Source organism: Paraburkholderia translucens, assembly GCF_020881035.1.
In the GTDB taxonomy this organism is placed as follows: domain Bacteria; phylum Pseudomonadota; class Gammaproteobacteria; order Burkholderiales; family Burkholderiaceae; genus Paraburkholderia; species Paraburkholderia translucens.
Genome location: NZ_JAJITC010000010.1, coordinates 169,777 through 221,619 on the forward strand (window position 1 = coordinate 169,777; position 51,843 = coordinate 221,619).

41 protein-coding genes and 3 pseudogenes (1 of these 44 only partly in view) are annotated in these 51,843 nt (G+C 64.4%); 20 read left to right on the plus strand and 24 right to left on the minus strand.

Going from position 1 to position 51,843, the window contains the following annotated elements; all coding sequences use genetic code 11:
* Window positions 1-381, minus strand: partial view of a YceI family protein gene (locus LJ655_RS19785; RefSeq protein ID WP_230562912.1) — the 5' portion only. It extends 195 nt beyond the left edge of the window; the window shows 381 of its 576 coding nt (coding positions 1-381); its start codon is at window positions 379-381; its stop codon lies beyond the left edge, outside the window.
* Between the two features lie 123 nt (window positions 382-504).
* Window positions 505-1,068, minus strand: coding sequence for a cytochrome b (locus LJ655_RS19790; protein ID WP_230562913.1), 564 nt, complete (start codon window positions 1,066-1,068; stop codon window positions 505-507).
* 285 nt (window positions 1,069-1,353) lie between these two features.
* Here LJ655_RS19790 and LJ655_RS19795 point away from each other — a divergent pair, with 285 nt between their 5' ends.
* The 4 genes from LJ655_RS19795 (at window position 1,354) to LJ655_RS19810 (ending at window position 5,280) form a co-directional block, all read left to right on the plus strand.
* Window positions 1,354-2,604 (plus strand): arsenic transporter, encoded by a 1,251-nt coding sequence (locus tag LJ655_RS19795; RefSeq protein WP_230562914.1) that lies wholly within the window; start codon window positions 1,354-1,356, stop codon window positions 2,602-2,604.
* Window positions 2,605-2,875: 271 nt separating this feature from the next.
* On the plus strand, window positions 2,876-3,169 hold the full coding sequence (locus LJ655_RS19800; RefSeq protein ID WP_230562915.1) for an EF-hand domain-containing protein: 294 nt from the start codon (window positions 2,876-2,878) through the stop codon (window positions 3,167-3,169).
* A 27-nt stretch (window positions 3,170-3,196) separates the two neighbouring features.
* Window positions 3,197-3,910, plus strand: coding sequence for a response regulator (locus LJ655_RS19805; protein ID WP_230562916.1), 714 nt, complete (start codon window positions 3,197-3,199; stop codon window positions 3,908-3,910).
* Entirely contained in the window at window positions 3,907-5,280 is a 1,374-nt protein-coding gene (locus tag LJ655_RS19810; protein ID WP_230562917.1) for an ATP-binding protein, read from the plus strand. Before LJ655_RS19805 ends, LJ655_RS19810 begins: the two co-directional genes overlap by 4 nt.
* Window positions 5,281-5,316: 36 nt before the next feature.
* On the opposite strand, the gene LJ655_RS19815 is transcribed toward LJ655_RS19810, so the two are convergent.
* The 8 genes from LJ655_RS19815 to bcsD form a co-directional block, all read right to left on the minus strand.
* Complete coding sequence (locus LJ655_RS19815; RefSeq protein ID WP_230562918.1) at window positions 5,317-5,583, minus strand: hypothetical protein; 267 nt, start codon at window positions 5,581-5,583, stop codon at window positions 5,317-5,319.
* A gap of 170 nt (window positions 5,584-5,753) precedes the next feature.
* Window positions 5,754-10,508, minus strand: a complete 4,755-nt coding sequence (locus LJ655_RS19820) for a cellulose synthase subunit BcsC-related outer membrane protein (protein ID WP_230562919.1) — start codon at window positions 10,506-10,508, stop codon at window positions 5,754-5,756.
* On the minus strand, window positions 10,499-11,686 hold the full coding sequence (gene bcsZ / locus LJ655_RS19825) for a cellulose synthase complex periplasmic endoglucanase BcsZ (RefSeq protein ID WP_230562920.1): 1,188 nt from the start codon (window positions 11,684-11,686) through the stop codon (window positions 10,499-10,501). Before bcsZ ends, LJ655_RS19820 begins: the two co-directional genes overlap by 10 nt.
* A gap of 19 nt (window positions 11,687-11,705) precedes the next feature.
* Entirely contained in the window at window positions 11,706-14,261 is a 2,556-nt protein-coding gene (bcsB, locus tag LJ655_RS19830) for a cellulose biosynthesis cyclic di-GMP-binding regulatory protein BcsB (protein ID WP_230562921.1), read from the minus strand.
* A 3-nt stretch (window positions 14,262-14,264) separates the two neighbouring features.
* Complete coding sequence (gene bcsA / locus LJ655_RS19835; RefSeq protein ID WP_230562922.1) at window positions 14,265-16,472, minus strand: UDP-forming cellulose synthase catalytic subunit; 2,208 nt, start codon at window positions 16,470-16,472, stop codon at window positions 14,265-14,267.
* Window positions 16,469-17,257: a cellulose biosynthesis protein BcsQ gene (gene bcsQ, locus LJ655_RS19840; protein WP_230562923.1), complete on the minus strand. Its 789-nt coding sequence runs from the start codon at window positions 17,255-17,257 to the stop codon at window positions 16,469-16,471. Before bcsQ ends, bcsA begins: the two co-directional genes overlap by 4 nt.
* The gene (gene bcsP, locus LJ655_RS19845; RefSeq protein ID WP_230562924.1) at window positions 17,254-17,994 is read right to left on the minus strand and encodes a cellulose biosynthesis protein BcsP; all 741 of its coding nucleotides are present in this window, start codon (window positions 17,992-17,994) and stop codon (window positions 17,254-17,256) included. Before bcsP ends, bcsQ begins: the two co-directional genes overlap by 4 nt.
* Window positions 17,995-18,102: 108 nt before the next feature.
* Window positions 18,103-18,558 carry a cellulose biosynthesis protein BcsD gene (bcsD, locus tag LJ655_RS19850; protein WP_230562925.1) on the minus strand — a complete coding sequence of 152 codons (456 nt, stop codon included), beginning with the start codon at window positions 18,556-18,558 and terminating at the stop codon, window positions 18,103-18,105.
* Between the two features lie 642 nt (window positions 18,559-19,200).
* On the opposite strand from bcsD, the gene LJ655_RS19855 reads away from it, so the two are divergent.
* A complete protein-coding gene (locus LJ655_RS19855) occupies window positions 19,201-20,346 on the plus strand; it encodes a GGDEF domain-containing protein (RefSeq protein WP_230562926.1) in 1,146 nt (381 codons plus the stop codon).
* 180 nt (window positions 20,347-20,526) lie between these two features.
* Window positions 20,527-22,488: a sensor domain-containing phosphodiesterase gene (locus LJ655_RS19860; RefSeq protein ID WP_230562927.1), complete on the plus strand. Its 1,962-nt coding sequence runs from the start codon at window positions 20,527-20,529 to the stop codon at window positions 22,486-22,488.
* Window positions 22,489-22,558: 70 nt separating this feature from the next.
* Here the strand turns inward: LJ655_RS19860 and LJ655_RS19865 are convergent, their stop codons facing one another.
* Together LJ655_RS19865 and LJ655_RS19870 are read right to left on the minus strand one after the other, a co-directional pair.
* The gene (locus LJ655_RS19865; protein ID WP_230562928.1) at window positions 22,559-23,221 is read right to left on the minus strand and encodes a dihydrofolate reductase family protein; all 663 of its coding nucleotides are present in this window, start codon (window positions 23,219-23,221) and stop codon (window positions 22,559-22,561) included.
* Between the two features lie 171 nt (window positions 23,222-23,392).
* Window positions 23,393-24,541 (minus strand): DSD1 family PLP-dependent enzyme, encoded by a 1,149-nt coding sequence (locus tag LJ655_RS19870; RefSeq protein ID WP_230562929.1) that lies wholly within the window; start codon window positions 24,539-24,541, stop codon window positions 23,393-23,395.
* Between the two features lie 307 nt (window positions 24,542-24,848).
* On the opposite strand from LJ655_RS19870, the gene LJ655_RS19875 reads away from it, so the two are divergent.
* The gene (locus LJ655_RS19875; protein ID WP_230562930.1) at window positions 24,849-25,925 is read left to right on the plus strand and encodes a hypothetical protein; all 1,077 of its coding nucleotides are present in this window, start codon (window positions 24,849-24,851) and stop codon (window positions 25,923-25,925) included.
* 119 nt (window positions 25,926-26,044) lie between these two features.
* Here the strand turns inward: LJ655_RS19875 and LJ655_RS19880 are convergent, their stop codons facing one another.
* The 5 genes from LJ655_RS19880 to LJ655_RS19900 form a co-directional block, all read right to left on the minus strand.
* Complete coding sequence (locus tag LJ655_RS19880) at window positions 26,045-27,448, minus strand: MFS transporter (protein WP_230562931.1); 1,404 nt, start codon at window positions 27,446-27,448, stop codon at window positions 26,045-26,047.
* A gap of 308 nt (window positions 27,449-27,756) precedes the next feature.
* A complete protein-coding gene (locus LJ655_RS19885; protein ID WP_230562932.1) occupies window positions 27,757-29,103 on the minus strand; it encodes an MFS transporter in 1,347 nt (448 codons plus the stop codon).
* A gap of 24 nt (window positions 29,104-29,127) precedes the next feature.
* Window positions 29,128-29,691: a cysteine hydrolase family protein gene (locus LJ655_RS19890; protein ID WP_230562933.1), complete on the minus strand. Its 564-nt coding sequence runs from the start codon at window positions 29,689-29,691 to the stop codon at window positions 29,128-29,130.
* A gap of 43 nt (window positions 29,692-29,734) precedes the next feature.
* A complete protein-coding gene (locus tag LJ655_RS19895; protein WP_230562934.1) occupies window positions 29,735-30,187 on the minus strand; it encodes a MarR family winged helix-turn-helix transcriptional regulator in 453 nt (150 codons plus the stop codon).
* A gap of 120 nt (window positions 30,188-30,307) precedes the next feature.
* Window positions 30,308-30,955 carry a VTT domain-containing protein gene (locus tag LJ655_RS19900; RefSeq protein ID WP_230562935.1) on the minus strand — a complete coding sequence of 216 codons (648 nt, stop codon included), beginning with the start codon at window positions 30,953-30,955 and terminating at the stop codon, window positions 30,308-30,310.
* A 149-nt stretch (window positions 30,956-31,104) separates the two neighbouring features.
* Between LJ655_RS19900 and LJ655_RS19905 the strand changes: the two genes are divergently transcribed.
* Window positions 31,105-31,632, plus strand: a complete 528-nt coding sequence (locus LJ655_RS19905; protein WP_230562936.1) for a GNAT family N-acetyltransferase — start codon at window positions 31,105-31,107, stop codon at window positions 31,630-31,632.
* 96 nt (window positions 31,633-31,728) lie between these two features.
* Here the strand turns inward: LJ655_RS19905 and LJ655_RS19910 are convergent, their stop codons facing one another.
* Both LJ655_RS19910 and LJ655_RS19915 read right to left on the minus strand, forming a co-directional pair.
* Entirely contained in the window at window positions 31,729-32,787 is a 1,059-nt protein-coding gene (locus LJ655_RS19910) for an alkene reductase (protein WP_230562937.1), read from the minus strand.
* A gap of 83 nt (window positions 32,788-32,870) precedes the next feature.
* The gene (locus LJ655_RS19915; RefSeq protein WP_230562938.1) at window positions 32,871-33,173 is read right to left on the minus strand and encodes an ArsR/SmtB family transcription factor; all 303 of its coding nucleotides are present in this window, start codon (window positions 33,171-33,173) and stop codon (window positions 32,871-32,873) included.
* A 192-nt stretch (window positions 33,174-33,365) separates the two neighbouring features.
* Between LJ655_RS19915 and LJ655_RS19920 the strand changes: the two are divergent.
* The 8 genes and pseudogenes from LJ655_RS19920 to LJ655_RS19955 form a co-directional block, all read left to right on the plus strand.
* Window positions 33,366-33,506, plus strand: a pseudogene (locus LJ655_RS19920) (IS3 family transposase); the annotation flags it as partial.
* Between the two features lie 483 nt (window positions 33,507-33,989).
* Window positions 33,990-34,907 (plus strand): annotated as a pseudogene (locus LJ655_RS19925) (alpha/beta fold hydrolase).
* A gap of 2 nt (window positions 34,908-34,909) precedes the next feature.
* Window positions 34,910-35,479: a methyltransferase family protein gene (locus tag LJ655_RS19930; protein ID WP_230562955.1), complete on the plus strand. Its 570-nt coding sequence runs from the start codon at window positions 34,910-34,912 to the stop codon at window positions 35,477-35,479.
* Between the two features lie 14 nt (window positions 35,480-35,493).
* The gene (locus tag LJ655_RS19935; RefSeq protein ID WP_230562939.1) at window positions 35,494-36,768 is read left to right on the plus strand and encodes a glycosyltransferase; all 1,275 of its coding nucleotides are present in this window, start codon (window positions 35,494-35,496) and stop codon (window positions 36,766-36,768) included.
* Window positions 36,769-36,793: 25 nt separating this feature from the next.
* On the plus strand, window positions 36,794-38,362 hold the full coding sequence (locus LJ655_RS19940; RefSeq protein WP_230562940.1) for a DHA2 family efflux MFS transporter permease subunit: 1,569 nt from the start codon (window positions 36,794-36,796) through the stop codon (window positions 38,360-38,362).
* A 22-nt stretch (window positions 38,363-38,384) separates the two neighbouring features.
* Complete coding sequence (locus LJ655_RS19945; protein WP_230562956.1) at window positions 38,385-39,365, plus strand: glycosyltransferase family 2 protein; 981 nt, start codon at window positions 38,385-38,387, stop codon at window positions 39,363-39,365.
* A 3-nt stretch (window positions 39,366-39,368) separates the two neighbouring features.
* On the plus strand, window positions 39,369-40,952 hold the full coding sequence (locus LJ655_RS19950) for an efflux transporter outer membrane subunit (protein WP_268991581.1): 1,584 nt from the start codon (window positions 39,369-39,371) through the stop codon (window positions 40,950-40,952).
* Window positions 40,953-40,957: 5 nt separating this feature from the next.
* The gene (locus tag LJ655_RS19955; RefSeq protein ID WP_230562942.1) at window positions 40,958-42,133 is read left to right on the plus strand and encodes an HlyD/EmrA/EmrK family protein; all 1,176 of its coding nucleotides are present in this window, start codon (window positions 40,958-40,960) and stop codon (window positions 42,131-42,133) included.
* Between the two features lie 4 nt (window positions 42,134-42,137).
* Here the strand turns inward: LJ655_RS19955 and LJ655_RS19960 are convergent.
* Window positions 42,138-42,314: pseudogene (locus LJ655_RS19960) on the minus strand (IS3 family transposase); the annotation flags it as partial.
* A gap of 4 nt (window positions 42,315-42,318) precedes the next feature.
* Window positions 42,319-43,431, minus strand: coding sequence for an MFS transporter (locus LJ655_RS19965; protein ID WP_230562943.1), 1,113 nt, complete (start codon window positions 43,429-43,431; stop codon window positions 42,319-42,321).
* 812 nt (window positions 43,432-44,243) lie between these two features.
* Here LJ655_RS19965 and LJ655_RS19970 point away from each other — a divergent pair.
* A complete protein-coding gene (locus tag LJ655_RS19970) occupies window positions 44,244-45,338 on the plus strand; it encodes an extracellular catalytic domain type 2 short-chain-length polyhydroxyalkanoate depolymerase (protein WP_230562944.1) in 1,095 nt (364 codons plus the stop codon).
* 482 nt (window positions 45,339-45,820) lie between these two features.
* On the opposite strand, the gene LJ655_RS19975 is transcribed toward LJ655_RS19970, so the two are convergent.
* Window positions 45,821-46,090: a hypothetical protein gene (locus tag LJ655_RS19975; protein ID WP_230562945.1), complete on the minus strand. Its 270-nt coding sequence runs from the start codon at window positions 46,088-46,090 to the stop codon at window positions 45,821-45,823.
* A gap of 754 nt (window positions 46,091-46,844) precedes the next feature.
* Window positions 46,845-47,591: a hypothetical protein gene (locus LJ655_RS19980; RefSeq protein ID WP_230562946.1), complete on the minus strand. Its 747-nt coding sequence runs from the start codon at window positions 47,589-47,591 to the stop codon at window positions 46,845-46,847.
* 362 nt (window positions 47,592-47,953) lie between these two features.
* Between LJ655_RS19980 and LJ655_RS19985 the strand changes: the two genes are divergently transcribed.
* The 3 genes from LJ655_RS19985 to LJ655_RS30465 all read left to right on the plus strand — a co-directional run bounded on the left by LJ655_RS19985 (window position 47,954) and on the right by LJ655_RS30465 (window position 49,701).
* On the plus strand, window positions 47,954-48,655 hold the full coding sequence (locus LJ655_RS19985) for a potassium channel family protein (protein ID WP_230562947.1): 702 nt from the start codon (window positions 47,954-47,956) through the stop codon (window positions 48,653-48,655).
* A gap of 230 nt (window positions 48,656-48,885) precedes the next feature.
* Window positions 48,886-49,080 (plus strand): DUF3313 family protein, encoded by a 195-nt coding sequence (locus LJ655_RS19990; RefSeq protein ID WP_268991593.1) that lies wholly within the window; start codon window positions 48,886-48,888, stop codon window positions 49,078-49,080.
* A 267-nt stretch (window positions 49,081-49,347) separates the two neighbouring features.
* Window positions 49,348-49,701, plus strand: coding sequence for a bestrophin-like domain (locus LJ655_RS30465; RefSeq protein ID WP_486644372.1), 354 nt, complete (start codon window positions 49,348-49,350; stop codon window positions 49,699-49,701).
* 433 nt (window positions 49,702-50,134) lie between these two features.
* On the opposite strand, the gene LJ655_RS20000 is transcribed toward LJ655_RS30465, so the two are convergent.
* A complete protein-coding gene (locus LJ655_RS20000; protein ID WP_230562948.1) occupies window positions 50,135-51,652 on the minus strand; it encodes a cryptochrome/photolyase family protein in 1,518 nt (505 codons plus the stop codon).
* Window positions 51,653-51,843: the final 191 nt, after the last annotated feature.

Here is a 51,843-nt window from a genome sequence, read left to right on the forward strand (position 1 = left end):
CTTGCCGGTCACCTTGTACTGGTTGCCGCCGGCCGGCGCGATCGAGCTCGATACGAAGGTCGCGCTCGGGAAGGCGCCGCTGTCGAACCATTCCTTGCCTTGCGCCTGCTTGTTGTAGTCGTCGGCGCCGAGGTCATAGCTCGCGGTGTCGATCGAAACGCTCGCGTTACCGGCGGCCGGCTTCGCCGGATCGAAATTCAGTTGCGCGGAGAACTTCCTGAACTTGCCGTCGACGGGCACGTTCATCTGTTTGGTCGTGGCGATGACGCTGCTCTTCGCGAGGTCGACATCGGCGTGCGCGACGTTCGCGCCGAACAGCGCAAGCGCCGTGAAAGAGGCGAGCGTCACGCGACGAGCGGAGTGATAAATGGGTGTCTTCATGATGGTACGCATCCTATCCGAGCCGCGCGGTCTGATTGCACACCGCGAGGAATTTGATTGCCAACAACTTGTAGCCAATCGACGAGGTCATGGCTTTCGTCATGCCGTCATCCCGTCATGCCGTTATGCACGGCTCTTCAAAAACGGCATCATGCGCGCGAGCAATCCGTCGCGATCGACGAACTGATGCTTGAGCGCCGCGAGGACGTGCATGATCACGAGCGCGAGCAGCGTGTAATTGAGCAGCACATGGACCGTGCGCAGCGTGGCCTTCAGCGCCGGATCGGGACCGATGAACGTCGGCAGCGGCACGATGCCCAGATACACGACCTGAATGCCTGCCGCCGAGCTATAGAAGTAGCCGGACAGCGGAATCGCGAGCATCAGCAGATACAGCAGGCCATGCACCAGATGCGCGGCGGCCTTCTGCCACGCGGGCGTCGCGGCATCGAGCGCGGGCGCGCGGTGCGTCGCGCGCCACAGCACGCGCAGCAGCGCGAGCGCGAATACGGTCACGCCGATCCACTTGTGCCACGAGAAGTACCTGAGCTTCGTCGGCGTGAAGCCGGGGATATCAGTCATGATCCAGCCGATATAGAAGCCGCAGATCATCAGTGCCGCAATCAGCCAGTGCAGGGCGATCGCCGCGCCGTGATAGCGCGCGGGAGCGGAAGCATGTATTTGCATTGTGTTCTATCCGTTGCTCGCGAGAAGCCGCGTGTGAATGCGGATGGTAGGGATGACAACTGAAACTGAATAGGCGGGTGGCTCGGAACAGATTGTTGTCGCGTTGACGTTAATTGTGTTGAAAGACTTGCGCGGTGAACGGTACCCGCGTGAAGGCACGCCGAGTGTAACGGGCCGGTCGCTGTGGTAACCGCTGTGGTAACCGCTGTGGTAACTTGTGGCCGCGCACAACCGGCTCGCGCGCTTTGCGCGGCCACCGACATTATCATTATCCGGGCCTAAGCTGTGAATTCCGTTTTTCTTTCCTGGGGCATTGCCGCGCTCGCCACGGCTGGCGTCATCACGCGGCCGTTCAAATGGCCCGAAGCCGTGTGGGCCGTCACCGGCGCGGTGCTGCTCGTCGCGCTCGGCCTGTTGCCGTTGCATCTCGCGATCGAAGCGATCGGCAAGGGCAGCGACGTCTATCTGTTCCTGTTCGGCATGATGCTGCTATCCGAAGTCGGGCGCCGTGAGGGGCTGTTCGACTGGGTCGCGGTGCTCGCGGTCAATCATGCGCGCAGTTCGCCACGCAAGCTGTTCGTGCTCGTGTATCTGGTCGGCGTGGTGATCACCGCGTTTCTTTCCAACGACGCAACCGCCGTGGTGCTGACACCCGCCGTGTTCGCGGCGGCGAAGAAAGCGAAAACGCCGCCGCTGCCGCTGCTGTTCGTCTGCGCGTTCGTCGCCAATGCGGCGAGCTTCGTGCTGCCGATTTCGAATCCGGCCAACATCGTGCTGTACGGCAATCACACGCCGCCGCTCGGACCGTGGATGCTGCGCTTCACGCTGCCGTCGGTGCTGTCGATCGCCGCGACCTTCGTGATGCTGCGCTGGACGCAACGCGAGGCGCTGGCGGGCGTCTGCGAGGCGAATCTCGAGGCGGTCGAGCTGTCGGAGAGCGGGCGCGTCGCGCTCGCGGGCATCACGGTAACGGCCGGCGCGTTGCTGACGGTCTCCGCCCGCCACATCCAGCTCGGCTTGCCGACCGCGATCCTCAGCACGTTGACCGCGGTCGTCGTGCTGCTCAAGGAGCGCAAATCGCCGCTGCCGATGATTCGCGAAATCTCGTGGAACGTGTTTCCACTCGTCGCCGGGCTGTTCGTGCTGGTCGAGATGCTCGATCACACCGGCGTGATCGGCACGTTCGCGGGCGCGTTGCGGCGCGCGACCGAACACAACGAAATGACCGCGGCCGGGTGGGCCGGCGCGAGCGTCGCGTTCCTCAGCAATCTGATCAACAACCTGCCGGCCGGGCTGATCGCGAGGTCGACCGTCATGCAGGCGCAGAGCCCCGAGCGCGTGATCGACGCGCTGCTGATCGGCGTCGACCTCGGGCCGAACCTGTCGATCACCGGCTCGCTCGCGACGATCCTGTGGCTCAACGCAATTCGCCGCGAAGGTGAAGACGTCGGCTTCATGAAGTTCCTGAAGGTCGGCGTGCTGGTCATGGTGCCCGCGCTCGTGCTGGCGCTTGGGGCACGGATTCTGACGGGCTGAGCGGAATGGGCGCGCGCACCCCGAAAACACAGTAAGCTCTGCTCCAAGCCGCCTATATGTAGTCGGTATCAGCCGCAACGGCGCAAAGTGAAAGCGCAAACTCATTTCATTCGATGTCACGCCGCAGCGGCGCGCTCGGCGGCGTGACATCACCCGACATGATTTCTGAATTGCGATCGCGCGGCGTCTGACCAAGAATTCGCCCTGTCATCGAAACGGATCGCGGCACCCAGCCAGGCGACGCTCGATGATTCAAGCGAAGGAGTCAGTCATGAAAAAGTTGCTCGCCACCATGCTGCTGTGCTGTGCGTCCACCGTCGCATTCGCTCAGGCCGCCGCGCCGCAAGGTGTCGGCCAGCAGCGCATGGAGCGCATGGAGCAGCAGTTGCAAACGCGCTTTGCAAACGCGAACATCACGCACGACGGCAAGCTCACCCGCGAGCAGGCCGTGGCCGGCATGCCGATGGTCGCGCGTCATTTCGACGAGATCGACACGCAGAAGGCCGGCTACATCACGCTGTCGCAGATCGAGGCGTTCATGCAGGAACGCGCCGCGGCGCGCTGAGCGGCGCGGATATCGAGGAGCTTTCGCATGGAACGCGCCCCCAGGATCATCGTGCTCGACGACGAAGCCGAGTTGCGCAACATGCTGCTGCGCTTTCTGCGCGGTCATGGCTTCGACATGCGCGCGGCCGAGGACAGCAAGCGTCTCTATCGCTATCTGGAGCGCGAGCCGTTCGATCTGCTGATACTCGATCTGATGATCGGCGAAGAAGATGGCCTCGAAATCTGCGCGAAGCTGCGCGCGCAAGGACATACCTTGCCGATCCTGATGCTGACCGCGAAGGGCGATCCGCTCGATCGCGTGGCCGGCCTCGAAACTGGCGCCGACGACTACCTGGCGAAGCCGTTCCTGCCACGCGAGCTGGTGGCGCGGATCAATGCGCTGCTACGCCGCCAGAAGATGGCCGCGGGCGACGTCACGGTGACCTCGCAGCGCGTACGTTTCGGCGGCTTCACGCTCGACGTCGGCAAGCAGGAGCTGTCGCGCGCGGGCGAGCCGCTCGAGATTCATTCGGCGCAGATGCTGCTGCTGGTCGCGCTCGCGTCGTCGCCGAATCGCGCGGTGAGCCGCGACAACCTGCTCGCGCGTGCGCGGGGCCGCGACCACGATGCGCTCGATCGCAGCATCGACGTGCAGGTGCTGCGGCTGCGGCAGATCGTCGAGGACGATCCGTCGAAGCCGCGGTTCATTCGCACCGTGTGGGGCGTCGGCTATATGCTCGTCGCCGATGTCGAATCATGACGCGCACGCTGTCGCGCCTCCTCCTGCCGCGCACGCTGCTCGCGCGCAACATCGCGCTGTTGATCGCGCTCGTGATGCTGAGCCAGGTCTGTTCGATCGTCGTGCTGCTGCATTACGTGCAGCGGCCACGCGTCGAGCGCGCGGCGGCCGTGTTCGCGACGTACGTGACCACGCTGGACGATCTGCTCGCCGCGACCCCGCCGGCGGTGCGTGCAGAGCTGACTGCGCGCCTCGATGCGCGCGAGCAGTTGCCGCCGCAAGCGTCCGGCGCACCGCCGCAAGATCTGTTGCATGCGTATCGCACCTATCAGCGTGACGTGTTTCTCGACAGCCTGCGCAAGCACCTGCCCGCCGACATGCCCGCGCGCTGGCAGACCGAGGGCGCGCAGCGGCTGTGGATTCGCATGCATGCGCCGGCTGCCGGCTCAGATGGGCCGGCGGTATCGACGCACCTCGCGCCCTACTGGATCGCGCTGCCGGTTCCCGAGGACGCGCAGGGCAGCGGCCTCGAAGCGGCGATCTTTCTGTCGCTGGGTCTCGGCGTGCTCGCGGCGCTCGCCGGCTATGCGATCCAGCTGCATCTGAACGAGCCGTTGCGTGAGCTCACGCAAGCGGCGCGCCGCGTGAGCGCCGGCGACATGCCGGCGCCGCTGCCGACCGACGGCCCTGCCGAAATCGCCGCGGTGGGCAGCGCTTTCAATCAGATGACGCGCGCATTACAGGAAGCCGAGTCGACACGCGCACTGATGCTCGCGGGCATCTCGCACGACATCCGCACGCCGCTGACGAAGCTGCGCCTGTCGATGGCGATGGCCATGCCGCAGGGGGCCGACAGCAGTTTCGTGATCGCCGCCGAATCGTATCTCGATCAGATCGAGACGATCCTTCAGCAGTTCATGGATTACGCGGGCAGCGGCGAGCGCGAGGAGGCGCAGCCGGGCGATCTGAACGCGCTGATCGAACGGCTCGCGGGCGATTTCGCGGGGCTCGGGCACGAGTTCGAACTGTCGCTGGGCAGCTTGCCGGCCATCCGCTATCGGCCGATCAGCATGATGCGGATGTTGATGAACCTGATGCAGAACGCGATCGTCTACGGCGGCACCGGGCTTGCGGTGCGCACGTGGGCGACGCGAGACACGGTGACGGTCGCGGTGTGCGATCGCGGGAAAGGATTGACGGCAGAGGAACTGGAAAAGCTGAAAGCGCCATTCCAGCGCGGCCGCAATGCGCGTGCGCACAGCGGCGGAACGGGCTTGGGGCTGTCGATCGTCGAGCGGATCGCGCGACAGCACGGCGGCGGCCTGCAGTTTCATGCGCGCGACGGCGGCGGTCTCGAAGCGTGGATCGTATTGCCGGTCAAGGCGGCATAAGCGCATAACCGTATCAGGGCACGGTGTTCTTACCGCTCACTTCCGATCGAGCCACGCGTCGAGTCCGACGCGAAATGCAACGCCCGCGATCACCGGCACCGTCAGCATCAGGATGATGCCGAAGTTGGGGATCTCGTCGCCGTACATGTAGGCGTTGTACAGCACGACGCCCGACACAATCGCGAACGTCACGACGCCAACGGCGACCATCAGGAGATTGCGCACGGAGAGGGACAGCGTCTTGCGCTTCGCCTTGTGGGCCGTGTCGTGAGCGCCGGGGGCTTCGTCGTGTTGGGCAGGCATGATGGTTCTCGTGGCAAATGATCCGGCATCGGAAGCGGTCGTGCTGGACGACGCGACCGGCATCATACCCGCACCCGCGCGGCTCATGGAGGTCGAGCCGCGCCGTTGCGGGCACCGATCCTTAACGACAATATAAGCCATTCCAGGCGGCTATTTCAGGCCTCGGTCCATCAGTTGGACAACGACAGATACTGCGAGGTCAGCGGCACCGGCGGGAACGGCTGCAAGCCGGTCTGCTTGTTGAAGCTGTAGCGCACGTACACGGCCGCGAGCCACTCGCGATATTGGTAAGCGTTACCAAGCGATGCGGTCGCCCCGACCGCGAGTTGCGGCGCGAGCTGGTATTCGCCGACCCCGCTGATCGAATACGACACGCCGGTCTTGCTCTGGCTTGGGTAGACAGCGGTCAGGCCGTTGCCGAGGGATTGCGCGGCGGCCGCCGCGTCGCCCTGGCGGGACGAGCCGTCGTTCAGCGGGAAGTAGTTCGAGGCGTCCTCGCGGTAATGCTGCACGCCGATCGAGCCTTTCACGTCATAGGTGAACTGCTCGTAGCGGCCCGACCATTCCACCGGCAGATTGAGGATCACGTACTGCTGCGGACTGAAGTACCCGCCCTGGCCGTACGTGAAAAACGACAGATTGCGGTTGTAGCCCATGATTGTCGTGTTCACGCCGAGCGTCAGCGTCTGGTCGGCATCTTTCAGCAGACGCGTATAGACGCCGCCGCCGCCCTTGATCGCGTTGTTGCTCGGCACGTTGGTGCCCATGTAGTGCTGATATGACGCGTTCACGTACAGGCCGCTCGTGCCGTCGTCCCACGTGAGGCTGGCGCGCGCGCCGTTCGAGGTGACGCCGCCCCATTCGAGGCCGGCGGCCGCATCGCGCGCACCCGCGTACGACAGCAGGCTGTCCGTCACCGCGCGCCGCGCGACCGCTAGCGAGTACGAGACCTTGTCGGTGATGCCGCCGTTGTATTGCGCGCCGCCGACGAGGTTCGTCTCGCGGAAGCCGAGCGGCGTCACGCCGATGTCGCCGCTGATGCTGCGGCTGTCGTAGCCGACCGACAAGCCCACGCCGCTCGCGGTCTGGCTGCCGTAGTCGTTGTTGCCGTTCTGCGCGGCCGATTTCGACGACGGGGTCGAAAGTCCGGCCCCGAAGCGCGCGAGCGTCGACGTGCTGTTCGACGCGGTGCCCGCGTCGAGCGTGACCGGCGTCGCGGTGACCACCACGTGACCGTTGCCCGCCTTGATGCGCCCCTCGATCGGCGCCTCGATGTCGGTGAGCGCCGAGAGGCCGTCCTCGCCCGCGCGATTGCGGAAGATGATGCCACCCGACACGGTGCTCGACTGCTCGCGATTGATCTGCGCAAGCTCTTCGGCGACGCCAAGCGTCTGCGCGTTCGCGGCGTTCGGCTGCGGGTTGTTCGGCGCGTTGGTGCCGGTCGGGTAGTACGGCTGCGCGTAGCCGGCCGGCGGCTGCGGGATGTACGGCTGCTGCGCGTAGTAGCCCTGATTCGGGTATGGCTGGTAAGGCTGCTGCTGCGGCGGGTACGGCTGATACGGCTGATACGGCTGATACGGCTGATACGGCTGATACGGCTGATACGGCTGATACGGCTGATACGGTTGATACGGCGGCGCGTAACCCTGCTGTTGCGGATACGGCGGCGGCTGTTGCGCGTGGACCGGCGCGGCCTGGCCCGTTTTCCCGGTGCTTTTCTTCGCGCTCTTCTTCGTGGTCGTGCGTTGGGAGCCGTACGGCAGCGGCGGCGCCGACGCTGCGTTGGCCTGCGCCTCGCGCGCGGCCGGCGACATCGGCCACGGCGTCGTCGCATAGCCGTCCTGCGCGCCGTACGGCTGCTGTGCATAAGGCTGCTGCGGATACGCTTGCTGCTGCGCATAGGGTTGCGGCTGCGCGTAGCCCGCGTTGTACTGCTGCTGCGGCATCGGCTGCATCGGCTGCATCGGCGCCTGGCCTTGCCCCGGATAGGGCTGCAACGGCGCGCCCGACTGGCTCGATCCGTAGGATTCCTGCCCGTAGCCACCAAAGTTGGCGTCGGAGCGCGGCGCGGCGTTCGGATAGGCCTGCGTGGGCGCCGTATAGGGCGCGGGCTGCGCGGCGGGCGCGCTATGAGGCGCAGTGGCGGGCGCCGTATAAGGCGCGACGTACGGCGCGACATACGGCGCGGGCTGAGGGGGCGGCGGATAATTCGGCACGGTCTGCGTCGGCGAGGAAGACTGCGTGTTCAGGAACGGAAGGGCGGGACGCGCGGCGTTGCCGGCGTCGCTCGACGTGGCGATCGCCGTTTTGCCTTCGAATGGATTGATGCCCGGCAGCGGCGTCGCCCCGATCTGGCTCATCGCCGATTCCCAGCCGCGCGGCACGTTGGGGCCCGCGCTGCGGGGCGCGTTCGCCGCCAGCGGCGTATTGGCCGCGACGAGCGAGCGTTGCAGATAGGTCGCCGCGAGCGACAGCTTGCCTTGGGCGCGGTACATGCGGCCCACGGTCGCGAGCACGCCCGGATCGTTGGGCGCGAGCGCGAGCGCCTGGTTCGCGAGCGTTTCGGCGTAGCTGAACTGCTTCGAGCCAGCGGCGGCCGAGATCGCGGCCTGCAACAGGTTCAAGTCGTCGGGGCGGCGTTGCAGCGCGACGCGGAAGCTCGTGAGCGCGTTGCGGTCGTCGCCGGCGCTCGCATACATGCGGCCGAGCGCGGCCTGCAGGTCGGGGTTGTCGGGCATCGCGGCGAGCCATGGCGCGATCACCTCGTAGGCGCTCGCGAGGTCGCCGCGCTGGCGCACCGCATCGGCCTGGCGCACGACGATGCCGATGTTCAGGTTGTCGAAGTCGGTGCGCTGCTGGGGTGTCAGCTGCATGCCCTGTAACTGCCGCATCACGTTGCCAAGCTCGGCCTGCTGGCCGGCCGCCGAGAGAATGCCCGCGTATTGCAGCAACAGGTCGGTGTTGCCGGGCGCCGCGCTCATCGCGCTGCGCACGAGGCCGAGCGCGCGGGCCGGGTCGCCCGCCTGCTGGTACGCGGCGGCGATCACGCCGATCAGCTCGGGGCTGTTGCCGGCCACCGGCTCGGCGGCGCGCAGGGTCGCGAGGGCCTGCTGCGTCTGGCCGCTTTTCGCCATGCGCGTTGCGAGGTCGGCCTGCTGATGCACCCACAGCCGATGCTGCAACGTCGTCATCGCGGCGGTGCGCTGCGCCGGCGCAATGCGGTCGAGTTGCGCGAGACCGGTCGACCAGTCCTGCGTTTCCGCCGATAGCAGCGCGCTCGCGTACAGCGCATCGGGCATGTCCGGGTGCGTGGCGAGCAGGCCGTCCATCATGCTGCGCGCGTTCGCGACCGCGCCCTGGCGCACGTAGATGCGCGCGAGGTCGAGACGCAGCCACGGGTCGTCGGGCTTGTTGAGCAGCGCGTCCTCGAACAGGCTGCGCGCGCTGCCGAGATCGCCGCGCGCTTCGGCCGCGCGCGCCTGCGCCGCCTGCGCCTCGCCGCGCAAACGGTCGATCCCGCCGACCTTGGCCTGTTGCTCGGCGTTCAACTGATTGGCGAACTGCAGCGCCTCATCGGCGCGACCTTGGGCGGCAAGCGCGCCGACCAGGCCGCGAATCGCGTCGGGGTTGTCGGCCTGGCGGCGCAGCGCCATCCGGTACGCCTGCTCGGCGCCGGCCGGGTCGCCGTTGGCCAGCAGCATTTCACCGAGCAGCACCTGCGCGGTCACGTCCGACGGATTCAGTGCGATCGCCCGCTCGAACAGCGCCTTCGCCTTCGCGAACTCGCCGTTGCTGCGCGCGCCGATCGCCTCGCTCGTGTAGGTCCAGTAGGTCGCGCTGTCGAGGGCGGTTCTCCAGCGCGCCGGATTGGGGCCGCGCGAGGCGCGCTCGAGGTAGTTGCGCGCGTCGGCGAAATGCTCCTGCTTCAGCGCGGCGATGCCCATGCCGCCGAGCGCGTCGGTATCGTCAGGATTGCTCGCGAGCACCGACGAGAATTTCGCGCGCGCGGTCACGAGGTCATCGCGGTCGAGCGCGGCGAAGCCGTCGGCGATCACGCGGCCGCGCGCGTCGGCGGCGGCGTTTTGCTGCGCGCGGGCGCGCGCCGCGCTGTCCTGCTGCACCATCGATTCGAAGCGCGCCTTCACGGCGGCGTCGTCACCGGCGGTTTGCAGATACGACTCGTACAGCGCGGCGTCGGACGGTCGCGCGTCGAGCCACAGCAGCGCCTGGCGCCAGCTCTTCTTCGCCGCCGCGCCGACCGAGGTGTCGCCCGCGAGCTTTTGCAGCCGTGCAATACCGTCGCGCCGCGTCACGTCGCGATAGGTCAGGTGCTGCGCGTAGGCGAGCGCGTAACGCGGGTCGTTCGGGTTGTCGTGCGCGAGCTGTTCGAGGCCGCGGCGCGCCTCGTCCCAGCCCTGCGGCGTCGCCGACAGCGCCTGGTAGTACTCCAGCTGCAACTCGGGCGTGGCCGGCTTGCCGGCCAGCGCGCGCTGATACTCCTGCACCGCGCTCGCGCTCTGCCCGGCTTGCGCGAGGCGGCGCGCGTCGGTAATCGTCTGATCGCGCGGGCTCGTCTCGCCAAGGCGGCGGCCGAGCTCGTCGAGATTCGGATAGTTCGGCGCGGCCGCCTTCAGGCGTGCGAGGTACTGCTGCGCGCCGGCGCCGTCCTTGCGGTCGGCAAGCACCATGCCCATGCCGAAGAGGGCGTCGGGCTGCTTCGGGTCGACGCTGAGCACCTTCAGCCACGCCTGCTCGGCGAGGTCGCCGCGCTGATGCGACTGCCAGTACTTGCCCTGATCGATCAGCGCGGTCAGCGGATCTTTGACCGCCTGCGCGAGCGCATCGGGCGCGGCCGCGGCCATGCAAACCACCGCGCCGAGCGACAGCGCGATGCGCAGCGACACGACGAGAGCGCTCAATCGCATGCGGTCCTCCAGGCGGGCACGAGGCGGCCGGCTTCATCGAAGTGATAGCGGCCCTCGATAAACCCCATGCCGAACAGACCCAGCACACCATCGTAGTACACCGGTTCACGGCCCGGCACGTTCGCGTCGAGCGCCGCAAGCCGCGTGCGCGCGAGGCCGAGGCCGTGCTCGTCGCCAAGCGCCTTGAAGTACGGCGCGAGCGCGCCCCAGTAGCTGAGCGGGCCTTCGCCGCTCGACGCGCCGGTGGTGGACGAGACCTTCTCCGGCGGGAAGCCGTTTTGCGCGACCTTCGCGCGCATGCCGCCAAGTGTGGCGAGCCATGGCTTGGCGAGCGGATCGGCGGGCGACGCGAGGCCGGCCCACAGATAGACGCGGATCGCGTCGTAGCTGCCGACGTCGCCGTTCTTCGGATCGACGACGAACTGGCCGCTCTTCCACGCGGCCCAGTCGGGCGCGAAGCCTTGCGGCGAGACGGTCTTGACGAACTGATAGGCGTTGTCGGCGAGCTTGGCCCACGGGCCGTCCGGCACCTCGTGCGAGAGCGCGCGCAGCACCGGCAGCGGCAGGTAGCTTGGATTCAGGCGCGTCACGTTGCCGGTCCTGAAACCCTGCGGTCCCGGCAACAGCATCGGGCCGAAGCCGGGAAGATTCACGATTTCGTCGCGCGCGATGCGCTCGGCGAGCGCAACGCCCAGCTGCGTGTAGCCGGAGTCGTGCCACAGGCGGCCAGCTTGCAACAGATCGTAGGCGATCCACAAATCGGAATCCGACGCCGAATTGGCATCGAGCACGCCGTACGAGCCGTCCGGCTTCCTGCCCCATTGCCATGCAGGCAGCCGCACGTTCTGCGCGTCGAACTGATTGCCCGCGAGATTCGCGCGGGTCCAGCCGAGCAGTTTGTCGAAGGTGGCGCGGTCGTTGGCGACCAGCGCGAAAAAGAGCGCGTAGGACTGGCCTTCCGAGGTGGTCTGCTGGGTCGGCGTCGAGTAATCGATCACGCGGCCGTCGGCCTGCACGAAGCGCGCGACGAAGCTGCGCCATGCGCTCCAGTCGCCGCATGCGGCGCCGTTCTGCGCGGCCTGGGCGGTGCCGCTCAAACCCGCAAGATTTGCCGACGCTGCCATGCCGATGCCGAACGCCAGCGCAAGAGAGGTTCTTCTGTCGATCCGAAACCGCATACGAGTCATATCCGTTCCATCAGTCCTTCAGTCGGCGCGAGGCGATCGCGCGCAGCGTCCGGTAGCACAGGCCCGCGAGGATCAGCGCGGCGAGCACGCCGCCGAACAGCAGCAGCAGCGGGTGCGACGACAGCGCCCAGCGCAGATACTCCTGCGGCGACAAACGGCCGACGTAGTATGCGGTGCCGTTCGACGTGATGGTGACGTCACGGCCGTGAATCACGGCCATCGCGCCTTGAATCTTCGGCAGCACGTCGGCGTCGAGCAGCGCGGCGGACAGATCGGCGTCCGACTGGCCGGCCGCGCTGATCAGCGCGACCGCGCTGCGGCCTCGCTGCAGCGGTGACTCGAAGCCGGTCAGAAGCGCCGCGCCGTTCGAGCTGACCATCGTCAGATCGGCGCGCGCGGGCGCACGCTCGACACCGCGCTCGCCGTGCCACCAGTCCCGCAGCTTGAACACGAGGTCGGTCAGCTCGAACGTGTGCGCGGCGCCGTCGCTCGCGAACGGCATCGACTTCGACCAGCGCTGCAGTAGCGGCTGCTTGCCCGGCGCGCCGAACACCAGCAGGTCCTTGTCCGCGAAGCGATCGATGTCGGCCGCATGCGTGACGCTCACGCCGGTGACCGGAAAGCCGGTCGATTCGCCCATGCGGCCCATCGTCAGCAGATACAGGCTGTAGTCGCTCGCGTCGGCGTCGTCCGGCAGCACGACGGCTGTTTCGGAGAGGTCGGCCATCCGCGTGAACGGGAAGCCGCTATTGGCGAACGCGGCCAGATCGGGCAGCGCCATGTAGTGTGGAAACGACGACAGGTCGATGCTCGAGTTCGGGTCGATCGCGCCGACCACGTTTTGCAGCATGCGGCCCGCGCATTCGCCGGTGTTCGTGATGTCGTAGTAGAAGTGCAGGCGCAGTTGCGTGCGCGGCGTCATCAGCAGCGGCGGGATGCGGATGTTGCGGCGCGCCTCGGCGGTGCCGTCGGACATCACGAGGTTGAAGTAGCGGCTCAACTCGAAGATCGAGGCGGCGCGCGCCGGAATCGGCAGCGCCTGCACGAAGCCGTTGTTCACGCTGATGTTCAGCGACGAGCGGTCACGCGCCGGCCGCACCGTGTACCGGTAGCGCAGATCGATCGGCGCGCCGCGCGTGTGCCACATGAACAGATCGGGCGGCACGCGCATGTTGATGCGCACCGCGTCGGCGTCGTAACCGAACACGGTCAGGTCCTTCGGATCGGCGAGTTCGCCGAAGCGCACGGGGCGGTCGGTCGGCAGCCAGTTCGGCGCGTCGTATGGCACGCGCGGCGTGATCTCGTTGAGCGAGGTAATCGTCGCGCTCGTGCCGGACAGCGTGCTGTGGCCGATACCGAGCGACTTCGCGGCAGTCTTCAGCTCCGCTTCGTCGCGGCCGAGCACGAGCAGCAGCTTGCCGCGCGCGCTCGCGTCGCGCTCGACCACCGCGATGGTCGGACCGGTGATCTCGGGAATCGTCACGCCGGCCGGATGCTGGTCGCTCGTCGCGAACACGACCGCGTTGCCCGCCAGCGGCGCGTTGTCGAGCTGCGCGGGAAACACCGCGCCGCGATAGCCGGCGAGCGAGCCGAACCACGACGCGACGATGCCGGCCGCTTCCAGCGTGGCGTTGCCAGGCTTCTGCGCGAACACGAACGGCAGTTCGAGACGGCGCACGTCGCGGCGGTCGAAGAATGGCTGCGGCAGCGCGGCCAGTTCCGGCTTCGTCGCGAGCGCGGAGTAGGTCAGGTCGAGCGAGCTCGCGTTGCTGACCGTCGCCCACAGCGACGAGTTCGCGGGGTCTTCGCAGGCTGTCGTGTAATGGCCGATCAGTTGCAGGTTCAGATGGTTGAAGTCGGTGATGAAACGCGGATCGATCGAGATTTCGCGCGCGACCAGCATGCCGGCCTGCTCGTGCGGCAGCGGCAGCGTCGCCGCGACTTCGCCGTTGATCAGCACCTTCAGCTGCGACAGGTTCGCGAGCAGCGCGGGCGAGTAGCTGTAGATCAGATGCAGCGTCGCGCCGGTCACGACCTCGTCGCCGCGCACCGAGAACGCGATGCCGTTCTGGGCGTCGACGCCGCGCAATTGCAGTGGATCGAGCGCGCCGAAGTCGGCGAACGTCAGCGTCTGCCGGCGCCCGCCCGGCACCAGCAGGCCCGGCTCGGCGGTGGTCGGCGTGCGCGCCCCGAGTGCCTTCACCGACGCAGCCGCGAGCGCGGGCGTCGGCGTGGCGAGCGCGCCCTGGGCGATCGCGTTCGGATCGAACGGCACGGCGGGGCCCGGCGCGGGCACGTTGCCGACGCCGGTCGCGACCTGCGCGGGCTGTGGCGCGCCGGCGGTTGCCGCCGCGTCCGGAGCGGGCTTGGCTGCCGGGGTGGCCGCCTCAGCCAGCGGCGAGACCGACGCCAGCGCAGTCTGCAACGCGAGCCAGCAGGCGACGCCCCGCATGACTCGCCGCGAGCGCAGGGAGCCCTGGCGGGCAACATAGCGCGAGGGTGATCCAGTGCCATTGCGCCCGTGAGCCGGGCGTTCGAGATTGTCCTTCGCCATCCTGTTGCCCATAGATCAGTCTTTGGTTTTCAGCTTCTTGAGGTCCGCCGGACGGCTTTTGATCGAACTGCGCAAGTCGTCGTACAGATGCTCGAACAGACCCGCGATGCCGCGCGCGCCGACCTGCAACACGTGCGACAGACCGCGCAGCGGGGTGTCCGTCTCGCGACCCTCGGCCCAGCCGGTCCACGCATCCGCGCGGGCGAAGGTGGTCTTCACGAATTCGTACTCCTGTTCGCGCGACATCGACGCAAAGCGCAGCCCCACGCGTCCAGGCTCGGTAAAGCTGACGGTGGCGGGGAACGCGTATTCCTCGTCGCCGCGGAACAGTGACACGCTTACGCGCTCCTGCATCGGCACTTCGATGCTGCCGGGCAGCGCCACGCCGACGCCGCCTTCCGAGTAGTCGATCGTTTCGCACGCGAGCGTGCGGCCGGTCGAGAACTTCAGCATCACGGGCATCTTCATCGCGACGCGCGGCACCGCGCGGATCTGACGGCGCTCGCTCGCGGCGGCCACGCTCGCGCCGAGAATCAGCATGTTGTAGCCGGTCCACGCGAGATTGAGCAGCGTCGTTTCGACGATGCTGCGCACGTGCCAGTTCATGTAGATATGCACGAGACCCGCGAGAAAGCCGAGCAGGTTCAGCAGCAGCAGGAACAGATACGGCCGCGAGATCGACCAGTCGAAGTAGCTCTTCTCGATCACGCCGCCCTTGGCCGTCACGTTGAACTTGCCGAGTTTCGGGTTGATCAGCGCGAGCAGCGTCGGCGCGGTGATGTACGACGCGAGCACCGACTCGTACACCTCGGCCCAGAACGAATGGCGGAACAGGCGCTGCATGCGCGAGTTGGTGATGCTCGCGTGCATCATGTGCGGCAGCGCGTAGATCGCGATCGTGCTGGCGGCCGCTTCGATCACGTGCGCGCCGAAGAACAGATACGACAGCGGCGCGGTCAGGAATACGAGACGAGGCACCCCGTAGAAGAAGTGCATCATCGCGTTCAGGTAACAAAGCCGCTGGCCTATCTTCAGGCCCTTGCCGGTCAGCGGATTGTCGATGCGGAAGATCTGCGTCATGCCGCGCGCCCAGCGGATGCGCTGACCGATGTGGCCCGACAGGCTTTCGGTCGCGAGGCCGGCGGCCTGCGGAATCGCCAGATACGCGGTGGTGTAGCCGAGGCGGTGCAGTTTCAGCGCGGTGTGCGCGTCCTCGGTGACGGTCTCGACGGCGATGCCGCCGATCTCGTCGACCATGCTCCGGCGCAAGAGCGCGCACGAGCCGCAGAAGAACGTCGCGTTCCACAGATCGTTGCCGTCCTGCACGAGGCCGTAGAACAGCTCACCTTCGTTCGGCACCTTGCGGAAGGTACCGAGGTTGCGCTCGAACGGGTCGGCGGAGAAAAAGTGGTGCGGTGTCTGCAGCATCGACAGTTGCTTGTCGCGCAGGAACCAGCCGAGGCCGATCTGCAGGAACGAGCGGGTCGGGATGTGATCGCAGTCGAAGATCGCGAGGTACTCGCCGCTCGTGACCTTCATGGCCTCGTTGATGTTGCCGGCCTTCGCGTGGCGATTGTTCGTGCGGATCGTCCAGTTCACGCCGACTTCCTCGCAGAACGCCTTGAACTCGGGGCGCCGGCCGTCGTCGAGCACGTGGATCGACATCTTGTCGGCCGGGTAGTCGAGCGCGAGCGCCGCGTAGATGGTCGGCTTCACGACGCTGAGCGGCTCGTTGTAGGTCGGGATGAACACGTCGACGCTCGGCCACGCGTCGCGATTGGCGGGCAGCGGCAGCGGCTTGCGCTTGAGCGGCCATGCGGTCTGGAAGTAGCCGAGCATCAGCACGACCGTCGAGTAGAGCTCGGCGGACACAAGCAGGAGACCCCAGCCGGCGTCGAGCGGATGTTCCCAGTACGTCGTTTCGGTCAGACGCCAGTACATGTAGCGGCCCGACGCGACGATCGACAGCATGATCATCACCATCGTCGCGTAGCGGCCGGGCAGACGGCGAAACAGCAGCGCAAGCACGAAGCAGAAGGTCGCGAAGGTCAGCTGCTGATAGAACTCGAGCGGCACCGTGAACACGAAGTACAGCATGTACAGCGCCGCCAGCGTGACGAGCCCGGTGACGATGCGGCTGTTCCAGAAGCCCGCTTCGATGAAGCGCTCGAAACGCGACGGCTCGCCGCCCTCGGGTTCGCGCGACGAGGCTGGGGAGCTCATGCGACGCTCCTTGGCTGGGCGGTGATCGCGTCGAGCGCCGCGGTGAGCCATTCGCCGCATGCGCGGAAATCGGCGGCGGCCTGGCTCAGCGGATCGTAATGGATCAGCGTGGTGTCGCAGGCGAGCGCTTCGCTGACCCCTTCGTCGAGATGGATCACGCCGGGGAACATCTTGCCGGCGAGCATCTGGCGCAGCACCTTCAGGACGTCTTTCGTCAACTGGCGCGACTGGTCGATCTGGTTGATCACGTAGCCGATGCCGCCGAAGTCTGCACGCGGCGCCGCATAGGTTTCGATGAGCCGCTCCATCAGCGGGATCGCCGCGTACGACGCGGCGTCGGCGAGCACGACGTTCAGCGCGAAGGTGGCCGCACAGAGCGCGGTGCGCACGTAGATCGACGAGCCGGGCGGCGTATCGACGATCACGATGTCGGACGGGTCGAGCCGCAGGTCCTGCAGCGACTGCGCGAGCCACTGCGGATGCTGGTCGAGATGCGCCTCGAAGCGGCGGCGGTCGTCCTCGAGCAGGGCGCCGTACGGCAGCACGGTCACGCCGTCGATGCCGTCGTACATCACCGTTTGCCACGGATCGCCGCAGAGCGTCGCGCGCGAGAGGCCGTCGATGCTGTCGAGCGGCACGCCGAAGTGCAGACGCAGCGCGTTCTGCGGATCGAGATCGAGCGCGATCACGCGCCGGCCGCTGCTGGCGAGCACGGAGGCGAGATTGGCGGCCAGGGTGGTCTTGCCGACCCCGCCTTTGGCGGACACCACGGCGACGACTTTCATGAGCGACGCGGACCGTTGGTGAGCCACGAGGCGACGCCGCCGCGCGCGGCGCCGGCGGGTGCCTCGCCTTTGGCCGGCGTACCGCGCAGACGGTCGAAGACCGACTGGAGCGACGCGGATGCCCGGGCGGGCGCGGCAGTTTGCGGCAACGCGGAGGCGGTCTGCGCCGCAAACATCTTGCCGAGGATCGACGGCGCCTCGGCCGGTTGCGCGGGTGCGGCGCGCAAAGGAAAGGCGGAAGAAGGGCTCACGGGCGGCACGGCAGGCGGGACCGGTGCCGACGCGGCAGCAGCCGGCGCAACCGGATGGCCCGGGCGAGCCGGGGCTGTAGATGTCACGACCGCCGCCGCGTCAGGCTCCTGGCCCGTGGCGAAACGCGCCGCGCCGCTCGGCTTCGCCGGCTGGGCGGCAGTCACCGGCGCTGGCACCGGCGGAATGTCGCGCCGGTATGGGCGCGTGAACAACGGCGCCTTCGCGCGCATTACCGACGCCACGTCCTTTGGTGTCGTGTCCTCATCGAGGGCGGCTCGCGGCGCCACGCTCACCGGCGGCAGCGGCTTCGCCTCGCGAAGCTGGCCGATTGCCGGAATGGCCGGTTGGGTCAGATCGAGCGTCACGAGCAGCGGCCAACGCGTTCGCGCGGTGCCCGCGTCGTTTTCGCGGCCGATCTCCTGGTAGTCGTTGGCGTCGCCGCCAAATTGCTTGAACAGCTTTTCGATGTCGCTCGATGAACTCATGATGCCGTCGTCTGTTTCAACCCGTGCATTGCCCCGAACCGACTCCTCGGGGCGCTATTCGCTTGAACTACCTTCTCCGGTTCCGCGTGGCGGCACCAGCAGCGCCGCTCAGGCGGGATGTCGGCCGAGACGGAATTCGAGCGAGCTGTCCTCGGCGAACGCACTCGTCTGCACGACCGACAAACCCTGCGCGCCCAATGCGCTCAACCACGTCTGATAAACGCCTTCGAGAAACGCCGGTGTCCAGGCGAGCGCCGATTCGCCGAACGCCGGCAGCGGCGCGCAATAGTGAGTGATGCGTAGCGACTCGGTCTCGTCGGCGAGCGTGACGTAACCCCAGTCCATCTGACGCCAGCAAGCATTCAATACCTGCTCGAGCTCGTCCGTCGACGCGCAGGCGGGCAGCGGATGCGCGAGCGCGAAACGGCCGCCGACGCGATGCATGAGCTGACGCAGTTCGGTGCGTCCGATTTGCGCTTCGAACTCGCTCGCCAGTGCGCTCAGCATGCCGCGCCATTGCGGCGAGATGTGGCGTTCCAGCAGATAGTCGAGAATGGGGACCATGTTTTCCGGAAGGGGGCGCTGCTGCCCGTTGCATAACCACGAACGTGGCAGTCATTGAATATCGGAGTGGTTCGGCAATCGCCGCGCCGACTACGGCATTTTTGCCGGACTGTCTAGTGTATCCAGCACGCATACCCACAAGTTTACTTAAGAGAATAAGTTTTAGCCACTTTCCATTCGCCATCCCAAGCGCGTCGTGATGCGGATAGGAGACAAACAATTACGCCATTCCTGTTGCTTCGAAGAAGTTGAAACGTTTGCTTTGCTTTATGCCACAAAAAGCTTGTGCGGCAAGAGGTGAATTGAGGGACAATTCCGGCATGCTTTCAGCCATGGGTTTTTCATTTTGTATGCAACGGGTAGCGAATCGCAGGCAGCCTTGCGCTGCGCATTAGTGGTGCGAATTGAATTGCGACGGAAACCGATGAAGGTTATTCCCGGTTGCCGGCATTTGCCGCGATAAGGCAATCCGGGCCGCCACATGCAATACGCCGGATAAAGCGGCGACGTCAGTCAGCCAACTCAACGCGCAGCGACGAAGAGGGCAATCGCGAGGCGCGGCAGGCAATGATTCAACGCGGCGAAAGATTGACGCCAGGCGCGCCGCTCGCGCGCGGCGCCATTCGATTCAAACAATTTGTAATGCTTAATCCACTCACCATTCTGCTGGTCACGGTTCTGGCGGATGCGATCGCAATGGCCGTGCTCTTCTCGCTGAGGCGCGCGAAGATTCCTGGCGTCGGCTACTGGATCGCCGCCAACGCGCTCGCAATCGTCGCGCTCATTGGCTTTGCATTACAGGGATATGCGTCTCGCTGGCTGACGCACATCGCGGCCAACATGCTTTTCGCGCTCGCGCTGCTGCTCCTGCTCGAAGGCTGCCTGCGTTTCCTCGGCCGCGTGGCGCGGCCGTGGCCCGCCTATGTGGGGCTGGTGCCCGTGCTGGCCGGCATGATCTACTGGACCTTCGTCACGCCGAACTTCAATGCGCGGGTCGCGCTGGTGTCCGCGTATCACGCAAGCCTCTATGCGGCGCTCGGCCTGCTGATGCTGCGCGCATGCCCCGCCAACCGGCCGCGCTACAGCTTCTACTTTCTGGCGAGCGCGGCGCTGCTGCTGTGCGTCGGCCACGCGACGCGCGGCATCATGTACGGCTTTCACCTGCTCGAGCAGACGAGCCTGATGCAGGTATCGGTGTCCAACACCGTGTTTCTCGCGCTCGGCATTCTCGCGCCGCCGTTCCTGTCGATCGGTTTCGTGATGCTCGCGCATGACCGCCTCGCCGAGCGCCTCGAGCGGCTCGCGAACGTCGACGATCTGACCGGCGCGCTGTCGCGTCGCGCGTTCCTCGAAATCGGCGGCGCGCTGCTGAATGCGTCGTCGCGCACGGGCTTGCCGGTCGCGATTGCGATCGTCGACATCGATTCGTTCAAGGCCGTCAACGATACGTACGGCCATGCGGCCGGCGACGAGGTGCTCACGCACTTCGCGGCGTTCGTCGCGGGCGAGCTTCGGACCTGCGACGTGTTCGGACGACTCGGCGGCGAGGAGTTCGGCGTGCTGTGCCCGGCGACCAGGGCCGCCGGGGCGGTCGTGCTGCTCGAGCGGCTGCGCGCGCGCCTCGCGGCCGCCGCGCCGGGCGATCTGCCGCGCGGGCTGCGCTATACGTTCAGCGCTGGCATCGATGAGCACCGGCCCGGCGAATCGCTCGCGCAGATGATGGCCCGCGCCGACCGCGCGTTATACGCGGCGAAAGCGGCGGGGCGCGATCGGGTGATCGCGGCGTAGCGCAGAGCGCCACGCGGTCTATCGGGTCGCCGTGATGACCGCATAGTGGGACAAGAGCCCGCTTTTCCAGCAGGCAGATGCCGCATCGTTGCGTCGCCCTGCGTTAGCCATAAATGTTTATCAAACGTTTGCCGATAACCACTGGCGGAGTGACTGGAATTCCAGCCTGATCGACCCTTTATGTCTGCCATCCAATCGCAGCACCTGTCCGAGCCGAGCATGCGCGAGCGCTTTCACCAGCGCTCGCTCGAACATCAGCGGCCGCTTTCCGTCGTGACGATGGCCTTCACTGTGCTGACGTTCCTGTGCATGGTGGTGGCGCGCCAACTGGTCGGCACTCCGGCCGCATCGCTCGGCTACCGGCTGCCGTGCGCGCTCGTGCTCGCGCTGCTCGCGCTGGCGATCCCGCTCGCGAAGTCGGCGCGGCTGTTCGGCGCGATCGGCGTCGCGTACGAGCTGGTGCTGATCGGCGGGCTCGCGCTGAATGCGATCGGCGTCGCGCATCCGTTGGCGTGGCTGTTGCCCGCGCTCGTCGTGATACCGATCTGCGCGGCGCCACTATGGCTCACGCCCGTGCATTTCCTGATCGGGAACGCGCTGTTCTACGCGGCGGCCGTCGCGCTGCTGCTTGGCCAAGCCCATGCGCGCGAGGTCGACGCGGTCATGTGGACGTGGGTCATCGCGATTGGCGCGCCAACGGCAGCGGTGGTCCATTTCGGCTTCTACCGTTTGCGGCGCAATCACTTTCTGCTGGAGAGCCAGCTTGCGCAGCTCGCCGCGATCGAACGGCCGGACGGACATGCGGGCGCGAGCCTGGGTGTCGCCGAGGAGGAGCGCGGCGAAAGCCTCACGCCGTTGCCCGAGCGCGCGCATCGAGCGCCGCCGTTCGATGCGTTCGCGCCGCGTGCCCAGGGCGGCGACTCGCGTGCGGGCGCGGCGCGTTATCGCTGGGAAGACTTCCATCTGATCTCGCACTTCCAGCCGCTCTACAGCCTGTCGCATCGCAAGCAGGTCGGCTTCGAGGCGCTGTTGCGCGGTGAGCACGACGACGGCACGCTGGTGCCGCCGGTCGAGATGTTCGCGCCAAAGCCGTCGCGCGACGAAGGCGCGCTCGATCGCGCGAGCCATGCGGTGCATCTCGGCAATGCGCGCCGCGCGCTGCCCGGCGATGCCTGGCTGTTCCTGAACATTCTGCCGGCCACCTTCATCGGCGACGGCTATTGCGACCAGTTGACGAAGATCGTGCGCGCCTCCGGGCTCGAACCCGAGCGCGTGGTGCTGGAGATTCTGGAATCGCATGGCGGCAGCGTCGACGATATGTCGCGCGCGGCTGAGCGATATCGCCAGCACGGTTTCCTGATCGCCGTCGACGACTTCGGCGCGGGCCAATCGAATCTGGACCGCCTGCTGCGCATCCGTCCGGATCTCGTCAAGCTCGACGGCGAGCTGATTCGGGCGACTGCCCATGGCACAGAGCAGCCGATCCTGCCGAAGCTCGTGTCGCTGCTGCACCAGGCGGGCATGCTGGTGGTCGTCGAAGGCGTCGAGACGGCCGAGGAGCTGATCCTCGCGGTCCAATCGAACGTCGATTTCGCGCAGGGCTATCTGCTCGGCCGGCCCTCTGCCGAGATCGCGCGTCCCGAGTCGGTGCACCGTCAAATCGACGATGCGTTCGACGTGATCGCGCAGGGCCGCGCGCAGCAGCATGCGCTGTTCGAATCCGAGGTGGAGCCGTACCGGCTCGCAACACTGCGCGCAGCCGAGGCCTTGCGCGCCGGCACCGTGATGGACGACGCGTTCGCGCTGCTTGCCACCTTCGAGCGCTGCATCAGCTGCTTCATTCTCGACGACATAGGCCGGCAGATCGGTCACGAGGTGCGCGGTCCGGCGTGGCGCGAGGACACGGCGTCACTGCAGCCGGTCGCGAATCCGCGCGATGCGCGCTGGGACCATCGGCCGTACTTCCGCAATGCGGTGCTGCAGCCCGGCAAGGCGATCACCAGTAACCCTTATCTTTCGCTCGCGAGCGGGCGCCCCTGCATCGCGGTGACGCTGGCGCTGCAGTTGGCGAGCGGACGCTGTGTGATCGGGGTCGAGCTGGATTGGTCGGCAAGAGGGTTGCCGTGGCCGGCGGGAGAGTAGGGCAAGAGAAGGCCGCGCGTAGGGCGACACGATTCCTGCAACGGACACCTCGGGAATCCAGGTCTTGTGACTAGGCGTCCGCGTGCCCTTGGCGCCGCAGGACGACATGCGTGGCCTTCTCCGACGCTACGAATTCAACGCATTCGTAACCCAGAGCCCGCAAGTCGACCCCTGCGAACAGCGATTCTCCCCGGCCGAGCAGGACCGGCGCGATAGCAATGTGCAGTTCATCAACGAGGCCCTCGCGAAGATACAGCCGGATTGTGGCCGGCCCGCCGCCGATTCGCACGTCCATTCCGGCAGCGGCCTCGCGTGCACGGTCGAGCGCCTCGCGAATGCCTCCTGTTATGAAGTGGAAAGTCGTGCCGCCTTTCATCTCGATGAGAGGACGGGCATGATGGGTCAAGATGAAGACTGGAACGTGATACGGCGGGCTCTCTCCCCACCAGCCCTTCCAGTTCGTGTCCTGCCACTCCCCACGAATGGGGCCGAACATGTTCCGCCCAAGAATCCAGGCCCCTACGTTCTGAAAGCCACGGGCGGCGAAATCATCGTCGACCCCGGTCGTACCGCCGTCCTTGCCGAACAAGGCCCGCTGGAACGTGCGTGTTGGGATCAGCCACTGGTGCAGTTCCCTCCCGCCAACGCCGAGCGGATTGTCGATGTCCTGATTCGGACCAGCTCCGTATCCGTCCAGCGAGATGGTGAAGCCGTCAACGCGAACTCGTGTCATTGGTTGCCTCCGTTTTGACGCCTGACGTTCGACATGAGCGGCGGCCGGAAGCCGGCGATGCCGGCTGTAAAACATCCGAACGATGGAGGGACAGACATCTCCCGCGCTACCCGCTCGGATTTCATGGTATCCGGGATTCCGCCACAGCAGCAGGACGAGTGAGCCGCCGGCTCACCACCCGTAAAACCGCCGCCATTCGACGCTGCTGCCGTCCGGCGCAACCGCGTGATACTCGGGAAACTGAGCACCGGTGGCGCAAGCGTGGTTCGGCAGGATGCGCAGTTTCATACCGATGGGAAAGCGTTGGACAATGTCGTCGGCCTGTGCGTCGGCTGGCGCGTCGGCGCGGACCGCCGCGAGAATCCCATGCTCCTGGTTGGCGCCGCTCACCACATAGCCCGGCAGCAACGTGCCATTGAGCAGACACGGCTGCCCATAGCCGAAATCGTGCGATTGCCGCGACGTGCCGCGATCGCGGCTAAGCGCCATCCAGCCCGCGTCGAGAATCGCCCAGCCTTTGTCTTCCTGATGACCGATCACGGTCGTCAGTACGCTGAGCGCGATCTCGTCGAACGTGCAGACCCCCACGTTGTGCATGACCAGGTCGAACAGCACGTAGACTCCGGCCCGCACTTCGGTGACGCCTTCGAGATGCCGCGCGGCGAGCGCGGTCGGCGTCGAGCCGACGCTGACCGCCGGGCATGCGATGCCCGCTTCACGCAAGCGCTCGGCGGCGCGCACGCAGCCCGCGCGCTCCTGCTCCGCGAGCGCGGCGAGCGCCTCTGGCGTGTTCAACTCATAGCTCGAACCCGCATGAGTCATGACGCCGCCGACCTTCACGCCGTTCTCGTGAAGAATCCGCCCGACGACGAGAAGCGCCTGCTGTTCGGGCTGGATACCCGAGCGATGCCCGTCCGTGTCGACTTCGATCCAGACCTCGAACGTTTCGCCGTGCTGGTCGCCGAACGCGGCAATTGCCGCGGCGGCGGTCGGATTGTCCACCACGAGCTTCAGATCGCAGCCCTGGCGGCGCAGCGCGAGCGCGCGCGGCAGCTTCGACGGCGCCATGCCGACCGCGTACAGAATGTCGTCGATGCCGGCCGCGAAGAACGCTTCCGCTTCCTTCAGCGTCGACACCGTGATGCCGCGCGCGCCGGCGGCGATCTGCGCCCGCACGACGTCGATGCACTTGGTGGTCTTCACATGCGGCCGGAACGCGACGCCGAGCGTATTCATCTGCCCCTGCATCCGTGCGATGTTTTTCTGCATCCGCGCGACGTCGATCAATGCGGCCGGGGTTTCGATCTGTTCGAGTCTCATGCTTGCGTCCGGGCAGCGAGGTGATGTTGGAGAGTCAGTGCCGATGGATCGATTCCTGGATTCAGATGAAATGAATCGCCGTCGCCACGGTGGCAACGGCTTGAAGCGGGCTGCGGATACTGCATGAAAGGGCGCGTGCTGCCGCTGGCGCGCAGCGCGAACAGGAAGCGAATGTCGGCCGAACCGTTCATCGGTGCGAGGGGAGCGATGTGAGAGCGCGGAATCTCACAGCATAATGCGTCTGGAGCGCTCGCAGGGTAAAGTGGCGCTTCCTGTTGATTGATTCGAACCTCAGAAGAGAAGTGCCATGCCGTTGCCTCATGAATCGTCCGCAAACGACGCCCCAGAAAGTCCGCTAAAACAGGCAGTTTTTCTGCATACGGGCTGGCGCAGCGCGGGCACGTGGGTGTGGTCGCGGCTGCGCGAGCTCGAGCGCGCGGACGGTTTCTACGAACCGCTCAGCAACGTGCTCGCCGATCTGAAGCTCGCCGACGTGCCCGCCTCGCGTCCGACCTTGACCTCCGGGCACCCGCCGCTCGCCGCGCCGTACTTCGACGAATACCGGCCCTTTCTGCGCGAAGACGCGCGCGGCGTGGCTGGTTACGACAGGCGCTTCAGCATCGACCGCTTTACGCGCGAGCCCGATGCGACGTTTCCCTCGTTGCAGGCCTATCTGCGCGCGTTGAGCGAGCACACGATCGAACGGGGCCGGGTGCCCGTCTTCAAGTTTTGCCGCACGGGCGGCCGCCTGCCGTGGCTGAAGCGCGCGTTCACCGAAGCGCTGCATGTGGGCGTGCTGCGCAATCCGGCCTCGCAGTTCGCATCGGGCTGGCTGCTGCGGCAGCAATGGAGCAATGCATTTTTTGTCGCTGCGCCGTTTCGTGTGCTCGGCCTGAATCAGATGGACCCGCTGGTGCGCGAAGCGATCGGCGTGTGCGGCGTGCGTCTGCCGCCGCTGACGTCGATGTCCGACGACGCGTACGCGGTCGCGTGCGAGCAATTCGCGCGCACGGTGGACAGCGACAACGCGTATCGCGCGTTCATCGCGCTGTGGGTCCTCTGCGCGCTGCGCATGGGAGAAGGCGTCGATCTGCTGATCGATATCGAACGGCTCGGCGAGTCGCGCGACTATTCGAACGGTCTGAGCGCCGCATTCGAAGCGCAATGCGGCTTGTCGCCCGACTTCTCGGGCGCGCGCGATCTGGTCGTCGAAACGCGGCGCAGCGCGGCCCGCATGACGGGCATCGACGGCGGCGCGCTGCGCGTCGTGCACTCTGCCGCGCTGAAATTCCTGAAGGCGCAGGCGGGTATCGACGCGGCCTTCATCGAGGTTGTCCGCCAGAAGATGGTGCTGGCCAACGAGCTGACCGAAACGTGGCGCTAGGCCGCGCGAGCGCCATCTGGGCGGCCGACACAACCCGCCCCCGCGGCGGCGATCAGGGTGCTGCTCATGAGCGGGCTTCCCGACGGTCCTGATGAAAGTGCGTCAAGTGACAAGCGGGTTCAAACAGCCGCCTTTTTCGCTGCGGCCACGCTTTCTGCGCGCATTGCGTCGTAGCTGAGCTTGTCGATCGGTTCGACGTTCTTTTCGCCGAGATCGCTCAACCGCACGCGGAAGTTTTCACGTGCGCTCCATGCGGCGGTCGCGCACACGATCGTGATGCCGAACGTGATCGCGCCGATCGTCAGCGGCACGTTGTGCGATCCGGGCGGCGCGACGTAGGCGAACAGAGCCGGTAGTAGCGCGGTGATCATCGTGCCGATGTTCTGGCCGATCGCCATTGCGGAAACGCGCGAGCGGGTGGGGAACAATTCCGGATAGAAACTCGGGAAGATCGCGTTGTAGCCTTGATAAATGACGCCCCACATCAGGATCGACATCACCATCGCGAGCGGCACGTTGTGGATGCTGATCGCGTACAGATATGCGAAAGAAAGCAGCCCGGCGCCGAGCGAGCCGACGATGATCGGCAGACGCCGCCCGATCCGGTCCGACAGATTGCCCACGTACGGAATCACGAGCACCGCGACGATGTTGCCGATCACCGGGATCCACAAATACAGGCTCTTCGAAAAACCGATGCCGTACGACGGCTGCACCGCGTACGCCGCGCCGAAAATCGTCGCGACGACCGGGATCACGTTCATCAGCGAGCACAGCACGACGCGCAGCATGTCGCCCCAGTTGTACTTGAACGCTTCGACGACCGGCGAGCGCGGCACGCCGCCGCTCGCGTCTTCCTTCTCGAACGCGGGAGTTTCCTCGACTTCGCGGCGGATGATGTAGCCGGCAATCAGCACGAGTGCGCTGAGCAGGAACGGAACGCGCCAGCCCCACGCGTTGAACGAGGCATCGTTCATGAAATAGGCGAGCGGCAGAAATACCGCGGCGGCGAGAATCTGGCCCGCCTGCACGCCCTGCAGCGTGAAGCTCGCGTAATAGCCGCGTCGTCCGAATGGCGCGTGTTCGAGGATCATCGAGCTGGCGCCTGAAATTTCTCCGGCGACGGCGAAGCCCTGGATCAGCCGCAGCAAGACGAGCAGCACCGGCGCGACAAGGCCGATCTGCTGATAGGTCGGCAGCAGACCGACCGCCATCGTCGATAGACCCATCAGGAACATGCAGACGAGCAGCACGTTCTTGCGCCCGTGCGTGTCGCCCCAGTGCCCGAGCACGACCGCGCCGATCGGTCGCGCGACGTAGCCGACGCCGTAGGTTGCGAGCGAGGCGACGATCGCGATCTTGGGGTTGCCGGAAGGGAAGAACAGTTGCGGAAAGATCAGCGCGGCGGCCTGTGCGTAGATGAAGAAATCGTAGTACTCGAGTGCCGAGCCGATCCAGCCGCTGGCGGTGGCCTTGCGAGCCTGCGAGCCATGGCCGCTGTGTGCCGTTGCGTTCGTTTGCATGTCGTCTCCTGAACGGGAAATGTTTTTTGTCAGCTTCTCCGGCTGACTCATTGGCGCCTTTAAACGTGCGCCGCGCAAGCCAGGATTTTCCTGGTCCCGTTGCCGCGGTGCGGCATAACGGCATGGATCGAGGCATCGCGAGGGCTGCTGCGGCGCACCACGGGTTAGCCGCTGAGCCGAGTGTCGCGGGCATGGTCGCGTCGAATCGGAGCGGCATCTGAAGCGCAAACCTCGTGCGCTGATGACGCGCGGCGCGGGCGGATTCCGAGCGGCGCCCCGCTGGCTCCTGCGCTCGCCCGCGGGCGCTCTCACACGCTGGAAGCCGTATCCTCTTCCGCCTCGTCCAGCTCGCCGCGCTGAACCTTTGCTACGGAGTCTGCAATGACCGTGGTCGTGACTGGCCGCGGGTCCTCGATGCTGTAGCGCAGGCGCCAGCCTTCGCGAGAGAAACGCAGTTGCCGGCATCGCATCAGATAGACGAGACCGACGAGCGCCGCGCCGAAGCCCGATGCCGCGCCGACGCCAAGCGCCCAGCGCGGGCCGAAACGGTCGGCGACCCAGCCGACCACCGGCGCGCCGAGCGGTGTGCCGCCGAGCGCGATCGCGAGCAGAATCGCGATCACGCGGCCGCGCATCGCGGGCTCGGTGGTCAGTTGCACGAGGCTGTTGGTGGAAGTGGTGAAGGTTTGCGTCGACACGCCGATCGCGATCAGCACGATGCCGAACAGCACGTAGTTCGGCATCAGCGCAGCCGCCGTGCAGCCGACGCCGAACATCGCGCCGGCAACGAGCAGCAGCCCCATCGTGGGCCGCGTGCGGCGCGCCGCGAGCAGGGCGCCGGTGACCGAACCGATCGCCATGGTCGAACTGAGCACGCCGTACTCGCCCGCGCCCGCCCGGAACGCGGTGACGGACATCGTGGAGATGAAGATCGGGAAGTTCAGGCCGAAGGTGCCGATCAGGAACAGCATCAGCAGCGCCGCTTTCAGATCGGGGCGCGTCCAGACATATTTGAAGCCTTCGACGAAGCTGCCGCGCGAGCGTACCGCGCGCGGCTTGATATGTAGCTGGTCGAGCCGCAGCGTGCGCAGCGCGCCGAGCACCGCGACGAACGACAGCGCGTTGATCAGGAATACCCAGCCGCTGCCGACCGAGGCGATCAGCAGACCCGCGACCGCCGGCCCGAGCATGCGCGCGGCGTTGAACGACGTGGAGTTCAGCGCGACCGCATTGGCGAGATCGCGTTCGCCGACGAGGTCGGACACGAAGGTCTGGCGCGCGGGAGCGTCGAACGCGGTCACGCAGCCGAGCAGCCCCGCGAACACGTAGACCTGCCAAAGCTGCACGAGCCCCGTGACGGTGAGCAGACCGAGCGCAAGCGCCAGCGTGCCCATTGCCGCCTGCGTCGCGAACAGCAGCTTGCGGCGATCGAAGTGATCGGCGGTGTAACCGGTGAGCGGCAGCAACAGCATCTGCGGCCCGAACTGCAGTGACATCACGATGCCCACTGCCGTCGCGTTGTGATGCGTGAGCCCGGTAAGCACGAGCCAGTCCTGCGCCGTTCGCTGCATCCACGTGCCGATGTTCGAGACGATCGCGCCGCTCGCCCAGACACGGTAGTTGAAAATGCGCAGCGAACGGAACGTGGTGCTCACGGCAGGGGTTTCCTCAATGCGGGCTCAGCCGCGCGAGCTTTCGAGCAGATCGAGCACTTCCTGGGTCGTGCCGGTCTCGCCGAGGCGCGGAAAGATGCGCGTGATGCTGTTGGTGTGCGCGTCGGCGTTCAGATCAGTCATCGCGTCGACCACCAGCGTGACGTTCAGGCCGAGCTCGCTCGCGAAGCGCGCGGTCGATTCGACGCCGATGCTGGTCGCGACACCGGCGAGCACCACTTGCGTGACGCCTTGCTGCTGCAGATACGCAGCGAGATCGGTGTTGGTGAAGGCGCCCCACGTGCGCTTCGTGACCAGATGGTCCGATGCCTGCTGCTTGAGCTCGGGCAGCAGATCGGCGAAGCCGGCCGGGAAGTCGCCGGTGTGGCGCCCCTGGTCGGTGCGGCCCGGCGCGCCGGCGGTGACGTTCACGAGCACGACGGGCAGGCCGTGGCGGCGGAACGCGTCGAGCAGCCTAACCGAACGCTCGACGATTTCGCTGGCCGGATGGACGGTGGGCAACGCGACGATGCCGCGCTGCAGATCGACGACCACCAATGCGGTTCTGGCGTCGAGAGTGGTGAGTGCCATGGTGTGCTCCTGCTAGTAATGAGACGCGCGCGCGAATTGCCAGTTACAGATCGACGAGACGTTTCAGCAGTTCGACGCCCCGCGCGAGTTGTTGCTGTTCGGTCGCCGTGAAGCGCGTTTGAATGGTGCGAAACAGCCAGTCTTCACGTGCCGCGCGGCTCGCCTTGATCTTCTTGCGAAACGACGGCGTGAGCGACAGAACCGTCTGCCGCCCGTCGTCGGGATCGGGTGTGCCACGCACGAGCCCCGCGGCTTTCAATACCGCGAGCGTTTCTCCCATCGATTGCGGACGCATGCCGTGCGCGCGCGCGAGCGCAGTGACCGTGGCCGGGCCTTCGCGTTCCAGCAGGTTCAGCACTTGCACCTGCGACGGCGTGAAGTCGCCGACATGCGACTCTTCGCGCAGACGCCGGCGCAGTCTGCCCGCCAGCACGCGCAGATCTTCGGCCAGCGAATGAAGTTCTTCCGGCGTAACCGGGGGAGGGGATGTGCTCATGGGGTGAGCCTGGGCAGCGGCATGATGTGAAGGTTTCCTGCTAAGGTTACCTTCGTATCTTGGACGGGTCAAGTTTGGAAATGCCGCACGACCGTGCGCGGGGACGTCGCCACGACGGCCTCAACGCGGCCGCATCCGCCGGTCGAAGAAGCGCCATACCGCGCCGCCGACCAGCATTGCGCCACCGAGCGCGAGGCCCAGCAACACCAGCGCACTCAGGTGCTCGCGCACCACCGGCACGTTGCCGAACAGATAGCCGGCCGCGATCAGCGACACGATCCACAGCGCCGCGCCCGCGGTGACGAACGCGGCGAACCGCGAGAACGTCATGCGCGACACGCCCCCGGCGAACGGCGCGAAGGTGCGCACCACGGCGATGAACGGTGAGAGCAGGAAGGTCAGGCGGCCGCGCGCCTCGCTGAACGCGTGTGCGCGGCGCAGCGCGTCGCGGTTGAGCCAGTAGTAGTTGCGGGTATAGACCTTGTCGCCGACCGCCCGGCCGAGCGCATATCCGACGATGCTGCCGCCAACCGTCGCGACAAACAGTACGGGCGATACGATCCACACGTTCAATGCGCCCGTGGCCGCGAGCGCGCCGCAGATGAAGATCAGCGGATCGCCGGGCAGGAAGAACAGCGGCAGAAAGCCGTATTCGACGAACACGACGACAAATAGCAGCGCGTAGATTGCGGTGCCGAATTGCACGATCAGCGCGCTCAGATGCTGGTCCAGATGCAGCGCGATCTGCAGCACATTCATCAGGTTCATCGTGGCCCGAGGCTCGGCTTGTGTCCGGAAGTGATGAGTGTAGTCCCGCGAGCGTGCGCAGGGCGCATCCGCGAGTTTTAGCCGGTTGTCGCTTGTCGAGGCTGCCGTGCCAATGTCAAACTCGGACGGTCCTCGTCAGATGCAAGGCCATGTCGCACGATTCCGCCGTCACCTTCCGTTTTGCCGCGCCGCACGAGGCCGAAACGATTCGCGCCATCGAATTCGAAGCGGGTCTGCGCTTCGTCAGCGTCGGCATGACCGGCATTGCCGACGCGCCGCCGATGGCGCGCGAGATCGTCGAGAACAAGATCGAGGCGCGCGAGATTATCGTCGCGTTGGACCAACACGCAACCTGCGTGGGGTTCGTGATGTTCGAGCCGCAGCCGACGCGTATCTACGTTCAGGAGCTCGACGTGCTGACCACGCACGCGGGCAGGCGCATTGGCGCGGCGTTGATCGAAGAAGTCGCGCGAATCGCGCGCATACGGCAAGTGCCGCAGCTCGTGCTGTCGACGTATCGCGATGTGCCGTGGAATGCGCCGTACTACCGGCGGTTGGGATTTCGCGACATCGACTCGCCGGAGCTCGACGCAGCCTTGCTCGCGCGCCGCGACGCGCATATCGCGCGCGGGCTCGATGAATCGAAGCGGGTGTTCATGCGGCGCGATCTCGTCTAGCGCACGTAAAACGGCGGGTGTGACTGGATTTCAGTCACACCCGCCGTTCTGCTTCGTCAGTCCATACAGCGGGCACGAGCCCGCCGCAACGACCGATTACACCGTTTCCAGCGCCGGATAATCGGTGTAGCCGACTTCGCCGCGCGCGTAGAACGTTGCCGGAATCGGCTTGTTCAGCGGCGCATCTTCGGCAAAGCGGCGCACCAGATCCGGATTAGCGATATACAGTTGCCCCCAGGCCACCGCATCCGCTTCACCCGCGTCGAGCACCTGTTGCGCGGTTTCCTTCGTGAACTTCTCGTTTGCGATGTACGGGCCGCCGAACGCTTCCTTCAACTGCGGGCCGAGGCGGTCGTCGCCGAGCGCTTCGCGTGCCGCGATGAACGCGATCTTGCGCTTGCCGAGTTCGCGCGCGACATAGCCGAACGTCGCGGCCCGATCGGAGTCGCCCATCGTATGTGCGTCGCCGCGCGGCGCGAGATGCACGCCGACGCGATTAGCGCCCCACACGCTGATGCACGCGTCGGTGACTTCGAGCAGCAGACGAGCGCGGTTTTCGATCGGGCCGCCGTAGGCATCGGTACGCTTGTTGGTGCTGTCCTGCAGGAACTGGTCGAGCAGATAGCCGTTCGCGCCGTGCACTTCGACGCCGTCGAAACCCGCGGCCTTCGCGTTTTCCGCGCCTTTACGGAATGCTTCGACGACACCGGCGATTTCATCGAGTTCAAGCGCGCGCGGCGTCACGAACGGACGCTCGGGACGCACGAGGCTCACATGACCGCCGGCTGCGATCGCGCTCGGCGCGACCGGCAGTTCGCCATTCAGGAACACCGGGTCCGAAATGCGGCCGACGTGCCACAGTTGCAGGAAGATCTTGCCGCCCGCGTCGTGCACGGCCTGCGTGACGAGCTTCCAGCCTTCGACCTGCTCCTGCGACCAGATGCCCGGCGTTTCGGCGTAGCCGACGCCTTGCGGCGTAACCGACGTCGCTTCGCTGAGGATCAGGCCAGCGCTCGCGCGCTCGGCGTAGTAGCGCGCCATCAGCGCGTTCGGCACGCGGATTTGCTCGGCGCGCTGACGCGTGAGCGGCGCCATGATGATGCGGTTCGGCAGCGTGATATCGCCAATTTGCAGCGGATCGAAAAGAGTCGGCATAAGAGTTCACCTTTGGCGGCGGGAGGGCCCGGGCCTCAAAAAAACTGCGTGAAAAAGGAAGCGCGGCGATAGGGATGCAGCGCTCAGAGCTTGGCGTTCATGTATTCGAGGAACGCCTGAATGACGGGCTCGTTGCGTTTGAAGAACACCCACTGACCGACCCGTTTCGACGTGACGAGACCAGCGCGCTGCAGAGCGGCGAGGTGCGCCGACACGGTGGATTGCGACAGGCCGCAGCGCGCGTCGATCTTACCGGCGCACACGCCGTGGTCGAGCGGCAACTCCTGATCGGCGAAATGCGCGTGCGGCTCGCGCAGCCAGCCGAGAATCTCCCGGCGGACCGGGTTGGCCAGAGCTTTGTGGATCGCGTCGAAATCGGGCGTCATGTGGATGGTTTCAGGTGCATCGACAACCGGCGCGCCGGGGTGGCGTGCGCGCAATTGCATCGCTACGGTACGAATTATATATCGGAATTTGACGATATGTGAGAAGGCACTACAGGGAATGGGGCGATATCTCTATCGACAGACAAACAAGACCGCACTTCGCGGACATGCCCTAAACGCACAAAAAAGAGCGACTGGCGGCCCACGACCGTTGATCAATTCATCGAAGTCGTTGACTCGTACATCCGCTGGTGCAACGCAAAGCGGATCAAGGTCTCGCTCGGCTTCCTGAGCCCGGTCGAATACCGGCAGAGTCCTGGAATTGCGACATAAATCAGTCCACGAATTTGGCCGCACCCCGACCGGTCAGAACTCAATCGGCGTTGACAGCTTGGCGCATGGCAAAAATGCTCATCACCGAACCCCTACGCTCGTGCCTCGAAAATGCAACACCCGAACGAGGAATTCGAATTAATTAAGGAAAGAACTTTGCGGCCGATTTCTGCGTTTTTCAAATTAAAAACAGGAAGAATTTACCGCAAAAATTCTCAAACATCCCTATCTATAGTGGGGTTCAGAGCGCGCATTGCACGCATACCGATTTGCATATTCCTTTGGCGTTTTTTTCGGTCGAAGAGCTCAAATATTTCCTTGCTATTTCTAATTTGATCAGACAATACTTACTCGCCTGTTATCCATCTCAGCATCCCGGAGAGTCAATGCCATGGCGGCCTTATGCTGCCTGCGATTTTTTTGATGTTTTGAATAGATATGTGAAATGAATTTCGTCATTCATTTTGAATGCCGGGGGATCCTATGTCCGTCGAAAAAGAGCTATTTAAATTGCATAACTCTCTCAAGGTTCAGGTCGAAAGACACGTTTTCGATCCGGCTCGCGAGAGCGTAATTCTCGTGAATGGAGCTTTGGCAACTACCGCCTCGTTCGGACAAACAATTAAATACCTCGGCGAACGATATAACGTTATCTGTTTCGACCTGCCCTATGCTGGGTAATCAAAGCAGCACAACCGCGGCGGCTTCCTGCTGACGAAGGAGGACGAAGTCGAGATCCTGCTGCGTCTCATTGAGCATTTCGAGCCGAAATACCTCTACTCCGTGTCCTGGGGAGGCCTTGCCTCTTTGCTAGCACTGGCGCGGCAGCCGGCCAGCGTCGAGCGCGCGGTAATCGGATCGTTTTCCCCGTTTCTCAACGATGCGATGCTCGCCTATGTGACCCGGGCAAGGGATCTGCTGGGCGCCGGCGAAAACCTGCAAGCCGCGCAACTCCTGAACGATACGGTGGGCAAGCACCTGCCGCGCGTCCTCAAGCTTCTGAATTTCCGCTATCTGACGAGCTTGCCGAAGGAAGAGCAGAGCCAGGTCGCGTTCCACGTCGATCAGATACTGGCGCTGGAGCCCGAGGCTTACCTCGACCAACTCGCCAACATTCGCTGTCGGGTCAATTTCATCAACGGCGAACTGGACGAATACACCACTGCGGAAGACATTCGCACGCTGTCGCGCTACGTCATGCACGCCCACTTCACTACCGTGCCGAATACCGGGCATTTCCTCGAATTGGAGGGGCGAGCGCAGGCTGCCTGCATGCGCGAAGCGATCCTCGACTTCTTTGGCGTCGAGCCGACATTAGAACGTTCACGACTTGAGGCGCTATCTTCGTCCCTCGTCACGCAAACGTTTGCTACTTCCCTGAACACCGATTTCGGGATTTGAAAATGACGATCTACCACACCCTTGCCATTCTCGGGCCGTGGGCCGTCTGGCTCGCCTACTGGATCAAAGCGTCCTCCTGGGCGAAGAATACCGTCAAGAGCGAGGATCGGATTTCGCGAACCGTTCAGTCGATCCCACTCATCGTCGGCTGCGCACTCGTTGCATTACCGGATAGGCTTGTCGGCGCCTGGAGTCCGGCGAGCGCACATTTCGATTTGCAGCAATGGACTGGCCTCGCAATCATCGTCGCTGGTTTGACCTTTTCGGTTTGGGGGCGCCGTCATCTGGGACCGAACTGGAGCGTATCGGTCACCTTGAAGGCGAATCACGAACTGGTCCGCAGTGGTCCCTACGCGCTCGTCCGTCATCCCATCTACTCTGGTTGCCTGCTCGCCATTGCAGGTGCCGCACTGGTCACAGGACAATGGCGAGGCGTGATCGGCTTCGCGCTCATCTTCGCGTCGCTCGCCTACAAGGTCCGCGTCGAGGAGCGGTGGCTATCCGAACATTTCGGCGACCCGTACCGCGCCTACCGCCGCGAAGTACGGGCGCTCGTGCCTTGGCTCTATTGAGTTGCGCGCGACTCATGGCACAAATCGTCATTACCGCGATTGGCTCGGCTGGCGACGTTCATCCGTTCGTCGGGATTGGTCGAATGCTGGCGCAGCGCGGACATCGGATCGTGTTTTGCACCCATCCGCAATTCGCCTCGCTGGCTGAAAACTACGGTTTCGGGTTCGTGCCAATTGGAACGTGGGACGAGTATGCGCGGGCAGTTGCAAGCCCTGCCTTATGGAACCCGCGCACGTCGTTTCGGACGCTGTGGAGCGTCATCGCCCCGACCATCCGGCCACACTTCGACATGCTCGCCCGGCTGGCGACCGCCGATACGGTGCTGGTGGGCTCGTTATGGGCGTTCGCGGCCCGCTTGATGCAGGAAGTTCACGGCACGCCCTACATATCCGTGCAGGTGTCGCCTTCGACCTTGCTTTCCGCAAGCGCACCGCCCACCCACAAGCGTCTGACCGTGCCAATGTGGCTGCCGTTGGCGGTTAGGGCAAGGTGCATCGAAATGATCGAGAAGCGCGTGCTTGACAAGGCATGCGGCCCCGCGCTGAACGACGTGCGGGCTGCGCTGGGTCTCGCGCCGGCAAGCCGTATCCTCGGCCAGTGGCTGCATTCGACAGACGGCGTGCTGTGCCTGTTTCCGAACTGGTTTGCGGCCGCCCAGCCGGATTGGCCGCGCAATCATTTCATGGCAGGTTTTCCGCTCTTCAACGATGTATCGCCCGAAACCTTCGACGACGAGTTGAGCGACTTCCTGTCGGCGGGCGAACGGCCAATCGTCTTCACACCGGGTTCCACATTCACGGACGAGCATACGTATTTCGACACCGTAGATGAAGTGCTGCGCCGCACCGGTACGCGCGCGATCGTCCTCGCACGCGCCATCGGCAAGCGCACGCCTGCTCGCCGCGACCTGCTGGTGCGCGACTTCGTCCCCATGCGAACGCTGCTGCCACGCTGCGCGGCAATCGTCCATCACGGGGGTATCGGCACCGCCGCCCTCGCGTTCGCGGCAGGTATTCCTCAGGTCGTCACGCCGTTCGCGCACGATCAGTTCGACAATGCGCAGCGTATAGCGAGGAGTGGCTGCGGCATTCGCATCGACAGTCCTGCGAGCGGCAAAGCACTCGCCGCGGCGCTCACGCGAGTCGCTACGGATCAGTCGGTAGCGGCCCGTTGCGCAATGGCGAAAGAGTTGATCGACACGGCCCCTGATGCCTGCGAGGCAGCCGCGCAGTACATCGAGCGGTGGGCTGATCGCCGTCGCAGCATCGGCGTGCGCTCGGCCGCCTGAACGAACCTGGGAATGGATCGGCCACATGAGTAATTCAAGCAGTATTGCTACGCAGAACGCCGGATCCCGGCAAGTTCCGCCATTGACCGGTGCGTGGCTTGCGTTGCTGACCTTCGCGCTTTCTCTTGCCACTTTCATCGAGGTGCTCGACTCGACCGTCACCAACGTCGCCGTGCCGTCCATCGCAGGCAGTCTCGCCGTGTCGAACTCGCAGGCCACCTGGGTCATCAGTTCTTATGCAGTTGCGGCGGCCATCGCTGTGCCGCTGACGGGCTGGCTGTCGCAGCGGTTCGGCGAAGCGCGCCTGTTCGTCTGGTCGGTGCTGATGTTCACGCTGACTTCACTGCTGTGCGGCATGGCCGGCAACCTGGAACTGCTGGTTCTGTGCCGTGCCCTGCAGGGGCTCAGTTCGGGGCCGATGGTGCCGTTGTCGCAGGCCATCCTGTTGCGATCGTTTCCACCGCACAGGCGAGTGCTGGCGCTTGCACTTTGGGCGATGACGGTTCTGCTCGCACCGATCTTCGGTCCGGTCCTCGGCGGCTGGATCATCGAGCAGTTTTCGTGGCCGTGGATCTTCTTCATCAATCTACCAATCGGGCTGTTCGCGTTCGCCGCATGCGCAGCGCTTCTGCCTCGCGAGCGTCCCGATGCCCGCCAGCCGCCGATAGATACGATGGGCATCGTGCTGCTCGTCGTCGGCGTCGGCGCGCTACAGGGCGTGCTAGACCTCGGACGCGACCATGGCTGGTTCGACTCGCCGCTGATCGTTTGCCTTTCGTTGATCGCTGTGCTCGCCCTGGTCTCGCTGCTGATCTGGGAGTCGGCCGAACAGTTTCCGGTCATCGACCTCAGTTTGTTTCGCGATCGCACCTTCTCATTCGGAGTCGCAATCATCTCGCTTGGGATGGTGAGCTTCTCGGTGATTGGGGTCATCTTTCCGCTATGGCTGCAAACCGTGATGGGCTACAGCGCGTTTCAGGCGGGTTTGACCGTCGCGCCGCTCGGCATCCTCGCACTGGTCTTTTCCATGCTGATCGGAATCTTTCTGGACCGACTCGATGCCCGCGTCGTGACGTCGTTCGGCTTTTTGGTGTTTTTTGCCGTGCTGGCATGGGACGCTCACTTCACGCTGACCATGTCTTTCTCACAGATCGTCACGCCGACCTTCATTCAAGGCATCGGCCTGCCGTGCTTCTTCATCCCGTTGAGCGCAGCGATCCTCTCGCGGATCCCCAACGAGAAGCTCGCAGCGGCGTCCGGCCTGTCGAATTTTCTGCGTACGCTGTCTGCCGCGTTCGGCACCGCGCTTAGCGTCACGTGGTGGGACGAGCGGGCGGCACACCACTATGGCACGCTTGCGCAGTCGGTCACGCAGGCGTCCAGCGGGACGAGTCAATTCCTGCGATCGCTGAGAGTGCTCGGATCGGGTAGCAATCAACTGATCGCGGTACGCAGTGTCGTCGAGCAGCAGGCCTACATGATGGCGACCAACGACCTGTTTTATATGGCAAGCCTGGTGTGTCTCGCACTCGCCATGCTGATGTGGGCAACGAAACCATGGCACGGTGTGTCCGCCGCGCGCGCCGGACACTGATACCCATCGCGGTGTGACGATTATGAGCGAAACGACTTCCTACCCCGGCAGCGTGGCCAGCGACGCCAGTGCTGCACCGTTGCTCGGCGCATTGGTGGTGCTGTATCAACCGACTCGCCAGCACCTCGCACATCTGATCAAGTTGCGCGGGCACGGTGTGCCGCTTCTTGTCGTCGACAACTCACCTGCGGAATCTGCCGCGATAATCGAGGCGCTTGAAGCTCAGGACATCGAGTACCTGTGGAATGCCAATCGCGGAGGTATCGCCGGCGCTTACAATCGCGGCCTTACGCGCCTGTTCGAACGCGGTTGCTGCGCCGTTGCCCTGTTCGATCAGGATTCGCAGGTGAGTGCCGACTACTTCCGGGTGATGCTCGAATCGTGCGCGGCGCTCGGCCCGCGAGCCTTCGCCATTGGACCGCGCATCTACGACGAGAACCTCGGGCGTTTCCTGCCGCAGATCTACAGCAATGGATTTTGGATCCGTACGGTAATGTGCGAAGCGCGTACGTCATTGCAGCCTTGCTCCTTTCTCCTTTCCTCGGGCTGTGTCATTTCCTACCGCGCCTACCAGTGTCTAGGCGCGTTCGCGGAAGCGCTATTCATCGATCATGTGGATACCGAATATTCATTGCGTGCGTTGCTGCGCGGCGTACAGTTTTATGTCGAGCCACGGCTTACCTTATCGCATCGGATCGGCGAAAAGCGGCAACATCGGCTCGGCCCGATTCGCCTCACGTCGATGAATCATCCCGCGTTTCGACGCTATTACATGGCGCGCAACGGCATGCACCTGTGTATTCAGTACATCCCGTCGCTGCCGATTGCGTTCGTACCCAATCTCGTCACGCTGCTGCAAGTCTTCCAGATATTGCTTTTCGAATCCGGCAAGCTCGCAAAACTTTTCGGTATCGGCTGCGGGATGGTTGACGGCCTGTTCGGCCGGCTGGGGCCGCTCGAAGCCGTGCGCCCGCGGCTTGCCGCCCGTCTCGCGCGCGGCTAGTCGATGAGGCTACCTATCTGCGATGTCCGCTGCGCTTTGACGTGCCTGTGGGTTTGCGGGTCAGCCGCCTCGCTATGTGTTCTTGGCACACTAGGCGGGTGCGCTGACAAGGGCACCTACCACCAGCTCGTCATGCATTCGCCCGGGAACCAGGCGCTCGTCCAGAGCGCGAAGAATGCGAACGGCACATGGCCAGAAGCGCAATGGTTCGCGTCGTTTCATGACAAACAACTCGATGCGCTCATCGATGAGGCCTGTGCCGGGAACCCGGACATTCAGGTAGCCAGCGCGCGCATCGCCGAGGCGCAGTCGCAACTCGACCAGTTCGCCTCGAGCACGGGACTCACGGGCGGTGCGGCGGCAGCGGCATACAAGGCGCGCATGCCTGCGATTGACGGCGCGGCCAACGTGAACGTCGCAGGCACCACGGTCCCGATCAATCTTTTTAGCGACCCTTGGGTGTCGCCCGCAAGTGTGATCGCCGGCGCCAACTACGAACTCGACTTGTGGGGCAGGAACCGCGCGCTGACGCAAGCGCTCGTGTCCGCGCGCGACGCTGCGCGCGTCGATGCGCAGCAGGCCCGCCTGACCATCATCACGTCGCTAGTCACCCTTTACGGCCGGCTCGCCTACGAGTACGCGAAGCACGACCTGCTGCAGGCTAGGCAATCTCAAGCAGACCAACTCGACGCGATCCTGCGCACGCGCGAGGCGAGGGGAATCGACAGTAGCTATGGTGCGCAGCAGGAACGGATCGAGCAGGGCGCCCTGCGCATGCAATTGCTGGCGAATGACGATTCAATCACGCAAACGCAGTTGCAGATCGGCGCGCTGACCGGCCACGGCGCGGAGCGCGGCCTTTCGTTGCAACGCCCGGCGCTGGCCGACACCGGTGCTTTGTCCGTGCCGGCCAATCTGCCGCTCGAACTGCTCGGACGGCGCCCTGATATCGTCGCAGCGAAACTGCGCGTGCAGGCCGCGACGGCAAAGATCGCGGCAACACGTGCGGCGTTCTATCCGAACATCAATCTGTCCGCTGCGGGTGGGTTGGCGTCGCTAAGTCTCGGCTCGTTGTTTTCGAGCGCGTCCGCATTTTTTGCATTGGGCCCAGCCGTCTCCCTGCCGATCTTTGAACGCGGGCAGCTACGCTCTCAATTGCACGGCGACTATGCGCAAGCAGACGAAATGATCGCGCTGTACAACAAGACGCTCGATAGCGCCCTTGCTGACGTGGCCCGTTCGATTGCTACGACGCGAAACCTCACTGCGCTCATCGACGAGCAGAAGCGAATCATCGCTGCGCGGGAGCGGATGCTTGCCGTCGCCAGCGAGCGGCAACGCCGGGGCCTGATCCAGCGGTCGGACGTGCTGAGGCAGTGCGGCCTGCAACTTGACGAACAGATGCGGCTCATCGAACTGGATGCGCAACGCCGCGACGCCGGCATCGCGTTGATCCGGGCACTCGGCGGCGGGTTCGACGCGATTCAGCCAGCAACCCCCGCCACCTCTGGGGTTGAGCCCACGAATCAGCAACTTCACGAACAGATGCGTGACAGTCAGCCTCCTGTCAACCCTTCCTCAAGCTGAGCCGAATGAGTACAGAAAACCTGCTCGGAGACCACGCGGCAGTGACAAAGCGCGATGCCAGCAAGATTACCCGGCGAAACCGGATGCTGGCGGTGCTATTCGGCGTTGCGGCAGCGGTAGCCATCGCGGCAGCGGTGCACTGGTTGATCTTCGGGCGCTACGCCGAGGAAACGGATAATGCATATGTCGCCGGCAACGTCGTGCCGATCGCGGCGCAGGTGGCGGGCACCGCGCGCGCGGTGTTAGCCGGCAATACGCAGTACGTCAAGGCCGGACAACCGCTCGTCCAGCTCGATGACACCGAGGCGCGCATCGCGCTCGGGCAGGCCGAAGCGCAATTGATCCGCGCGGTGAGGCAGGCCCGCAGCGCCAGGATTTCCAATGCCATGTACCAGGCCGCCGTCAAAGCTCGTGCTGCGGAACTCGCGCTGGCCGAACAGGCATTGAAGGCGCGCTCCGATGCAACGGTGGAGGTGGTCTCCGGCGAAGAGTATGCGCGCGCGCGGGAGTCAGTCGAGGTTGCGCAGGCCAACCTTGCCGCGGCGCGCAGTCAGCTTGCCAGCGGCCTGGCCGCGAGTGGCTCCGGGCACATCGAAAACGATCCCGCCGTAATGCAGGCGATACAGCAGTTGAAACTGGCTTATGTGCGGGTTGCGCGAACAACTATCGTTGCGCCGCTCGAAGGCGCCGTGGCTCAGCGCTCGGTGCAGATCGGGCAGCCCGTGCCGGCCGGCGCACAATTGATGACGGTCGTGCCGGTCAAGCAACTATGGATCGAGGCAAACTTCAAGGAAGGACAGATTCGCAATCTACGAATCGGTCAACCAGTGTCCGTTGTCTCCGACCTGTATGGAGCGGGAATGGTATTTCACGGCCGGATCGGCGGACTGTCGCCAGGAACGGGCAGTGCGTTTTCGATGTTGCCCCCGCAAAATGCGGCCGGTAACTGGATCAAGGTGGTTCAGCGCGTGCCTGTGGTGGTTTCCCTCGACCCTGCGGAACTGGCCGCGCATCCGCTGCGAGTCGGCCTGTCGATGACTGTATCGGTCGATACCCATCAGCGCGACGGCACATTAAACACGGCAGTCGATCCTGCGGGTGGCAGCGCTTCGCCTGCGCCCGATGAAGACATGCAACGCGCGGAGTCGCTCGCGAGGAGGCTCATCGAGGAGAACGACTGATTCCCTTGCCGGCCGGAATCTGGAATTCGGTAATGTCGGTGCGCCACTTTTCATTCGGGGCTGCCGCACGGAAGTTACGATTAATCAGGTTCTCTGGCGCAACGCCTATTTTGCCTAGATAGGAGCCGTAGCGACGTCGTTTGGCAGTGGCAGCCGCCAGTCCTTGCATCCGTCGTGAGCGAAGCTTACGCCCCAACCCGCTCCGGCGACGTGTTCCCGGCAAAGAGCAGATAGCCGAGCGATGCGCCCGCCCCGATCCAGAACAACACCGAGAAGCTGTTGGCCAATGCGCCGATCGCAAAGATAACCGCTGCGCCCAGGTTGATCCACGTTTCGCGAAACAGGATATATTCGGCCGCGCCGCATTCATGCGCGCGCTCGTAACAGATTGCATCAAAAGGCAGGGTAGCAGACGTATTGCCCGATGCCGTCATCAGCGTAATCGCTGCAGCATTGCCTGGCGACACCGCACCCATTGCACGTGCAACGTTCATCGCCGCCATCCAGAGCGCGCCGACGCGTAGGACTGTCGTCGGCGAGCGGTCGACCGCGCGGCCGATGCCGTGGGTAATCAGCAGCATTGCCGCAAAAATCACCGAGTAAGTGAGGCCGAGGCGCGTCACGCTCATGATGCTCATAGCAAACAGATAGAACGGCCAGACCATGTTCTGCACACTGTCCTCGGCCGCGAAGCCAACGGACAGCGCCAGCACCTCGCCGAAGGGCCGCGTACGCGTCACGGCGACGAACGACGGGCACGCATCCATCTTGATGCGCGGCTCGCGCAGGAGCGGCACCACCGACAACGCCATGCAGCTCGCCGCAAGGAAAAACATCACGCCGAAGCCGACGTGCGAAATGATGACCGCACCGATCGCGGGTCCGCAAACCGATGCAGCCGTCGAGATGTTATTCAGCGCCCCGATGCGCGAGCCGTGCCGTTCGGCGCGCCGCGTCGCAAGAAAGAGGTGGTAGCCGGTCCAGTAGCAGGCGTTGGCGCAGCCAAGAAGACCAGCGAGCGCGAAAAATATCAGTCCCTTCAGCTCGACCTGACGGACCGCAAGGTAGAAAACGACGTAGAGCACGATACCTGACGCGAACACGGTCGTGATGCCGTAGCTCGTCGTCGCGCGCATCGCGGTGCGCACAAGCAAGGCGTGCGAGAAACTGGTAAGGCAGAAGAACAGGAACACCTGCAATACGGGCACATGGCCGCTCACGAAAAACACCGGCAAAAACAGGCTAATGGAGGCAGTGCCAAGCGTGAACAGTGCCTTGGCGAGAAAGAAGCGTCGCATGAAGTCAACGAGATCGAAAGGGGAGCGGATGCTGCGGCCAAGGAAAAGTGTCGTTCTTGGTCGACCGCAGTGTGCGCGAGAGTGTAAACCATCCTCATCCGAACAGTGGATCCCCTGAGCTATGCGGCGGGCGATGAACTTCACCTTGCTCCATACAGTAACCGCAACGCGCGCCGCGCGAATTGTCTTTGCAGGCGTCCCGATAGTCTGGTGAAGAAATCGTCGTCTGGCCTTTGAATTGCGCTATGCGCGGCCTACGCAACAGTCGGCTCACTACCTGACACCCTAGCAGACATTCCGGACGTCACCCTTGACTGGAACGATGTGTGCCGGATGACGGTCGCATCGGACGATGATCACGTGACCAAGATGACCTATACGTGCCTTTGCGAGGATCGACGCGCTCCATCTCCGCTGTATCTCGCGTCAGCGGCAAGGCTGGTGTCCTGGCGAGTCCGCCTTAACAGCGCAAATCGTCGGCGATTCGCTATGCACAGTTGAGCGTCCGTTCATGGCCGACCGTACGCGTTCGGTATCCGGTCTCGTACGCGTACGGTCGGATACCCTCGTTCGGGCCAGTGCCCGCTTTGCGGCCTCATAGCGCACCGAGTGCAACCGGCCAGGAAGGGGCCTTCGTCCGAAGCGTCGGCAGGACATTCAGACGGCAGTCGCAGTCGGCGGATTCAACGCGGCGATGCGCTAAAGTGATGGACGACCATCCCACGCATCGGACGGCGCTTGCCTGGCCTTCCCGTTGCATTGACGTGTTCTGTCGTATGCCATGAAGGGATGACCATTCACCGGAGCGATTCATGCGAGTTGTCTTGCGGCTCTTCGGCCTGGCGCTAAACGTGCTGTCTCTTTGCGGTTACGCCCAAACGCCGCAGCCGTTGCCGGCGCTGAATATCGACATTACGCAGACGTCGGTCTCCGGTCTCTCATCGGGCGGCTATATGGCGGTTCAACTGGCTGTCGCGTACTCATCGATAGTAAGCGGTGCGGGTGTCGTCGCGGCGGGACCGTACTTCTGTTCGCAAGGCAAGCTGTTGACGGCGATGACGCAGTGCTCGTGCAATCCACCGCTACCGTGCGGCGTATCCGCAACCAGCACCGCGGTGCCGTCGCTCGTGTTGGCTACCCGCCAGGCGTTTGCCAGAAAGTTAATCGACGATCCGGCCAAACTTGCTGGACAACGCGTCGTCACAATTTCCGGACAGAAGGATACGACCGTGCCGCAAGCGGTTGTTCAGCAACTCGACGACTACTACCGCACGCTGGGGTTGCCTCCGGCCGGTCTGTCGGCAATATCGCTTGATAACGCAGGCCACACCATGCCGACCCTGAACTACGGCGTGGCGTGCGGCGACTCGGTATCGCCTTTCATCGGCAAGTGCCAGTTCGATGGGGCAAAGGCGATCCTTGGATGGATCTACGGTCCGGCGCCGCTCAAGCCGCGCACGGGCTCGGCGCCGGCCGGCCATTTCGTGCAGTTCGACCAGACCGCGTTCCTTCCGAAGAGCGGGCGGTGGAGCGTGCCGGGCGCGGCGGGTCTTGACAGCACGGGCTGGGTCTATATTCCAGAAGACTGCAAAGCGGGCGCGCGCTGTCGTCTGCACGTCGCCCTGCACGGCTGCGAGCAGGGGCAGGACTATGTGCCGGCCGATTCATCCGGCAGCAAGCCGTATTACGGCACGACCTTCGTCAAACACGCGGGCTACGACCGATGGGCCGACAACAATCAGATCGTCGTGCTCTATCCGCAGGCGGTCGTCATCCCGGTGAGCAATCCGCTTGGATGCTGGGACTGGTGGGGCTATACCGATTCGCACTTCGCCGATCGGAAGGGCGTGCAGATGCAGGCGATCCGCGCGATGATCGACAGGTTGAGTTCGGGGGCGAATCAGTGATTCATCGCTGCCGCACGGCTGGCCACAGGACGCTGAATCAAAGGGACAAAAAAAGAACGCGCGGTCACGTCGAAGCGTTCGCGACGCATCCCGAAAGCTGACGATCGGGCTATGCGTACATTTCGGCCAAACCCGTCAGTGGGGGCGGACTGGGTTCTCCGTCGGCGATGTGACAGATTTCCGACGTTGGCGGGGTCTAGCAGCGGCACACCAGCTTCCCGCATCAGCGAACTAACACTCTCGACCCTGAGCTGCCTTTCGACCCAGCGCAGGCTCAGCGGCGGCTTTCAAGAGTACAACGGCGACACGGTCTATTGGCGGGGCGGGCAACTCGTCGGCCGTTATAGACGGTAGTCCGTTGCCGGTATTCGATGAAGCGCGCCGGTCATCCGGCACGGCGCTGGCGGGGCGCGCGAGGCGCCCGTCGGCACGTTCCGCGTGGCCCCAGACCACCCTGTTACCTGATACTCACGCAAGCCGCGCTAGTATTTGATGTCCCGTTTTTGCTGGCGACCTGCCTGCTTCGTGTGGCGCTTGTCTTGCCGGCATTGGGAGTTGCTCTTCTGGTTTGCAGCTCGGCAGTCGACCTTGCCCGCGCGCGCTTCCTGTCTGGCAGCCTGGTTTGCGTTCCGGCCTTGTTGGCGCTGTTGCGACTGGTTGGTGGCCAAGGCAGCGCCCGATAGCGCGAGGAGTCCGGCTGCGGCCAGCATTGCGCCCATCCGCCTCCAGAGTCCGTTTCTTGCTTCGACCATTTTCACGCTCCTTCGCGCTTGGTTGAAACGGCGGTCAGCTGCCGCTGAGCGGCCCCGTGTAAAGCGCCAACTCCTGTGCTGAAGAGTATGCGGGCGCGAGACGGTTCAGTGCGGTAGCAATGGTGACATTCCACGTCAGCGCTTTGGGCCTTCTGGAATTGGAATGCATTGGCCGCGAGCATTGAGTCACGACCAGTCACAAGCCCGTTACGGCGCCCGGTCGGCACAAAGTCAAAGTAGCACAACCCCATGCCGTGCAGCGCTGAAATATTTTGCGGCCTGATGCCTAAAACACAAATCTCGGTTAGCCCGCGATCTTTAGATTCAATTGAATGTGCGCTCCCGTACAGTTCGGCCACAATAGCCTTCCATGCCTGCGGGCGAGTGACGCCGTGTAGAACTCAGCAGCTTCGGTCTGCCATGCGGTCGTCATTAGCGAGCACTATCGGAATATGGCGAGCACGGTAGTCGGGCGAAAATCCGGTACCAGGCTGGACACGACGTTGGAATGTGTCTGTCCGAGCGCGCGCCCTAACATCCGTAGTTGGACAATAGCCGACCCTCTCAGGACCTTCCACCCGGCGTCACCTCTGCGGCTGCTTCTTGAACGGTCGTCCATACATCCGAGTCGGCTGGCAAATCGTCGCCCGTAACTCTCGATCGCGGTTTCGCGAAAGGCGATTGGATCCCGTCAATGCGAATTTTCCGTGCGATCGAGGCCCGCGAGGCGCTGCGATCAGCTTGGTTTCCCTGCTCAGCGTCCCGGCGTGCCTGTCCCGCCAGTGCCGGATGAAGGGGCGGACGTCGTGGTGAGCGGATGAGCGAGACCCGCTGCGGACAGCAGCGAGACGGCAACCGGATCGGGCATGCCATCGACACCGATGGCGCCTGCTGTCGCCAGCGCGCCGAGATCGCTGTCGACCCCTGCTTGCCCGACGATGAACTGCGTCGTCAGAAACGCCGGTGCCGTCAACGTGACCGCATAACGCTGCTGCAGATTCGTGACGACTGCCGATTGCGCAGCCAGTACATCGTTCTGATTTGCCAGCACCTGCTGGAACTGCAAGTTGCTCGGGAAGCCCGCAATCAGACTGGCCTCGCTCGTGCCAAGTTGCGAAGCGAGGTAGACGAGCATCAGTTCCGTCTCGGGTGTCGTATTGAAAGTGCCGCCGGCAAATGCCAACGAATGCAAGGTGGTGCCGCCGGAGTTCACGGTGAGGATGCAGGGAAGCGTGGCGCTTAACGTAATGCTGTAGCGTTCACCGCCGTCTGACAGTGTGGAGGCCGAACCCGAAGCACAGTCGAAGCTAACCACCGCGCTGGCGGGCGCCTTGCCGGTAGCTGCGGTGCCTGATAGGGCGACGTTTGGCATCCCGTTTCCGCTGATACAACCGTCAAGGCTGACGCAACTGTTTCCGCCGCAAGCGACGAGTGTTGCGAGCGACGCTCCGCAAAGTGCGGCCAGCACCAGACGAACGAAACGTACATCGTGAGTGTTCATGGCCGCCTGCCGTTGATAGAAGGGGATAAGGCGAGCCGCGCCACGCAAACGGACCGGCGCTTCGATTGATTTTATGCCCTATGCGCCCACATTTGTCGCATCAATCACGTTGATCGCGCTATCGGCCATTGCGGTTATCGACGACCCGTCGTTTCAGCATTCGGCGAATCTCAGCATTCGAGCGAGGCGTGGGACTGGCCACGAGCGGTCTGTCGCGATCCGTTCGCGAATGTCCGCTGACGAGGGATAAACTGCCCTTTGACGCGATAGGCGTGACCGGTGACCCGTCGGCCGAAGCGGGCGGTTGCCCATCTCATCCGTGACTTGCGACAGACGCGGATGCACCTTAGACGGGATGGATCATGACATACATACAACGATTGCAAGAGCGCGCCGCGCGACTGCGCAGCGGGGGCATGGTCATTCTTCTGGTGCTGCTTGTCATCACGGTGTTCGTTCTGCCGGTTGTCGTTACGTCGAACAGCGTGATAGACAGAATCGCACAAGACGTGCTTCTGTCGTCGATTCTCGTGAGCGGCGTGGTGGCGGCCTCAGACCGCTCGAAAGGACTCGCGTGGATCGCGCTGGTCATGCTCGTCGCGATCGTCGTGCGCTGGATGGGATGGCTATTGCCAAATGGTCCAGGGCTGGTGATCCGTGACGAAGTTAAAATGTTTTCACTTACGCTGCTTGGCGCGCTGATGGGGACGAAGGTGTTTGGCGCCGGTACGGTGACACGCAACCGGATCGGGGGAGCAGTCGTCCTTTACATGCTGGTCGGGCTTGTTTGCGCTGACGCGTATCAACTCATCAGCATCGTAGTTCCTGGTTCTTTCGTCGGCACTTCGACGCATGACCGTTCCGTGGATCGTTCGACCTGGGTGTATTTCAGTTTCGTCACGTTGACAACCGTGGGGTATGGCGACATCACGCCCGTCGCGCGTGCGGCGAGGTCGCTCTCGAATCTCGAAGCATTGATCGGTCAACTCTATCCCGCTATCGTGCTGGCACGACTGGTGTCCTTGCAAGTCGCAGGGCGCGGATCCGGTTCGAACAAATCCTGATGCCACTGTGCCGACCTCAGGGTCGCGTCTCGCCGATCATGCATGAGTTCTCACAGGACGCAACCGCAGCGTATGAGCGCAAGCGCACCGGATGTCTCGTCGTGGTCCAATAGCCTGTCGGGAACCGGTTCTCCGACTCCACCGCTGGCGTATGGATTTGCACGACCAACAACAATTTCTTCCGTGGAAACAAGCGTGGTCATGATTCGCTATGAACGCAGTCGAAGCTGCTGGTCGAGGCACTTGCCACCGACAGCGTCTCCGGGGAGATTCTGGCAAAAGTCATCCGCACGCATACCGGCGAGCGTCTGGCGCGTGTTGCATCGAATCAGCCTGTGGTTACGTTTGATTCTGTCAAGCCGATCATGGACCAGTGGTGCGACGCCGTTTCCAGGTCTGTAGCGCAATACGTGAAGCCTCGATAGTCGACTGGGAGCAATCTGAACTCAGGCAACCGAGATGCGCGGCTCGACGACGCAGGCTCTATTGAGGGACTCGTGCGAACTTCGGTCCGCGCGCCCCGCACCTGCGCAAGGGCGTGAACCCTTCCTGCTTTTCTACGATGGCCGGCCGCGCCTGACGGAACTTCGCGATGGGCGCAATCTACGCGACGCTGCCGGCCAGTTGCATCGAGCCCACGGGCTAGGGCGGGACCGACTACCTGTGCGGCAGTACGTGGTTCCAGTCCTCGTTTGGGTCGAACGGCGTCTACTGCCGCGTCGCGCCCGTGCCCTGAACAACGCACCGCGCTCCAGGCGCGATGGCTGGCCGACGCGCTGGCCGTACGCGAACTTGGGCTGCTACAAGCAGCGGGCTCGACCCCAATGGCGCTGTTGATCACCCTCGTACTGTGGCTGTGCATCATTTTTGGCGCCTTTGGCCTGTTCACACCCCCGAATGCGACGGTCGCCGTCGCGTGGCTTCTGAGCGCGCTATCCACGTCTGGCGCCATCTTCCTGATTCTGGAAATGAATACACCGCTCGATGGCTTGGTCACAGTCCCGCTATCGCCGATGCGCGAGGCCCTTGCCGTTCTCGGCCAATAGCGGCGAGAGGCACAGGTCCAAAATCGCGGGGTTAAACAACGAACAACGGCCTCCTTCGATAGCGACCCGGCTTCCCGGTCTGATGTAATGCGTCTTCATGCTGTGTAGCTGAAGCAAACAGTTTTCTGGTCATCAGACGCGGGCTGACGTTGTCTATCTGCGAACAGGGAGCGGAGGCCTGACTGATCACCATTCCGTGAAGGTCCGAACTCGGCGCAGCTCCAGACACTCATAGACGCTAGTTGAAGGGCTGCAGTGGGTCCGATTTCGGGCAGCAACATCGGGCAGCAGTCGGCCATCTCCCGCAATTCGTCGGCGTGCTCCCGCAGACGTTCAATAGGCGGGCACACCCAAAGTTGACCAGCCGCTGCGGCCCTACCGTGCGCCCCTCATATCGCTCTGCCGCACGGGCGGGGAAGTTACTCAACGGTAGTTACGCGCCCAGCGTGCGCAGCCCTTCGACGGCTTCGAGCGCCCGCGTGCGCGCGTGCTGGTGAGACACCACAGGCAATGGATAGTCGTGACCCAGCCGAACCGACGCGGCCGTCAGTTGTGCAGGCTGCGCGAGCCATGGCGCGTGGATCGACGCACTGGGCAGGCGCGCGAGCTCGGGCACCCAGCGCCGCACATAGTCACCCTGCGGGTCGAACTTCTGGCCCTGCAGCACCGGATTGAAGATGCGAAAGTACGGAGCCGCATCTGCACCGCTTCCGGCTACCCATTGCCAGCTCGCGGGGTTGCTCGCCTCGTCGGCGTCCACGAGCGTGTCCCAGAACCAGGCCTCGCCCTCGCGCCAGTCGATGAGCAAATGCTTGACGAGAAAAGACGCCGCCACCATACGCACCCGGTTATGCATCCAGCCTGTATGCCATAGCTCGCGCATGCCGGCGTCGACGAGCGGGTAGCCGGTCTCGCCACGCTGCCACGCGCGCTGCGCTTCGGGATCGGCACGCCATGGCATCGCGTCGAACTGCCGTCTGAAATTGACCTGATGCAGCGGGGCGAAATGGTAGAGCAGGTAGTACGAGAACTCGCGCCACCCAAGCTCGTCGAGAAACTTGTCCAGATTGGCGCCTGCCACGGGTGCTGCGCGCGGCTTGCCAGTGCCATGGTCCGCATGTGCCACCGACACCAGCGCTGCGTGCCATACCTGCCGCACCGAGAGATTGCCGAAGCGAAGGTACGGAGACAGCCGGCTGGTCGCGTGCATCGCGGGTATGTCGCGGCCGCTTGCGTAACCGGCCAGTGCGCCCGCCAGAAATGCCTGTAGCTGACGCTGTCCCGCTTCTTCACCGCATTTCCACGTTTCGCGCAGCCCGCCGGCCCAGTCGGGCGCAGAAGGCTCAAGCGCGAGTGCGGACAGACCATTCACGCATGCCGCGGTGGCGCTTTCGCGAACCGGAAAGAAGTCGATTCGGCTCGGCGCGGGTCGTGGCGGTTCGGGCGCATACTCGCGGCGCGCGGCACGCCAGTACGCGCTGAATAACTGAAACGGCCGGGCGTCGCGCGTGGTTACCGTCCACGGCTCGCGCAGCAGATGGCCGTTGAACGTCGAAACGGTAATTCCGCATTTTTTCAATGTAGACTCGATCGCTGCGTCTGTCTCGCGTCGCGCTGCCGAATAGCGGCGATTCCAGCACACCTCGATCGCGCCAATTCCCGTGGCAAACTCTTCGACCACCTGCTGTTCAGGTCCGCGAAGCACGGTCAGTTCTCCGCCCATCGCGGCAAGCGCCGCATTTAATTCGCGCAGCGATTGGTGAAGCCACCAGCGCACTGCGGCACCCGGCGGACGGCTTTCACGCGGCTCCGGGTCGTGCACATATACGCACACGACCGGGTGGCCTGTGGCGACGGCGTGCTCGAGCGCGGGGTTGTCGCCAAGACGCTGATCGTCGCGGAACCACACGATAACGGGCGGGGGAGAGCGGGACGGAGAAGACGGCGGCATGAAATAGCGCGCGAGTGGTCCATGACAACTTACATGATACGGGAACCAACCCGGACGACCGTTGGACCTGGCGGATTCAACCGGTCGATGCAACACAATGAACGTCGCATGAGCGGCGGGAGTGTTGCAAATGAAACAGAGGCGCCGGATCTATTACAGCGAAAGCCAGAAGGCGTTGATGTGGGAACGCT

Excerpts from the sequence above, each read along its gene's own strand:
- LJ655_RS19895 (WP_230562934.1), bottom strand. The coding sequence starts at position 30,187 with ATGAGCACATCCCCTCCCCCGGTTACGCCGGAAGAACTTCATTCGCTG.
- LJ655_RS19915 (WP_230562938.1), bottom strand. The coding sequence starts at position 33,173 with ATGACGCCCGATTTCGACGCGATCCACAAAGCTCTGGCCAACCCGGTC.
- bcsB (WP_230562921.1), bottom strand. The coding sequence starts at position 14,261 with ATGGGCAACAGGATGGCGAAGGACAATCTCGAACGCCCGGCTCACGGG.
- bcsD (WP_230562925.1), bottom strand. The coding sequence starts at position 18,558 with ATGGTCCCCATTCTCGACTATCTGCTGGAACGCCACATCTCGCCGCAA.
- LJ655_RS19985 (WP_230562947.1), top strand. The coding sequence starts at position 47,954 with ATGACATACATACAACGATTGCAAGAGCGCGCCGCGCGACTGCGCAGC.
- LJ655_RS19790 (WP_230562913.1), bottom strand. The coding sequence starts at position 1,068 with ATGCAAATACATGCTTCCGCTCCCGCGCGCTATCACGGCGCGGCGATC.
- LJ655_RS19980 (WP_230562946.1), bottom strand. The coding sequence starts at position 47,591 with ATGAACACTCACGATGTACGTTTCGTTCGTCTGGTGCTGGCCGCACTT.
- LJ655_RS19805 (WP_230562916.1), top strand. The coding sequence starts at position 3,197 with ATGGAACGCGCCCCCAGGATCATCGTGCTCGACGACGAAGCCGAGTTG.
- bcsA (WP_230562922.1), bottom strand. The coding sequence starts at position 16,472 with ATGAGCTCCCCAGCCTCGTCGCGCGAACCCGAGGGCGGCGAGCCGTCG.
- LJ655_RS19865 (WP_230562928.1), bottom strand. The coding sequence starts at position 23,221 with ATGACACGAGTTCGCGTTGACGGCTTCACCATCTCGCTGGACGGATAC.
- LJ655_RS19955 (WP_230562942.1), top strand. The coding sequence starts at position 40,958 with ATGAGTACAGAAAACCTGCTCGGAGACCACGCGGCAGTGACAAAGCGC.
- LJ655_RS19880 (WP_230562931.1), bottom strand. The coding sequence starts at position 27,448 with ATGCAAACGAACGCAACGGCACACAGCGGCCATGGCTCGCAGGCTCGC.
- LJ655_RS19860 (WP_230562927.1), top strand. The coding sequence starts at position 20,527 with ATGTCTGCCATCCAATCGCAGCACCTGTCCGAGCCGAGCATGCGCGAG.
- LJ655_RS19855 (WP_230562926.1), top strand. The coding sequence starts at position 19,201 with ATGCTTAATCCACTCACCATTCTGCTGGTCACGGTTCTGGCGGATGCG.
- LJ655_RS19945 (WP_230562956.1), top strand. The coding sequence starts at position 38,385 with ATGAGCGAAACGACTTCCTACCCCGGCAGCGTGGCCAGCGACGCCAGT.
- LJ655_RS19810 (WP_230562917.1), top strand. The coding sequence starts at position 3,907 with ATGACGCGCACGCTGTCGCGCCTCCTCCTGCCGCGCACGCTGCTCGCG.
- LJ655_RS19800 (WP_230562915.1), top strand. The coding sequence starts at position 2,876 with ATGAAAAAGTTGCTCGCCACCATGCTGCTGTGCTGTGCGTCCACCGTC.
- bcsP (WP_230562924.1), bottom strand. The coding sequence starts at position 17,994 with ATGAGTTCATCGAGCGACATCGAAAAGCTGTTCAAGCAATTTGGCGGC.
- LJ655_RS19950 (WP_268991581.1), top strand. The coding sequence starts at position 39,369 with ATGAGGCTACCTATCTGCGATGTCCGCTGCGCTTTGACGTGCCTGTGG.
- LJ655_RS19900 (WP_230562935.1), bottom strand. The coding sequence starts at position 30,955 with ATGAACCTGATGAATGTGCTGCAGATCGCGCTGCATCTGGACCAGCAT.
- LJ655_RS19890 (WP_230562933.1), bottom strand. The coding sequence starts at position 29,691 with ATGGCACTCACCACTCTCGACGCCAGAACCGCATTGGTGGTCGTCGAT.
- LJ655_RS19975 (WP_230562945.1), bottom strand. The coding sequence starts at position 46,090 with ATGGTCGAAGCAAGAAACGGACTCTGGAGGCGGATGGGCGCAATGCTG.
- LJ655_RS19935 (WP_230562939.1), top strand. The coding sequence starts at position 35,494 with ATGGCACAAATCGTCATTACCGCGATTGGCTCGGCTGGCGACGTTCAT.
- LJ655_RS20000 (WP_230562948.1), bottom strand. The coding sequence starts at position 51,652 with ATGCCGCCGTCTTCTCCGTCCCGCTCTCCCCCGCCCGTTATCGTGTGG.
- bcsZ (WP_230562920.1), bottom strand. The coding sequence starts at position 11,686 with ATGCGGTTTCGGATCGACAGAAGAACCTCTCTTGCGCTGGCGTTCGGC.
- LJ655_RS19965 (WP_230562943.1), bottom strand. The coding sequence starts at position 43,431 with ATGCGACGCTTCTTTCTCGCCAAGGCACTGTTCACGCTTGGCACTGCC.
- LJ655_RS19970 (WP_230562944.1), top strand. The coding sequence starts at position 44,244 with ATGCGAGTTGTCTTGCGGCTCTTCGGCCTGGCGCTAAACGTGCTGTCT.
- LJ655_RS19910 (WP_230562937.1), bottom strand. The coding sequence starts at position 32,787 with ATGCCGACTCTTTTCGATCCGCTGCAAATTGGCGATATCACGCTGCCG.
- LJ655_RS19875 (WP_230562930.1), top strand. The coding sequence starts at position 24,849 with ATGCCGTTGCCTCATGAATCGTCCGCAAACGACGCCCCAGAAAGTCCG.
- LJ655_RS19815 (WP_230562918.1), bottom strand. The coding sequence starts at position 5,583 with ATGCCTGCCCAACACGACGAAGCCCCCGGCGCTCACGACACGGCCCAC.
- bcsQ (WP_230562923.1), bottom strand. The coding sequence starts at position 17,257 with ATGAAAGTCGTCGCCGTGGTGTCCGCCAAAGGCGGGGTCGGCAAGACC.
- LJ655_RS19905 (WP_230562936.1), top strand. The coding sequence starts at position 31,105 with ATGTCGCACGATTCCGCCGTCACCTTCCGTTTTGCCGCGCCGCACGAG.
- LJ655_RS19820 (WP_230562919.1), bottom strand. The coding sequence starts at position 10,508 with ATGCGATTGAGCGCTCTCGTCGTGTCGCTGCGCATCGCGCTGTCGCTC.
- LJ655_RS19940 (WP_230562940.1), top strand. The coding sequence starts at position 36,794 with ATGAGTAATTCAAGCAGTATTGCTACGCAGAACGCCGGATCCCGGCAA.
- LJ655_RS19930 (WP_230562955.1), top strand. The coding sequence starts at position 34,910 with ATGACGATCTACCACACCCTTGCCATTCTCGGGCCGTGGGCCGTCTGG.
- LJ655_RS19870 (WP_230562929.1), bottom strand. The coding sequence starts at position 24,541 with ATGAGACTCGAACAGATCGAAACCCCGGCCGCATTGATCGACGTCGCG.